This window comes from Pseudomonas sp. ACN5, assembly GCF_002303975.1.
GTDB lineage: Bacteria > Pseudomonadota > Gammaproteobacteria > Pseudomonadales > Pseudomonadaceae > Aquipseudomonas > Aquipseudomonas laurylsulfatiphila.
In genome coordinates this window covers 57,213-114,352 of record NZ_MRCP01000006.1, presented here as the reverse complement: position 1 = coordinate 114,352, position 57,140 = coordinate 57,213, and the positions used below count along the sequence as shown (strand labels likewise).

Here is a 57,140-nt window from a genome sequence, read left to right as displayed (position 1 = left end):
TGCCATGTGGCGAGTTTACGTATTACGCAAGAGGTAACAGGATGGCAGTGCAGTGTGCAGCAGAAACGGAAGTCGTTCCCCAGGACCGCTTCGATTACTTCTGGAATCAGCGCGGTGAATGGGTAGAAGAGCCCAACGTCCGTCGCGGCGGGGAAAGCGGCGTTCAACGCCTGATGGGCAGTGATGGTCAACTGCTCTACGTCAAGCGCCAGACCGGGCATATCCATCGTAGCTTGCAGCACCCTTTCGGGCGGCCTACGGTCATGCGCGAGCATGCCGCGCTCACCGGTGTGACCGCGCTTGGCGTACGGGTTCCGGAAATCGTTTTCTGTGGGGCACAGCGCGATCCTGTGCACAAGTGGCGTGCCTTGCTGGTCACCAAGTCGCTGGACGGCTTCGAGGAAATCGATCGCTGGTACGCCGGTGGCGGTCGCGAACGTCATGGTGAAGCCATACACGAACGAGTGCTCAAGGACCTGGCTGAAAACCTGGCTCGCATGCACAAGGGCCGCTGGCAGCACGGTTGCCTTTACGACAAGCACGTATTCGTTCGCGTGACCGGTGAGGGCGAGACGGCCAAGGTCGAAGTGGCCCTGATCGATCTGGAGAAATGCCGACAGCGTTTGACGGCCCATCGCGCAGCTGTCCATGACTTGAAGCAATTGCGTCGCCACTCGTCGTTCAGCGACGCAGACTGGAAAAAGCTCGTCTATTTTTATGAGACGGCGTTTGGCAGCGCTATCAAGGGTTTATAGCGATGAAACTCGAAATTGCACGAGGTTTGTTTCTGGTAGGAGCCTTGGCAGTTGCATCGATCGCGATGGCAACCTGGGAGCAACCACGCCCCCAGGTTCTCAGCTCGATAAACGCAGAAGAACATTGTCCGTTGCCGCGGGTTGCGAAGGCATCCGTGGCCACTCGACCTGATCATGATCTATTGCTTTTCATGTTCGGACTTTCTCAGGGACTGAGGCCGCAAAGTTGAACCGATTGAAGCCAAAATGAAAAGGCCTCGCACCAACGAGGCCTTTTTTTTTTGCCCGGATTTTCAACCTGCACGATTCAATGTGGGAGCGGGCTTGCTCGCGAAAGCGGCTCAACATTCAACAACGATGTTGTCTGACACACCGCTTTCGCGAGCAAGCCCGCTCCCACAGGTTTTTCTGCGTCAGGGTTTATCCGGCTTGGCCAGCATCGTGTAGATGCAAGGCAACACAAACAGGGTGAACAACGTGCCGATCGACATGCCGGTCGCGATGACCGTACCGATGTCGAACCGGCTGACCGCGCCAGCACCGGTGGCGATGATCAATGGCACCATGCCAAACACCATCGCCGCGGTGGTCATCAACACCGGACGCAGGCGGATGGCCGCCGCTTCCTCCACCGCTTCCCGTGCCGTCAGGCCCTTGTCCTTGCGTAGCTGGTTGGCGAACTCGACGATCAGAATGCCGTGCTTGCTGATCAGCCCGATCAGCGTCACCAGCCCGACCTGGGTGTAGATGTTCATGCTCGACCACCCCAGGAACAGCGGAATCAACGCGCCGCAGATGGACAGGGGCACGGTGACCAGGATTACCAGCGGGTCGCGGAAGCTTTCGAACTGCGCCGCCAACACCAGGAAAATGATCGCCAGTGCCAAGGCAAAGGTGACCCACAGGGCACTGCCTTCCTGAACATACTGCCTCGACGCACCGGCGTAGTCGAAGGCAAAACCGACCGGTGCCTCTTCCCGGGCGATCTGGCGCACGAGGTCGATGGCTTCCCCCATGCTCACCAGTGGCACGCCGGACAGAATGGCGGAGTTGAGTTGCTGGAACTGGTTCAACTGGCGCGGTCGGGCACGGTCGGTGACGGTGATCAGGGTCGACAACGCCAACAGCTCGCCCTGGGTGTTTTTCACGTAGTAATTGTTCAGCCAGTCCGGATTGTCGCGGAACGTTCGCTCGACCTGGGCAATGACCTTGTAGCTGCGACCTTCGATGGTGAATCGGTTGATCTCGGCTTCGCCCAGCAGGGTCGCCAGGGTTCCCCCCAGATCCTGCATGGAAACCCCCATCTGCGCTGCCTTGGCGCGGTCGATGTCCACCACCACTTCCGGCTTGTCGAAGGCCAGGTCAACGTCGACAAATGCAAACTTGCCGGATTCCATCGCCCGTTTTTTTACCCGGTCGACCACTTGCAGCAGCAGTTCGTAATCGTTGGAGGAGTTGATGACGAACTGGAATGGCAAGCCTTCGCCGGTGCCCGGCAGGGACGGCAGGTTGAAGCCGAAAATCTGCAACCCCGGGATGCTTTCCAGTTTGGCCTGCACCTCGGGCAGGATCGCCATTTGCGTGCGACTGCGCTCGTCCCATGGCTTGAGCAGGAAACCGCCGATGCCCGATTGCACGCCGGTGAAACCGTTGATCTGGAATGACGAGTAGTACTCGGGAAACGACTTGAAGATCGCGACGAACTCGTCGGTGTAAGTGTTCAGGTAGTCGAGGTTGGTCGGTTGCGGGGCGTTGGCAATCATGAAAATGATGCCCTGGTCCTCATCCGGCGCCAGTTCCGATTTGGTGAACTTGAGAAGGACCGGAATCAGGCACAACACGATCACGGCGAACACCAGCACTACCGGGCGGGTGTTGAGGGTGCCGTGAAGCAGGCTCTGGTAGCGGCGCTTGAGGCGTTCGAAGATCATGTCCAGGCGATGGGCCAGGCCACTGGGGTTCTCGTCGTGACGCAGCAGAAACGCACACATCATCGGCGACAGGGTGAGGGCGACGATGCCGGAAATCACCACCGCGCCGGCCAGGGTCAGGGCGAACTCCTTGAACAGCGCCCCGGTCAGGCCGGTCAGGAAACCGATCGGCGCATACACCGCCGCCAGGGTGATGGTCATCGAGATCACCGGCATGGCGATTTCCCGGGCGCCTTCAATGGCGGCATCGAACGGCGTCTTGCCTTCCTCGATGTGGCGATGAATGTTTTCCACCACCACGATGGCGTCGTCCACCACCAGGCCGATGGCCAATACCATCGCCAGCAGGGTGAGCAGGTTGATCGAGTACCCCATCATCTGCATGAAGAACATGACGCCGATCATCGACAGCGGGATGGTCACCACCGGGATCACCACCGAGCGCAGGGCGCCAAGGAACAGGAACACCACCACGATCACGATCAGCACCGCTTCGAACAGCGTTTTCACCACTTCGTCGATCGAGGCCTGGATGAACAGCGTGGCGTCGTAGGCGATTTCACCCTTGAGGTTCGGCGGTAGCTGGGCCTCAAGTTCCGGCATGATCTTGCGCACTTCCTTGATCACATCCAGCGGGTTGGCGGCAGGTGTCGCCTTGATGCCGATGTACACCGAAGGGGTGCCACCGAAGGAGCTGATGGAGTCGTAGTTTTCCGCACCCATTTCCACGCGCGCCACATCCCGCAGCAGCACACGGCTGTCGCCATCGACCTTGAGCGGAATCGCCCCGAAGGCCTCGGCGGACTTGAGTTCGGTATTGGCGTTGATGCTGGTGACCACGTACTCGCCCTTCACCTCGCCGGCGGCCGAGAGGAAGTTGTACTGGCGCACCGCGTTGGTCACATCGCTGGCACTGAGGCCGAAACCCGCGAGCTTCACCGGATCCAGCCACAGGCGCATGGCAAATACCTGGTTGCCGAGGATTTCGGCCTCGGCCATGCCGGGCAAGGTCGCCAGTTTGGGCTGGATCACCCGCGACAGGTAATCGGTAATCTGCGGGTTGCTCAATTCCTTGCTGAAGAAACTCATGTACATCAGCACTGACGCATTGGCAGATTCTTTGCTCAGCACCGGGTCTTCTGCGTCCTGGGGCAGCTGGTTCTTGACCTCGTTGGCCTTGGCCAGCAGTTCGGTAAACAGACGGTCGCTGTTGGAGCCGACGCGCGCGTAGATCGAGATCACCGAAAAGTTCTGGCGACTCACCGAGGTCATGTAGTCGATACCTTCGGCGCTGGCGAGGCTTTGCTGCATCGGTTGGGTAATGTAGCCCTGGATGGTCTCGGCGTTGGCTCCGGGATAGGCGGTGGTCACCGTGATCAGGGCGTTTTCCATTTGTGGATACTGGCGCAGCGGCAGCTTGCTCCAGGCCTGAAAGCCCAGCAGCACAATCAGCAGGCTGACAACGGTTGCGAGAACCGGGCGGCGAATGAACGGATCGGTAAAAGCCATAGGGATTCCTTGATCAGTCCGCGCGAGGCGGGCTGTTCTGCCCGGCCAGGGTCTTGTCGTCGCTGATGGAAATGTGCGCGCCGTTATCCAGTTTGAGCTGGCCGGCGGTCACCACTGTCTCGCCGCTCTGCACGCCTTTGGTGATCATCACTTGCCCATCGCGGCGTTCGCCGGTCTCGACAAAACGCCGTTCGGCGATCAGCACCGGCTGGCCCTTGTCGTCCTTTACCAGGCTGCCATCTTCGGCCTTCTTTGGTACGGCCACATACACCGAGTTGCCGTAGAGCGTGTAGGTAATCGCGCTTTCCGGCACCACGATGCGCGGTTGCGGGTCGGGCAGGAGCACCTGGAGGTTGGCGAACATGCCTGGCATCAACTTGCCATCGGGGTTGGCCAGGGTGGCGCGGACCTGCACGTTACGGGTGCTGTTCTCGACTTTCGGGTTGATTGCACTGATGGTGCCCGGGTACTCCTGGTTCGGATATGCCGCGACAATGATCTGCACTGGCTGGCCGAGTGCAATCTTCGGCACCGACTGCTCGGGCACAAAAAAGTCCACATACAGGCTACTGAGGTCTTGCAGGGTGGCGATCATGGTGCCGCTGGCAAGATAGTCGCCAACGTCTACCTGACGAATGCCGATGGTCCCGCTGAAGGGCGCGACGATGCTTTTTTTGCCGAGCGCAGCCTTGAGTTGATTGACCGTGGCCCTGCTCTTTTTCAGCACCGCCGAAAGTCGGTCGAATTCGCCTTTGGAAATGGCCTGGCTGCCGACCAGTTGGCTACCGCGACCGTAATCGAGCTGGGCCAGCCCGAGGTCGGCCAGAGCCGTTTCCAGCAGGGCGCTTTCAACGGCGCTGTCCAGGCGCAGGAGTGGTTGACCGGCCTTGACCTTTTGCCCTGACTCGAACTGCAAATCGATGACGGTGCCATCGGTCTCCAGGCTCAGGTCCACGCCCTGCAATGCCTTGAGCGTGCCAACGGTAGGCAGGCGGGCTTGCCACGGACGCTCGGTGGCGGTGGCCACGGCAACGCTGATGGCCGGTTTAGGCGCAGAGAAGCCTTGAACCATGGTGTAGATCGAGAAGGCTTTGTAGGCGGCCAGGACCAGCACAATCAGTAGAACCACACCCAACATGATCAGCATGCGGCGACGCAGCATATTCCAGTTCCTTGGAGAAAATCAGGTGAGACAGCAGGGCACATTACCGGGAGTCTAGAGGTAATCCAACTGCCGTTTTTACAGGTTGTGAGGTATTAGAGGGGGGAAAGCCTGAAAAGATTCGCCGTCTCGGGTCGCACCTGCGGGGGGGACGTCATCCCGATGCCGGCGCGGCCCAAGGCGGCGATCTTTTCAATGATTCAGGCCATCAGATGCAGATGGTTGTCCCAGAGCCCTGCGGGTAGCTCCAGCGGTTTGGCGACCAGGTTTGTCTGGCGGCAGTCGTAGTAACGGCAGCGCCCCTGGCCCGAGGTCACGACAAAACCATCGGCCACGGCGCCGACCCCGGCGCAATCGGGCAGGGGGGCATCCAGGCGTACTTCACCGCTGTCCAGGTCCCAGATGAAAAAACGATTGCCCCGCGGCGCAGTCAACGCCACCAGGCGCAAGTCGTTGTGCACCGCGACGCTGGCGGTGTAGTGCCCCATGGCCTGCAACTGGTGCTCGGGCACCGGGAACGCCACGAAGGGCTGGCCGGGCCGCTTGATCGCCAACAGCTCCGACGACTCGTGGGCCGCGCCCATGAACTGTTGGCTGGCGACGATGGTGCCGTCGCTGGCGATGGCCAGATGGCGCACGCTGTTCATCTGCTGGGCGAGGGTTTCCTTGCTCAGCAGGGTGCCGTCACGTTGCATCAGGACCAGGCTCGGTTCCATGGCGTTGAGGTTCATCTCCACCCGGCTTTCGGCCTCGGTGCGAATCCCGCCGTTGGCCACCACCAGGGTTTCGCCATCGGGCATCCACGACACCTGGTGCGGACCCAGGCCGTGGGTGGAAATCTCGCCGCTGTGCACCAGCCTTTCGCCTTCGAACTGATACACGCCGAGCAGGCCGCGGCCCGGGTCGGTGGTGTCATTTTCGGTGGCGTACAGCCAGTCGCCGCTGTGGTGAATGACCGCGTGTCCGTAGAAGTGCCGGTTTGGCTGCGACACCACGGTTTGCAGGAGGGCGCCGTCGCGCAGGTCGATCAGGTAGCTCTCGGTACCCGGACGGCGGGCGACGAACAGCGCCATCGGCTGTGTCGGGTGGTTGATGATGTCGTGGCAACGCTGGCCGACCCGGGTGGCGAACACCTGGGTACCATCGAGCCGATAACCGACGGCGTAATGCTGGCCATCGGTATCGTCCCGTGCCGAAAGCAACAACGGACTCTTGTCCTTTTGCTTGAACAGCTTCCAGCCGCCCAGCGTCACCGCACCCAGCAGCAAACTCCCTAATGTCAGAACCTGGCGTCGCAGCATGGAACTGGCCCTCATCAGTCACCGTCGTTGGCGTTGAAGCCCAGCTGGATGCCCAATGCCTTGGCCAGATCGGCCTCGTGCAGGCGATGGACGACGTTGAGGCTGTCATACAGCTCGTTGAGTTGCTGGCGGCCGGCCTCGTCATTGAGCATGTCAGTCAGCGAGCGCTGGTTGCCGGCAAACAGTTTCAGCGAGGCGGCATAGGCGGCATCGATCTTGTCGGCCAACGGCTTCTGCTCGCTTGGCAACAGTCCGCGCAGGCCTTTGTTATCCACACCTTCCCAGACCGTTTTGGCGGCCGCGAGGCTGGCTTCGAGGCTGGTCAGGGACGACTGGCTGCGCCAGGCATCGGCCTGGAACGGTTGTGGCACGCCCTTGCTCTGGCGACCCATCGGCGTGCCGAGTTTTTTCTTCAGGGTGTCGATGGCGGTGACTTGAACCCGCAGCAGATCGGCAATTGCTTCGTGGGAGTCGGCGTAACGCTGGTTGGGGAATTTGCTCATCTGCGCGAGCATGCCGTCGGTGTTGTTCCAGGTTTGCAGAATCTCTTCGGCCAACTGTTTCTGGCGTTCGCCGATGGCGATCAGCAGTGGGCAGTATTTGCTCTTCTGCTCTACGTTGGCCACGTCAGGCTTGCTGTCGAACAGAATGTATTCGTAGGCCGAGAGGCCCTGCACCACGACACTGGACTTGGCCAGCGCTGCAACATCGATCTGCGGCTGGGCGCTGACCAGTTGCTCGACCTGACGGCCGACCAGGTTTTTCTTGTCCGGCCAGAACTGCACTTGCCACGAACGGTTGCCTTCGGCCAACGGCCCGATCAGCAGCGGTTGCAGCTCGGCCCAGGCTTTTTGCGCATGCAGGAAGTCGGCACGGGCGGTTTCCAGGGTTTCCTTGCCTTCGCAGTAGGCGAGGGCGCTGACTGCCAATTGACGGTCGGCTTCAACCCAGCGGGTGTAGGTCGGCAGGATCACCGACTTGGCGATGGCCGCCGACGTGACCGCTTGCGGATCCTGGGGCGAGCAGGCGCCCAGGGCGAGGGCGGCAAGGCTGGTGAACAATAGTTTGGGACGGAACATGTCGGGCTCCCGCGAGTGGAATGCGTGTTAAAGGGAATTCAGGAACGCCAGCAACGCGGCGCGCTGCTCGGCATTGAAAGACAAAACCTGTTGCTGCGCCGCTGTCGCCTCGCCGCCATGCCAGAGCACGGCTTCGAGCAGGTTGCGGGCGCGGCCGTCGTGCAGGAACTGGGTGTGGCCGCTGACCGCCTGTGTCAGGCCGATGCCCCACAACGGCGGGGTGCGCCATTCGCGGCCACTGGCCTGGAATTCGCTACGGTTGTCGGCCAGGCCGTCGCCCATGTCATGCAGCAGCAGATCGCTGTAGGGCCGAATCACTTGATTGGCCAGCTCAGGTTCGGCGGCGTTGGCGACGGTGGTGTATTTCGGTGTGTGACAGGACTGGCAACCGGCCTGATAGAACAGGGTTTTGCCGGCCAGCACTTCAGGTGCGTTGACGTTACGACGGGCCGGTACGGCGAGGTTACGGCTGTAGAACAGCACCAGGCGCAGGATGTTATCGCTGACTTCCGGCTCGCCATCGGGGCCGTTGCCACTCGGTGCCTGTTTGCAGGCGGTTTGCGCGTCCGTGCAGTCATCAAAGGGCCGCAGGCTGGTCGTGAGGCCCATATCGCCCGAAAACGCGTGAACATTTTGCTGATTGAGGTTCGGTTGTCCGGCTTTCCAGCCAAATCGTCCAAGCACAGTCTTTTGCCCAGCGTCATCCCAGACCCGGTTCGGTCGTCCGCTGATGCCGTTGTTCGCCTTGGCCTGTGCCTCGGCGTTGGCCAGGATCGCCTCGTCAGGGATCGCCTCGAGCAGGCCCAGGCCAATCATCGGCGGCGCTACGCGCGCCGAGAAACGGGTATCGGGATGCATCGGGCCGTAGCCCAGTTGGGTGATGTTCAGGCTCGGTTTGCGCAGCTCGACTTCGGTGCCGTCCTTGAAGCGAACCGGCACGGCGGTGTAATCGACCCGCACTTTGCCTTCGGGGGCCACGCCGGGTACGGCCATGTCCTGGAACTGACCGCCGTAGATGGGCTCCGGCACCACGCCGAGTTGTTCGATGACCTTGGCATGCGCGGGGGCGTCGGGAATCGACAGGCGTACCAGCATCGACACGGCGTTCACATCGTCCGCAGTCGGCGGATGGCCGCGGCCGTCCTTGATGTGACAGCCCTGGCAGGCATTGGTGTTGAACAACGGGCCGAGGCCATCGCGCGCGGTCGTCGTCGAAGGGGCGATCACCCAAGGGCTGCGGAAGAAGCTGTTGCCGACGCTGAAATCCACACGCCGGGACGGCGGCAGGTTCGCCGAGGGCATGGAAAACGCGTTCTGATCGGTCTTGCGCACCGTCGCACTGCCGCCGGAGCGAGCTTCGCCGGGTTCTGCCTGGGTGAATTTCGGGGCGTCATCGCAGGCACTCAGGCCCAGGGCCAGAAACAGTGCGGACAAGCGAAGAGGCAGCGAGGGCATCAGGGATCCTGCAAGACGAGCAAAACAAGGGCGCAAAGTCTAACAGGGGATGGGAATTTGAATAAGAGGAATTATCGTTTGCTTGATGTGGGGCAGGTTATTTGTCTTACCCATAACCCCCTGTGGGAGCGGGCTTGCTCGCGAAGGCGGGGTGTCAGTCCCCATGGAGGTTGCCTGACACGACGCTTTCGCGAGCAAGCTCGCTCCCACAATGGGATGTGTGTAGCAGATATGAAAAAGGCGACCCGAAGGTCGCCTTTTTCATTCAGCCAGCGTTGATCAGAATTCGTGATCAGCGTTGTCCGGGTTCAGGTCGTTGATGCCCAGTTTGCCAGCGGCGGCTTCGATCGAACCGGTCTGCTTGACCAGCGCAGCGATGGCGTCACGGACGATCTGATTGCCTGCGGTGTTGCCGGCAGCGATCAACTGGTCGTAGTGCTCGCCCTTGTTGGCGTGGTCGACCATGACTTGAAGCTTGGCTTCGGTAGCGGCCAGGTCGTCTTTGAGCGCGGTGTCGGCAGCCGGGTCGGCCTTGGCCACCAGGGAGGACAGGCTGGCGCCGGTCATTTTGGTGCCGTCGACACGGGTGTATTCGCCCAGGTACACGTTACGAATGCCCTTGGCATCGTAGAAGTGCGAGTTGTGGGTGTTGTCGCTGAAGCAATCCTGTTCGTCTTCAGGGGAATTGGCTTCCAGGGAAACCTTCATGCGCTCGCCCGCCAGTTCGCCCAGGGACAGACTGCCCATGCCGAACAGCATTTTGCGCAGGCCGGTTTCAGCTGGTTCTGCTTCCAGGGTGGCGCGGTAGTTGTCGGCCACGTTCGGCTTCCAGTTACCGACCATTTCTTCCAGGTCGCTGACCAGCAGCTGAGTCACGGACTTCAGGTAGGCACGACGACGATCGTTGTGACCGCCGGTAGCCCCTTTGCCTTCCAGGTAGTCCGAAGCCGGACGGTTGCCGGCGCCAGGGCCGGTGCCGTTCAGGTCCTGGCCCCAGAGCAGGAATTCGATGGCGTGGTAACCGGTGGCGACGTTGGCCTCGGAACCGCCCAGCTCGTTCAGGCTGGCGAGTTTTTCCGGGGTGATGTCTTTGACGTCGACCTTGTCTTCGCCGATCTGCACTTGAGTGTTGGCGATGATGTTGGCGGTGGCGCCCGGGTTGCCCAGGGCGTGCTCGTAGGACTTGTCGACGTAGTCGATCAGGCCTTCGTCCAGCGGCCAGGCGTTCAACTGACCTTCCCAGTCGTCAACGATGGTGTTGCCGAAGCGGAACACTTCGCTCTGCAGGTAAGGCACGCGAGCGGCAACCCAGGCAGCCTTGGCGGCTTTCAGGGTGTCGGCGTTCGGCTTGGCGAGGAAGGCGTCTACGGCGGTTTGCAGGGTCTTCGCGGTGGATTCGGCATCGCTGTAAACGGCGAAAACGATGTCGGCGTAGTGAGCGACAACGGCTTTGGCGGCGGCTTCGTCGACTTTACCGGCAGCGGCAGGCGCAGCAGCCGGGGCGGCCGCGGTGCTGGCGGCTGGCGCAGGTGCAGGCGCGGCAGCTTTTTCTTTGTCACCTTCGCCGCAACCGGCGAGGGAAATAGCGATGGCCAACAGACTGGCGGTAGCCAGAGGCATACGAATCATGGCGAACATCCTGCTTCGATAGGGGGTGGAGTGGCGCTATGCGCACGCAAAACTGCGACATAATGCAAATCTTTCGCATTATGTGTAAAGGGTTGTAGCTGGAAATATTTCTTATTCACGGATCCCTGTAGGAGCAGCCGGTCGACGCTCGATTGCTCGCGATGGACGTCAACGATAACGCCGGGAACCTGATACCCCGCGGTGTTCTCAAGTTCATCGCGAGCAGGCTCGCTCCTACAGGGGGGTTACAAAATAGCGGCGTTGCTGCGCTGGGCCTGTTTCAAATAGAGGCCCAGTTCCCGCGCCGGCAATGGCTTGCTGTAGTGATAACCCTGACCTTCGTGGCAGCCTTCGGAAATGATGTAGGCCTCTTGTTCGGCGGTTTCCACACCTTCGGCAATCACCTGCATGCCCAGGCTCTTGCCCAGCTGGATGATGGCGCGAACGATGGTTGCATCGTCGTCGTCATCGAGCAGGTCCTGAACGAAGCTCTTGTCGATCTTGATCTTGTCCAGCGGCAGGCTCTTGAGATAGCTCAAGGATGAATAGCCGGTTCCAAAGTCATCGATGGCGATCAGCGCACCGGAGCGGCGCAGGCTCAGCAGATGCTGGGCTGCGGTGCTGATGTCCTCCATCAGGCCGGTTTCGGTGACTTCCAGTTCCAGGCTGCGTGGCGGCAGGCGGTACATTTGCAGCAGGTTGTTGACCACCCGTGGCAGTTCGGCATGGTGCAATTGAACCGTGGACAGGTTGACCGCCATGCGCAGGTCACTGAAGCCTTGGTCATGCCACTCGCGTAATTGTTTGCAGGCCTGGTCCAGCACCCATTCGCCGATGGCAATGATGGTGCCGTTCTGTTCGGCCAGCGGAATGAACAGGTCCGGTGGCACCATGCCGTGCTCGGGGTGTTGCCAGCGAATCAGGGCTTCGACGCCCACCACGCGGTTGTCGCGGTAACTGATCTGCGGCTGGTAGACGAGGTAGAACTGATTGCGGATCAGCGCATCGCGCAGGTCTTTTTCCAGTTCGCGGCGGCGGCGCATTTCGGTGTCGACGCTGGCGATATAGAACTGATAGCGGTTGCGCGAGCGGGTCTTGGCCAGCGTCATGGTCTGCTCGGCCTTTTGCAGCAACTTCTCGGTGCTGTCGCCGTCCTCGGGGAACAGGGTGATGCCGATGGTGGCGCGCAGGCGGATCTCCTGATGGTCGAGGGCAAACGCCGCTTCGAGATCATCGAGAATGCTTTGTGCCAGCTCGGCGGCCTCGTAGGGTTGTTCGATATCGGCCTGGACCAGGGCGAACTGGTCGCCACCGAGGCGGGCGAGGGCACCCAGGCGACCGCTATGGCCACGCAGGCGATCGGCCAGGGCCAGCAGCAACTGGTCGCCGGTCTGGTAGCTGAACTGCTCGTTGATGCCCTTGAAATCGTCGAGGCCGACACACAACACCGCGACCCGGCGCTGCAACCTGCCGGCGTCGATGAGGATCTTGTCCAGTTGCTGCTGCAATTGCTGGCGGTTCGGCAGCCCCGTCAGGAAATCGTATTGGGACATGCGCAACAGGCTGTTTTCCGCCTCGTGGCGCAGATGGGTGTTGCGTTCGATGGACTCGAGCAACTGGTTGGCGGTGTTGATCCAGATGCCCAGTTCGTTTTTCTCGTGGCCCTTGAGCAGCGGAATCTTGTGTTCGCTGGGACGATCCGGATTGATTTCCGTGAGGTGCTCGATGATTCGCGACAGCGGCTTGGTCAGCAGCCAGTGATAGACCAGATACAGCACCAGCCCCATGGCGAGCGCGCGCAGTACGCCGGAAATGAAGATGATCACCGAGCTGACAATGAACCCCTGGCCGTAGGTGGCGGTATCGAGGGTGATGCTCAGGTCGCCGTAATATTCGCTGTAGGGCCCGCGACCGACCAGCTGGGTGGTGAAGGTGCGTTCCTTGCCGAGAATCAGGTCGGTCAGCCAGCGGCTGTGGGAGTGCTGCAATTCGCGGGTTTTTTGCGCGAGCATGGCTTCGTTGGGATGGCCGATGGAGGCCTTGCGCACGGCGGCGTCCTGAAACAGGCCTTCGATCACCTGCATGCCCATTTCCCGGTCCAGGCTGTAGACGGCCTGGGTCGAGGGGTCGCGAAACATGTCGAGGATGCGTTCGGCATCGTTGGCGACGGCCTGGCGTGTTTTATAGGCATCGAACACGATTTGTGCGCAGCTCAAGACCACGCCGACGATCAATGCCGACAGGAGCACGACCCGGAGCAACTTCACCGACAAGCTGTTCTTGAGTTCCAGCTTCAAAGGGTTATTCCTTGTTCCGTGCGGGTAGCATCAAGTTGCCATGAGTATTGGCAATCCCGTGATGGCAGTCAAAGGGACAATCATCCTTGGAGGATTTTGCCTGCAGCTTGGCTGATTTGCAGTTGTCTTGACGAGTTAGCCTATTAGCACTGTGTCGGTTGTCGAGTCCTTCAACTTTAGGGGAGAGGGTGGAGATATTTTCCTTTTGTTTGATGTTAGCCGTCTGTGGCGGTGGGGCAAGGGGGGGAGGCTTGTTTCATCAAGATCAAGAGCGGCAGGCGAACTAACGCTCGGCCCTGTAGGAGCGAGCTTGCTCGCGAAAAACGCCAGGACAACGCGGGCGTTCTGGCAGTACGCGTTATCGTTGACGTCCATCGCGAGCAAGCTCGCTCCTACAGGGGGGCTTCAGTGGCCAGAAGTCCCGGCTAAAAACCGGGGGCCCAATGTGAACGATCCTGCTCGCGAAGATGGCGGGACAGTCGACATTGCATTTTCAGCCACACCCCAACACATCGTTTCCACACGCCCGCGTGGGAGTGCTGCCAAGTGCGCTCCGCGTTACGTTTTTGCGAGATGGCGCGGTGTAGGAAAGCGCCAGAAGTTTCCCACGCAGTTTTCAGGTTGCCCGTCGGAAGCGGACTCAATAGCCTCTGACGGTCGCTGAAAACTCAGCGATCGGGTGTGAGAACCCGGCAAGTCATAGTCATCCAGTGCCAGTATCCGCATAATTGCCGCCAGCTTATCCGCTGTCTGTAAATGCGTTATGGCGGCTGTGTGCGGGCAGACTTTTGTCTGGCCGGGTGCCTATGACCGGTTTTCTCACCTCGCACATAGCTGCCACCTCTTTGCCGTGTGAGAACGGCTATGGGTGGCACCCACCGCATAGGAATATTTCAGTGGATAAATTAATCCCCGATCCCCCCAGCACCACCAAACCCTACAGCCCTCACACCATGTTCATGATCGTTCCCGACATGGACACTGAAACCCTTCTTGCCCACGCCTGTGAATCACTGGCTTCAGCCAATGTCCTGGCGAGTGATTTCGCGACCTACCTCAATGGCCCCCAGCGCAACACAGCGCTGGCCATTTCTCAGATTGTCATGTTGGCGGAGCTGGCGGTGAGTCGCGCATTGGATAACCTCGATCCGCAGTAGTTGGCAGGCTAACCGCGTCATCGTTCTTCGCGAGCAAGCCCGCTCCCACACTGGATCGGGTCGTATACAGATCAAATGTGGGAGCGGGCTTGCTCGCGAAGGGGCCCGCCGAACGCTGAAAAATCCCGGGCAATAAAAAACCCGGCTAAAAAGCCGGGTTTTTTGACTGGCGTCGTGCTTAAGCGGTGAAGGTTTTGCCTTCGAACTGCTCAGCCACGAATTTCCAGTTGACCAGGTTCCAGAACGCTTCGACGTACTTCGGACGCAGGTTGCGGTAGTCGATGTAGTAAGCGTGTTCCCAGACGTCGCAGGTCAGCAGCGGGGTGTCGCCGTTGGTCAGCGGGTTGCCGGCGCCGATGGTGCTGGCCAGGGCCAGGGAGCCGTCAGCCTTCTTCACCAGCCAGCCCCAACCGGAACCGAAGGTGCCGATGGAAGTCTTGCTGAACTCTTCCTTGAACTTGTCGAACGAACCGAAAGCTGCGTTGATGGCTTCAGCCAAAGCGCCGGTTGGTTGACCACCGGCGTTTGGCGCCAGGCAGTTCCAGTAGAAAGTGTGGTTCCAGACCTGTGCGGCGTTGTTGAAGATACCGCCCGAGGAAGTCTTGACGATTTCTTCCAGGGTCTTGCCTTCGAACTCGGTGCCTGGCACCAGGTTGTTCAGGTTCACGACGTAGGTGTTGTGGTGCTTGTCGTGGTGGAATTCCAGAGTTTCCTTGGAAATGTGCGGCTGCAGGGCATCGTGTGCGTACGGCAGTGGCGGCAATTCGAAAGCCATGATGATTCTCCTAATCAGGTCAGTTGCGGTGAGCGCAAGGCCGATCACGGGCGGCCAGACAAGCGCCGGGGAGTTTGTACTCTTTGCGGCGCAGGGAGTCGGATCATAGCACCGGGGGGGCGGCATAACCACGCAACAACTGTGTGGAATAGAGGTTCCGCGAATCAGATGGCCGCGATCAACTGCAGCGCTACGGCAAACATCATCACCGCCACCAACAGATCGAGAATTCGCCAGGTACCGGGGCGGGCGAGCCAGGGTGCCAGCCAGGCCGCACCCAGCGCCAGGGTGAAGAACCACAGCAGCGAGGCACTGGCCGCGCCGACCACATAAGCGCCAGGCTCGGTTTGTTGTGCGCCCAGGGAGCCGATCAGCAAGACGGTGTCCAGGTAGACGTGCGGGTTGAGCAAGGTCACCGCCAGTGCGCTGAGCATGACCGCCCGCAGCGAGCGTACGGTCTGACCCTCGCCCTGCTCAAGGCTCTGTTTCGAAAAGGCCCGGCGCAGTGCCTGGGTGCCATACCACAACAGAAACGCTGCACCGCCCCAGCGGGCGATGGCCAGCAATGTCGGGTTCTGTGCCAATACCGTCGCCAGGCCGAACACCCCGGCCGCCACCAGCAGGGCGTCGCAGGCCACGCAGAGTGCCGCGACCGGCAGGTGATGTTCACGCCGCAGGCTTTGCGCGAGGACAAACGCATTCTGGGTGCCGATCGCCATGATCAAGCCAAAGGCCACCAACAGGCCGTTCATATAACTTTGCCACATGATTTTTTACTCCGCGTTGGCTGCCAGATCCCGCAGCACCTGCAGGGCACGGTCGGCGTCGGCCTGGCCGACAAACAAATGGTCGTGGTAGTAGCCGGCAATCACGTTGCAACTGATGCCGGCCTTGCCCAATGCCGTGGCGAACGCGGCGGTCAGGCCAACCGCTTCGAGTGCCGAATGCACGTTCAGGGTGATCCAGGCGGCGACGTAGTCGAAGCTGAACCCGGCTTTTTCGGCTTGGGAGCGTTCGAGTATCACGGTCAGGCCTTCCTGCTCGCGGAAGCTGCCGACAATCTCCAGGTCTGCAGGCAACTGGCCGTCGCGCAGGGTGCAGAACACGTATTCGCCGGCATTGAGTTGTGGGCTCATGCTGCGCAGCAGTGTTGCCAATGAAGTTTCGCCAGCCATGTGGTTGATCCTTGTTCAAGAGTTCTTGCTGGTCATTGTCCCTGTGAAGGCTGTATAAGAAAAACCAATCTTGCTGATCGCTCATTAGGAAAACTGATGTTCGACTATAAATTGCTTTCTGCGCTGGCCGCCGTGGTCGAACAGGCCGGTTTTGAACGGGCAGCCCAGGTGCTGGGCCTTTCGCAGTCGGCGATATCCCAACGCATCAAGCTGCTGGAAGCGCGGGTTGGCCAGCCGGTGCTGGTGCGGGCCACACCGCCAACGCCAACGGAAATCGGTCGGCGGTTGCTCAACCACGTGCAGCAGGTGCGCTTGCTTGAACGGGATTTGCAAAGCCTGGTGCCGGCACTGGATGAAGAGGGCCTGCCGGAACGCCTGCGGATCGCCCTGAACGCCGACAGCCTGGCCACCTGGTGGGCGCAGGCGGTGGGGGAGTTTTGCGCGCAACAGCATCTGTTGATGGATCTGGTGGTCGAAGACCAGACCGTCGGCCTCAAGCGCATGCGCGCCGGCGAGGTGGCAGCCTGTGTCTGTGCCAGTGAGCGTCCGGTGGCGGGCGCGCGCAGCGTGTTGTTGGGGGCCATGCGTTACCGTGCGCTAGCCAGCCCGGCCTTTATTGCCCGGCATTTTCCGCAAGGCGTACGCGCCGATCAGTTGGCCCGCACCCCGGCGCTGGTGTTTGGGCCGGACGATTTCCTGCAGCATCGGTATCTTGCGTCCCTCGGCGTCGAGGGTGGTTTCGAACACCATTTATGCCCGTCGTCGGAAGGCTTTATTCGATTGACCGAAGCCGGCCTGGGCTGGGGCCTGGTTCCGGAACTGCAGGTACGCGAGCAACTTGAAAGGGGCGTGTTGCGGGAGTTATTGCCAGATAAGCCGATCGATGTGCCGCTGTACTGGCATCATTGGCGTAATGGCGGTCAGTTGCTGGGGCTGCTCACCGATCAATTGGTCAGCGCATCCAAGCAATGGCTGGTGCCCTGGGAGCAGCCTTAAGCGTCAAGCTGCAAGCTGCAAGCTGCAAGTGAAGCGCTTGCGGTCCGTTTTTAACTTGCAGCTTGCCGCTTGAAGCTCGCGGCTGCATTTGTTGGAGCAATTCATGAAGATTCTGGTTACCGGCGCAAGCGGCTTCATCGGCGGACGCTTTGCGCGTTTTGCCCTGGAGCAGGGCCTGGACGTGCGGGTCAACGGTCGCCGGGCCGAGAGTGTGGAGCATCTGGTACGCCGCGGGGCCGAATTCATCCAGGGCGACTTGAGCGACCCGGAACTGGCGCGCGAACTGTGTTCGGACGTCGAGGCCGTGGTGCATTGCGCCGGTGCCGTCGGTTTATGGGGGCGTTATCAGGATTTCCATCAGGGCAACGTCCAGGTTACCGAGAACGTGGTCGAAGCCTGCCTCAAGCAACGGGTACGCCGACTGGTGCATTTGTCGTCGCCGTCGATCTATTTCGATGGTCGAGACCACCTGGGCCTGACCGAAGAGCAGGTGCCCAAGCGCTTCAAACACCCTTATGCCGCCACCAAGTACCTGGCCGAGCAAAAAGTCTTCGGCGCCCAGGAGTTCGGTCTCGAAACCCTGGCCCTGCGCCCGCGTTTCGTGACCGGGGCCGGCGACATGAGCATCTTCCCGCGCCTGTTGAGCATGCAGCGCAAGGGGCGCCTGGCAATCATCGGCAACGGTCTGAACAAAGTGGATTTCACCAGCGTGCAAAACCTCAACGAGGCGTTGCTCAGCAGTTTGCTGGCCAGCGGTTCCGCGCTGGGCAAGGCTTACAACATCAGCAACGGCACGCCGATTCCTTTGTGGGACGTGGTTAATTACGTCATGCGCAAAATGGACGTCCCACAGGTCACCCGTTACCGTTCCTACGGCCTGGGCTACAGCGTGGCGGCGCTCAACGAGGGCGTGTGCAAGATGTGGCCGGGGCGTCCCGAACCGACGCTGTCGCGCCTGGGCATGCAAGTCATGAACAAAAATTTCACCCTGGACATCAGTCGCGCCCGGCATTATCTGGATTACGATCCCAAGGTCAGCCTCTGGACGGCGCTTGATGAATTCTGTGGCTGGTGGAAGGCGCAGGATATTCGCTGAGGCTCGAACAGCGCGCCATTTCTGAACCGGATACGGGCTTGGGGGTCAATGGTTGCGGCAGTGGGGTTTATACTGCGCGGCATAAAGCCATTATGTGATTCACAAAGGTTGATTCAATGTCCATGCGAAACGATGCCAACGACGACTTCGACGATGTACCGAGCTTGCGTGCAGACGTTCTCGATGACGATTATCCGCCCACTGCTCGCACGGTCGTGCATTCGCGCACGGCGCCGGTGGTGAAGGTCAAGGCGGCGAGTACCGGTCCCCTGTGGGCGTTGGTCGGGGCGTTGTTCTTTGCGTTCGCGGGCCTGGCCTGGTGGAGCTTTCAGCAGATCTCCCTGATGGAACAGCAACTGGTGGCGACCCAGGAAAGTTTCGCGCGAATCAGCGAGGAAGCGGCAGGGCGCCTGCAGGACATTTCCGGAAAGGTCGTGGCCAGCCAGACCAGTGTCACCACCGACAGCGAGGCCTTGAAGCTGCAAATCCGCCAGCTGGAAGGCAAGCTCCAGGATCAGAGCACCCAGCAGCAAGGTGTGGCCGGCCAGGCCTCGGACCTGGACAAGCGGCTGGCGCAAATGACTGCGCAAACTACCGAAGTGGACAAGCGCCTTGCACTGATGACTGCCCAGGGCACCGAACATCAGGCGGTCAATACGCAGTTGCAGGCCGAGGTCAAAGCCTTGAGTGCTGAAGTGGCCGCCCTGAAAAGTGCTCCGTCCGACTCGGAAAAATTCGATGCACAGTTGAAAAGCCTGGGTGCCGATATCGTCGCCCTGAAGAAGCAAGGCAACCCGAGCGCTGCCATCGAGCGTCTCGAGCAAGATATCGTCGTGCTCAAGAGCGTGCAGGACAACCGTCCGGCCGCCGCACCGGGCGCGACCAATACCGCTGAGTTCGATGCCTTCCGCAGCCAGGTCACCCGCAACATCAATACCCTTCAGGCGCAGATCCAGAACCTGCAACAGCAGTTGCGCGCCCGGCAGTAATACGAGCACTTGTGGCGAGGGGGCTTGCTGTGGCGAGGGGGCTTGTCGGAATGCCGCACCACCCCGTTCGGCTGCGCAGCAGTCGTAAATCAGGTACCGGGGTTTATCTGGCAAACCGCGGCGAATGGATTTGGGGCGGCTTCGCCACCCAACGGGGGCAAGCCCCCTCGCCACAAAAGCCCAGCGCACCACAGCATTCCGTTGTTTTCCTGAATATCCATGCCTCCCCCATTGCCGTCTACGCTCTTGAAACACCATCAGGAACGAGGGATGCGCAATGGGGTTTCTGCATAAGTCCGCCTTGCTGTTCGGCATGTTTTTACTGTGCCTGGGCCAGGCACAAGCCGCCGGGACGGAAAAGGATGACAGCAAGGCGGCCATCGCTCTGCTGGAAAAAGCCTTGGCCTACTACCACCAGAACGGTGACAAGGCCTTTGCGGCGTTCAGTCGCCAGGGCGAGTTTGTCGACAAGGACCGTTACGTCTTTGTGCTCGACACCAAGGGCGTGATGCTAGCCAGCGGCGGACCGTCGTCGGCGTTGATTGGCCGGGACGTGTCGCAGGTGCTGGGTCCGGACTTGCAGAAAACCTTCAAGGACGCCCTGAAGGTGCCGGAGGGCAATGGCATTCAGCAGGCGGAGTATCGCTGGCAGAACTGGAGCGACGGCAAGGTCGAGCGCAAGCATGTCTACTACCAGCGCATCGGCCAGAGGATTCTGGCGGTCGGTTATTACCTGCCCCGAGCCTCCGCTGAACAGGCCATGGCCTTGCTGAACAAAGCGGCAACCGATCTGGCCAGGGACGAAAGGGGCACCCTGACGGCGATCAATTCCCTCAAGGGCGGCTACCTGCAGGATGACCTGTATGTGTTTGTCGTCGACCTGGACACCCGGCGTTATGTGGCCCACGGCACCAACCTGCGGCTGATCAATACCGACTTCAGCAAGATCGAAGACCCGGAAGGCAAGCCGGTGGGCGAGCCGATTCTGGCGTTGATGGCCAAACAGGATTACGGCGAATACGAATACCGCTGGAAAAACCCGGTGACCGGCAAGGTCGAGAACAAGCATGCCTACCTGAAGAAGGTCGGGCATTTTCTGGTGGCTGTGGGGTATTACAGCCCTTGAATGGTAGTGACTGTCAGATCGCCTTCGTCGGAACGCCGCCCGGAGCAAGCCCGCTCCCACATTAGACCGAGTTCTTCATCAGCACGCGGTCAACTGTGGGAGCGGGCTTGCTCGCGAATACAGGCAACTCGGTCTACCTATCGAACCTTGTCCTCGCGCCCGCGCAACAACATGTTCGGCATGGCAATCGCCGCCGCCAGCCCCAGCAACGACACCACCGCACTGACCGTCAGCAAGTGCCGGAACGTCAGCAGCAATTCAGCACGCAAGGCGTTCTGCGCCTCACCCGGTGCGGCGTTCAATCCGTCGAGCAACACATTCCCCGAACTGCCTTCGGCAATCAGCGACGAGCCGGCCAGGTGCGCAAAACTTGAATCCTGCAACAAGGCCAGCAGCAGCGCCGACATCAATGCCACACCCACGGCACCGCCCAGCGAACGGAACAGGTTGGTGGTGCTGGTGGCGACGCCTATGTCTCGCTGGTCCACCGAGTTCTGCGTGCCGACCAACGATGTCGGGAACTGCATGCCTGAGGCAATCCCGCAGAGCAGCATGAACAAGCTGCTCACGATGAAGGCCTGCGGTGGGCTGAACGCCATGCCGATAATCGCGATGGGCATCAGCGCGGCGCCGGTGAGGATCATCGGTTTGTAGCGTCCGGTCACGGAGGTGCGGCGGCCGGCGAAATACGCGCCAATCGGCAAGCCCATGGCCAGCGGCAGCAGGTGCAGGGCCGCGCTGTCGGCCCCGGCGCCGGTGACGCTCTGGAAGCGCAGCGGCATCAATACGATCAGCGAGATGGCCTGGAAACTGGTGAAGAAAATCGTGCACCAGCACAGGATCGCAGGGCGGTTGGCGAACAGATGCATGGGCAGCAACGGCTCCCGTGCCCGCCGCTCGTGCGCCACGAACAGTCCAAGCACCAGTACCGCACAAGCGAGCAGCGCCAGCACTTCGGCACTGCGCCAGGAATGACCCTGACCGACCTGCGTGATGCCCAGCAACAATGCCGTCAGCCCGATGATCATCAACACGGTGCCCAGGTAGTCGATGACCGGTTTGCGTTGCGGAACCGGCAGGCCCACCAGCGTGCGATGGGCCACCAGCCAGGCACCGAGGCCCAGCGGCAGGTTGATCAGGAACACCCAGCGCCAGGACAGGTATTCGGTCATGTAACCGCCGAGCACCGGGCCGGCCACGCTGGCCACCGCGTACATGCTGCTGAAATAACCCTGATAACGACCGCGCTCCCGTGGCGGCACGATGTCACCGATGATCGCCTGGCTCACCGAAATCATCCCGCCGGCGCCGATGCCCTGGAAGATCCGCGCCAGAACCAGTTGCTCCATGCTCTGGGCCATGCCGCAGAACACCGACGCCAGGGTGAACAGGCCCATGCCGAACAGCATCAACTTGCGCCGCCCGTACAGGTCGCCCAGTTTGCCGTAGATCGGCACCGCCACGGTCATGGCCACCATGTAGCCGGAAATCACCCAGGCCAGCAGGCTGACGTCCTTGAACTGTGCGGAGATGGCCGGCATCGACACGGCGACGATGGTCTGGTCCAGCGCCCCGAGAAAGATCGCCAGCATCAGCGCGATCAGCACGCTGCGGATGGCGGGTTTGGGCGTTTCAGGCTGATGGAGATTGGTCACGGGAAAACCTGCGGGCATTGATTGACCCGCACGAGGCAAGGCGAGCGGGGATGCTCGCCAGTGTAAGTCGATAGCAGGCTATTCGATAGCCTCATAAGGAAGCCCGACGTAGTTTTCCGCAATGGTTTTTCGACCCGCCTCGGAACCGATGAAATAGTCCAGTTCCGACTCGGCAATGCGCTGGCTAAAGGCATCGTGCTCATCGAAACGGTGCAGCATCGAGGTCATCCACCAGGAAAACCGCTCGGCCTTCCACACCCGGCGCAGGCAGATTTGCGAGTATTTCTCCAGCAGATCAACGCGGTTTTCACGGTAAACCTTGAGCAGGATATTGAACAGCGTACTCACATCGCTGGCTGCCAGGTTCAGGCCCTTGGCGCCGGTGGGCGGAACGATGTGCGCCGCATCGCCGACCAGGAACATCCGCCCGTATTGCATCGGTTCAACCACGAAGCTGCGCAGCGGCGCGATGCTTTTTTCGATGGACGGGCCGGTCACCAGTTTGTCTGCCAACGCTTGTGGCAACCGCGTCTTGAGTTCATCCCAGAAGCGTTGATCCGACCAGTTATCGACATGATCGCTGGTGGGTACTTGAAGGTAGTAACGGGTGCGTGTCGGCGAGCGCATGCTGCACAGGGCAAAACCACGCTCATGGCGGGCGTAGACCAGTTCGTCGTGGACCGGTGGGGTATCGGCCAGGATCCCGAGCCAGCCGAAGGGGTAGATCCGTTCGAAGACTTTCAGGCTCTCGGCAGGAATCGATTGCCGCGCCACGCCATGGAAGCCGTCGCAACCGGCGATATAGTCGCAATCGAGTCGCCAGGTCTCACCATCTTTCTCAAAAGTGACAAAGGCTTCATCGGTTTTCATACCGTGTGGAACGACGTTGGCTGCCTGGTAAATCGTTTGCGCGCCGGCCTCCCGACGGGCGGCCATCAGGTCCCGGGTGACCTCGGTCTGGCCGTAGATCATCACGGTTTTGCCACCCGTGAGGGCGTGCAGATCGATGTGCACCTGGCGCCCGTCGAGGGCCAGTTCGAAGCCGCCATGCACCAGCCCCTCGGCGTCCATGCGCTGACTCACGCCGGCCTGGCGCAACAGCTCTACCATGCCTTGTTCAAGCACGCCGGCGCGGATTCGGTCCAGTACATAGTCTGGGGTCTGACGTTCGAGAATGAGGGTGTCGATACCGGCGTTGTGCAGCAATTGGCCGAGCAACAAGCCTGAAGGGCCGGCACCAATGATGGCGACCTGGGTTTTCAGCGTTTTCATTGTTTTTATGACTCGCAAGCTTCACGCGACCAGGGGCGGTGAATGATTTTTATGGATCGAGTGCTTGCATTTTTCCCTTGCGAGTCTGTCAATTGAAGGTGAAAACTGAGCCGAAAGCTGTACATTCTGCCAATCGGTGCGATTATCGCCCGCCATCAAACTCCGAGGCCTGGATTGAAGTGATGAACAAGCCTGACCTGCCTTCGATTCCGGTGTTCAAGCTCTACGGTGAAAGCCTGGATTGGCCGACCCCGGACTTGCTGCACTGTGAGACCATTTCCAAACGCAGCCGCGAACATCATTGGGAAATCAAACCCCACCGCCACGCTGATTTATGCCAACTGCTCTTCGTATTCAAAGGTCAGGCAGAGCTTGAAATCGAAGGCCAACGTACGCAACTGGTGGAACCGGGGATCCAGATCCTGCCACCGCTGTCGGTTCATGGCTTTCGCTTTTGCGAAGACGTGGAGGGCTTTGTCGTGACCCTGGCCGCGCCGCTGATCGCCCATCTGCAGATGCAGTTGGGACACTCGGTCAATGCCCTGGCCCAGGCCGAAAGTTACCCGGCAGGCAAGGACGCCGAGTACCTCAACAGCCTGTTCAGTGCCCTGCAGAGCGAATACAACAGCCATCAACCGGCGCGGGAAATGCTCATGCATTCGCTGGTCAGCGTAATCGTGGTGTGGGTCAGCCGCCAGGTGATCCAGCGTCGCACCGCCATGGCGCGACCGCAGCGGGCCCGGGAATACCTCAACGGCTTTATTCAACTGGTGGAAGAGACTTATCGCCAGCACGTCAAGGTCGAGGATCTGGCGCACCGGCTGGGGATTTCCGTGTCGCACCTCAACGGCACCTGCCGTGAGCTGGCGGGGCAACCGGCGTTGCAGATCATGCACGAACGGCAATTGCTGGAGGCCAAGCGCTTGCTGACCTACACCAGCATGACCATTTATGAAATGTCCGACGTGTTGGGGTTTTCCGATCCGACCAACTTCACGCGCCTGTTCCGGCGTCGTGTGGGGATTTCGCCCAAGGCCTTCCGTGACCGCTTGAAGGCCGATCAGGACAACGAAGCCTGACCCCCTTCGTTACCGGAGGGCGTTGAGGGTGGCGTTGTGGGGGATGCAGCGCTCGAAGTTGCAGCTCGCGGCTTCACGGGGCTGGTTGCGCAGTTGCTCGACGCGCCAGGCGGCAGCGCCATACAGCCCGAGCGTGACCGCGCAGGTGATGAAGATCGCGAGGTATCTTCTTGTTCTGATGTTCATGGCGTTGACCTCTGAACCAATACCTTTCGGTATTACTTTGAGCATAGGTCAGCGCTGGTGGGTTGCCAGCAATAGCGCGGTATTCAGAATACTGATGCCCCCTGTGGGAGCGGGCTTGCTCGCGAAGGCGGTATTTCATGCACAAAATTTGCGTCGGATGTACCGACCTCTTCGCGAGCAAGCCCGCTCCCACATATTGATCGGGTTACAGGCCCACATCCCACTCCGGTACCTCCGGAAATCTGAGCACCAGAAAGTCCAGCAAGCTGCGCAGCGCCACCGGCATGTGCTTGCGTGAGGCATACACCGCATACACGTTCATTTGCCGGGGTTCGGCCGCCGGCAGCAGGCGAATCAATTCGCCGCTGTGAATGTGCACGCCGGCCTGGTAGGTGGGCAGCATCGCCACCCCGGCGCCGGCGATCGTTGCGCGCAACAGTGTGCTGGCCTCGTTGGCGCTGATGTTGCCCTGCACCGGTACTGAAACCTGCTCGCCGTCCTGCTCGAAATGCCAGAGGCTTTTGCCGAAGTAGGAGTGGGTCAGGCAATTGTGCAGGCTCAGGTCCTCGACCCGTTGCGGCACCGGATGTTCGCGCAAGTAAGCAGGGGAAGCGCAGATCACCGAGCGGCAAACCGTCAGGCGGCGGGCGATCAGGTTCGGATCCAGATCGTTGCTGGTGCGGATCGCCAGGTCGATGCGCTCATCCACCAGGTTCACGGTGCGGTCGAGCATCTGCATGTCGACGCTGACGCCGGGGTAGCGCTTGACGTACGCGGCCATGGCATCGGCCAGTTGCGCCTGACCGAACGAGGTGCTGACACTGATCCGCAGCAGGCCGCGCGGTGCGTCGTCCGGTTCGCTGACGGCGGCTTGCATGTCGCTGGACAAGTCGAGCATCTGCCGGCAGCGGGGCAGGATCTCGTTGCCGGCGGCGGTCAGGCTCAACTTGCGTGTGGTGCGATGCATCAGGCGCGCGCCAACCCAATCTTCCAGTTCCGCCAGATACCGCGACACCACCGGCCGTGACAGCTCCAGGTGATCGGCGGCGGCCGACTGGCTGCCGAGGTCGACCACCGTGACGAACACACGCATTGCTTGAAGACGATCCATGATTTGCCCGCTTTCAGAAACAAACTATGTTCAAGCATCGCATTTTTTGTACCGAGTCAGGCAACTAAGCTCTGTTCCCCTGTAGGAGCGAGCTTGCTCGCGATGAATTCAAATACACCGCGTATCCCCCGATAAATACGCGTCATCGTTTGCGACCATCGCGAGCAAGCTCGCTCCTGCAAAAAAGGGCATCCGCCAAGCACGGCATTCGGACAACGGAGCAACAAATGATCGGTTTCACCACCCTCAAGCGCGTTTTACTGGCCAGTGCCGCCCTCGGCTTCGCCGCCCATGCAGCCGCCTCGACCCTGACGCTGGATGTCTACAACCCTGGCGAAAAAGCCATCTTCCCGGTGACCTCGGTGCTGGTCAGCGGCGAAAAGGAAGCGATTCTGGTGGATGCCCAATTCGGCAAATCCCAGGCCGAGCAGGTGGTGGAAAAAATCCGCGCCAGCGGCAAGCAACTGACCACCATCTACATCAGTCACGGCGACCCGGACTACTACTTCGGCCTCGACACCCTGACGGCCGCGTTCCCCAAGGCCAAGGTCCTCGCCTCGCAGCCAACCGTTGATCACATCAAGCAAACCGTCGAAGGCAAACTGGCTTTCTGGGGGCCGAAAATGGGCGCCGATATGCCGGCCAAAACCATCGTGCCGGACGTGCTCAAGGGCGACAGCCTGGTCCTTGAAGGACAGAAGTTGCAGGTGCTTGGACTTGAGGGGCCGCAACCGGATCGCAGCTTTGTGTGGATTCCGTCGATCAAGGCGGTCGTCGGTGGTGTTGTGGTGGCGCAAAACATCCACGTGTGGATGGCCGATACGCAAACGCCGCAGTCCCATGCCGATTGGTTGGCTACGCTGCATTCCATTGAAACCCTGAAACCGCAGGTCGTGGTGCCGGGCCATTACCTCGGCGAGAGCGGTCGCTCCCTGGCAGCCGTGCAGTTCACCGCCAATTACATCAAGGCCTTCGACGAAGAAACTGCCAAGGCCAGGGATTCTGCTGAACTGATTGCGGCAATGAAAAAACGCTTCCCGGCACTGGGCGATGAAAGCTCCCTGGAACTGAGCGCCAAAGTCGCCAAGGGCGAGATGAAGTGGTAAGTCGTTAATTGTTCCCACGCAGGTGGGAATAGACTTGTACAAACACCTCGAATGTTCGGGGTGTTTGTGTAGGAAACATAAAATTCAATAGTAGCTCGAAGCTCAGGTCATTTTCCCCGTCGACAATGAAATGTACTTCGTGTTTTTTGTTGTGTGGGCGTTTTTTGAACGTCTTGAGAGTTCGCATAAATGATAAAAGTTCCATGTGTATTGGTGGGGTATATAAATATCTCTGATGTAGTTGGGTTTGAGGTTGTTTTTATTTGAGCGATTTTTAATCGGTGGTGATAAGTCCTACGTAGTTTGGTGTGGGCGGATGATAGTAGGTCGGTTGTTGGGGGGGTATTATTCTATGGTCATGAGCTCTATTCGTTGCTTTGTGATGCGTATGAATATTAACTCAATCGTGGGGAATATATGGAAATTGATCTGGAGACGGCTGCCAAGGAATTGGAGGTCACGGGGGAACAGGTTCTTTCACAGTTGGAAGGTATTAATAGCATAGTTGATGCTGCCAGATTTGTACCTGTGCAATACTTTGAAAAAAAGGCGGAAAATATTGATGATGAAACATTTATTGTCAAAAAAAATCATGTGGTAATGATTAAGCGTTATGTTCGTGCTGGGCTTTCGTTGCCAGTCAATATCGGTGATATTGAAAATTATCTTGGGTACAAAAACGCAGGGCATCCGCTGCTTGAACCGACAAGCATGCAGCAGTTCTATCAGGAAATTCATTCGCATGCTTTATCTTGGGCAACCTTGGAGCGAGAGACTAAAAACATCGGAAACAGACTGGACTTGTTTGCCAGAAATTTTTTTGAAAGCGGATCGGCGATCATCAATCTCTTGAAGGCATCCGAAACCTACAGGCGCGTGGAAGGCAATATAGATTCACTGAGTGATGATGAAAAAAAACAACTAGCGTCAATTCCACTGAGTAGTACCGAAACAAAGCGTGTTGAAAGCCTCCATAGGGCCCTTAAGTTTGCAAGAAAAGATGTTGCGGAATTTTACCTTGCGGTTGCTGATGTCAATGCTTTGGCTATTGAGTTTTCTCGAAAGATATCGGACGAGTTATTGATCAGGCTTTCACTCAAAATGAACGCTGTCGATGAGGCGAACATCGACAAAAATGAAGGTGTTGATGCACTTCGTAAACAAATAAAAGAGCTTGATGAGACAATTGCTGAAAAGCAAACAGAGTATGACTATCAGGTAGGGTATGCCTTTGCTGGTTTGGTATTCGGTCCACTGGGTCTGATAGTGACAGGCGGTATATTCGGCGCCGAAGCTGAAAAAACCAGAGCGCAGAAAAATGAATTGCTAGAGCAAAAGAATCGATTGGTTGTTCAGATGTCGGCTGCTCGCCTGTCTCAAAGTTTAATAACGCTGACGACAAATTTTTCCGAGATGCATGCATTAATGAAAGATGCTGAAATTGGTATCAAATGCATTGAGGATGTACTCGGTATTGTCTGGAATAGTCTGGGTGTGTCTTTGGAAGGGTTCGAAGACGGCGCGAGTGAGATGGATTTGATTTTGTTGGTGCTGAACCTTCAGGCGATTTTTAATCCGTGGAGAACTATTCAAGGGCATGCTCACGCGCTGTCTACGGTTTTTAATCAGGTTGTTGAGGGTAAGTAAATACTATGGTTCAAGGAGGAACTCTGCTATGAAAGACCATGAAACTATTACAAGTAATCATTATGTGGTGCCCGATACCGGCGCAATGAGACGTGCCAAGGATCGATTGAATATGAGTGTGAGTGACGGCGGATTTGATTTTTTGCCCTCGTCACGTGAGAAATTATTGAGTGTCAGTAGTGAGCTGAATGATGCACATCAGCAGTTGTTTGATGATGTCAAGAAGGTTACTGCGTTATTGGCCAACTCTGGCTTGGAAGAAACGTTGGCGAGTATTGAGGAACTGAATAGCAATATTGCATTGACTGCCTTGCAGAAAGATGAGCACGTTAGTCGGATGCTGGAGCATGGGGTCGCACGGGTTGCTGAGTCTCAGATCGCATTAGTGGTTGCCAATAAATATTTAGTTCGGGTAACCGAAGATTTTGTTGCGACCCGTTTTGCCGAGTCAACCATTAGTTTACGTCGTACCTTTGATAGTGAAGTGAACGCTATTGAACAGCGCATCGGGGCTGACGAGGGCGACCTGGAGACGTTAAAGAAGGATAAGCAGTTTATCGACGACGCTATCCAGAAATTCAAGGCCCCGGGCTGGCGGGATATTGTCAGTAGTCTGCTGCCAAGTGCAGAAGAAATCGAGGCCGCAATAAAGTTGGTTGCCACCGGGAAACCGGATAAGGAATTCTTGAAGCTAGTATTGAACAAGCTTCAAGGTAACTTTGAAGCGCTCGACCGGGGGCGTCAATTCACCGACCTCGCCCAAGCGCGGGACGCAGTGCGTGAGAGAATGAACGAGCTGAACGCCAGCATCAAGTCGGATCAATTACAAGTATGCGAGTTGCAGCGCAAGCTCGGTGCGTTGGATGAACTGGGCGCATTGGATTCGGTACTTTCAAGTTGGTCGGAGCAAGTCGCAAAGGTCGCTGAGGCATACTCGGATTTTCTCCGGGTAAACAACCCCAAATCGATCGCAGATGTGCCGACATTGAAGGGCACTGCCGAGCGTTTTGAAGTATTCTTGAATTACTTGAAGTCCATCAAAAAAAGCTGAGTGGTGATATCAGCAAAAGGCCATGCTTCGCGCATGGCCTGTCCGATTGAATGGGCCAACGCCAAGGTTCATCGCGCCTGTTCCACCAACCACTCCATCAGTTCGCGCAGTTTGGGCGAAGGCCCGGGTTTTTCCGGGAACACCAGGTAATACGCAAGACCTGTTTTCACCTTCAATTCGAATGGCGTGACCAGCCGCCCGGCACTCAGGTCATCGCCGATCAGCGACCAGTCGCCAATCGCCACCCCCGTTCCCTGGGACGCCATCGACATCGCCAGGTCCAGTGTTTCGAAATGCTGGCCCTTGCCCACATTGGTCAAATTCACATCCGCGGCCTTCAACCAGGCCTTCCAGTCCCGTTCATCGCGGGTTGGGTGCAGCAGCAGGTGTTGTTGCAGATCGGCGGGTGTCTGCAGGGGCATGGGGCCTTCGAGCATCGGTCTGGAGCACACCGGCGTGAGTTGTTCATCGAAGAGTTTTTGCGACATCAATGAATGGTCCGGCGGTGCGCCGTACATCACCGCCGCATCGAACTGCTCGAGATGAAAATCCACGCCGTGCTTGACCGTGGTGGTCAGTTCCACCGGCACGTCCGGGCGCTCCCTTTGCCATTGCAGCAGGCGCGGCAGCAACCAGCGCATGACGCAGGTCGGTGCCTTGAGTTGCAGGGTTTCGCGCTTCTCGCCGATCTGTTCCACGGCCTCGTCGATCAGGCCGAAGATCTGCTGCACCCGGGGCAACCACTCCCGTCCTTCGGCAGTCAGGTCCAGGCCTCGGGCCTGGCGAATGAACAGCTCATAACCCAGGTGATCTTCCAGCCCGGCGATCTGCCGGCTGACTGCGCCCTGGGTGATGTGCAGTTGTTCGGCGGCCCGGGTGAAATTGCAGCACTGCGCGGTAATCAGAAAAGTGTGCAGCGCCGGCAGGGGAGGCAGTCGTTTCATTGGGATCCAAGGTATGACGTGAGGACATGGCTAGTATGACTTTTTATCCATTGTTGCGGCTACGTGTCGCCCGTTCCAATGAGGCCATTCCCGGGCCTGCGAATCCATCATAAACACAGCGCATGCCCGGCGTCTCAAACGAACAAAAAGGGCAAAGACATGGCGACGTGCGGCGAAGTATTGGTCAAGTTACTCGAAAACTACGGAGTCGAGCAGGTGTTCGGCATTCCGGGGGTTCATACCGTGGAGCTGTATCGCGGGCTGGCCCGTTCGAGCATCAACCACGTGACGCCGCGCCATGAGCAGGGCGCCGGCTTCATGGCCGACGGCTACGCCCGCACCAGCGGCAAACCCGGCGTGTGCTTCATCATCACCGGCCCTGGCATGACCAACATCACCACCGCCATGGGCCAGGCCTACGCCGATTCGATCCCTATGCTGGTGATCTCCAGCGTGCAATCGCGCAGCCAGTTGGGCGGCGGTCGCGGCAAGCTGCATGAACTGCCGAACCAGGGCGCACTGTGCGCCGGTGTCGCGGCGTTCTCCCACACCCTGATGTCGGCGTCGGAATTACCGGTTGTGCTGGCTCGCGCCTTTGCGCTGTTCCAGGCAGGCCGTCCGCGTCCGGTGCACATTGAAATTCCATTGGACGTGTTGGTCGAAGACGCTGACGAGCTGCTCAGCAGCCTGCCGGTCAACATCGACCGCGCCGGTGCTTCGCCGAGTGCCGTGTCGCGCATGACCGAATTGCTGGCCAACGCCAAGCGTCCGCTGATTCTCGCCGGTGGCGGTGCCATCGACGCGGCGGCCGAGCTGACTGCGCTGGCCGAGTTGCTGGACGCGCCGGTCGCCCTGACCATCAATGCCAAGGGCATGCTTGCCTCCGGCCACCCGTTGCTGATCGGGTCGACCCAGAGCCTGGTCGCCACCCGGGCGCTGGTCGCCGAGGCCGACGTGGTCCTGGCCATCGGCACCGAACTGGCCGAGACCGACTACGACGTGACCTTCGCCGGTGGCTTCGAGATTCCTGGCAAGTTGCTGCGCGTGGACATTGACCCGGACCAGACCGTGCGCAATTACCCGCCGCACGTGGCGCTGGTGGCCGACTCGCGCAACGCCGCCCAGGCCTTGCTCAGCGCCTTGTCGCACAAGTCTCTGGCCGAACGCGGCAACGATTGGGGCCAGGTACGGGCCGCTCGTCTCCGTGAAGACCTGGCCACCACCTGGGACGCACCGACCCTGGCCCAGACCCGTTTCCTTGAAACCGTCCTGCACGAGCTGCCGGACGCGGTGTTCGTCGGTGATTCGACCCAACCGGTATACACCGGCAACCTGACGTTCAACCCGGAGCGTCCGCGTCGCTGGTTCAATTCGTCCACCGGTTACGGCACCCTCGGTTACGCCTTGCCGGCGGCGATTGGTGCCTGGCTCGGCGGCAGCGCTAAAGACGGTGCTCGCCCGCCAGTGGTGTGCCTGATCGGTGACGGCGGTCTGCAGTTCACCCTGCCGGAACTGGCCAGCGCCGTTGAAGCGCGCACTCCGGTCATCGTGCTGCTGTGGAATAACCAGGGTTACGAAGAGATCAAGAAATACATGGTCAACCGTGCCATCGAGCCGGTCGGCGTGGACATCTACACCCCGGACTTCATCGGTGTAGCCAAGGCCTTGGGCTGTGCGGCCGAAGCCGTCAGCAGTGTCGAGCAATTGCGCGGCGCATTGCGTGTGGCCCACGATCGCCAGGGCCCGACCCTGATTGAAATCGACCAGGCCGAGTGGATGAAGGCGGTGTCGAAATGACGTTCCCGACTACCCTGGATGGCCTGTACATCAACGGCCAATGGTCGGCCGGCAATGAACACCTGCGCGTGATCAACCCGGCGACCGAAGCCCTGTTGACCACGGTCAATGGCGGCGATGAGCGTGCAGTTGATCAAGCGGTGAGTGCGGCGACCCAGGCGTTCGCCGGCTGGTCGAAAACCAGCGGCGCCGAACGCGCTGCCATCCTGCGCAAAATTGCCGCGGGCGTGCAGGCCAACCGTGAAAAACTGATGCACTTGCAGTCGAGCAACAACGGCAAGCCGCAATTCGAAGCCGCGATCGACGTCGATGACGTGATCGCCACGTTCGAGTACTACGCCGGTCTGGCTGAAGGGCTGGACGCGAAACAGGACAGCGCCATCGAATTGCCGAGCGACGACTTCAGTGCGCGTTTGCGCCGCGAGCCGTGCGGCGTAGTCGGCCTGATCGTGCCGTGGAACTTCCCGATGGTCACCACCGCCTGGAAACTCGCCCCGGCCCTGGCCGCCGGTTGCTGCGTGGTGCTCAAGCCTTCGGAAGTCACGCCGCTGCCAGAGCTGGAACTGGCAACGATCATCGCAGAAGCCGGCTTGCCGGCGGGCGTGTTCAATCTGGTGTGTGGCACCGGCCTGGCCGTTGGCGCGCCATTGTCGGCGGATCCGCGTATCGCGAAAATTTCCTTCACCGGCAGCAACGCCGTTGGCGTGCAGGTCATGCAGCGGGCGGCGGAAACCGTCAAAGGCGTGAGCCTGGAACTGGGCGGCAAATCATCGCTGCTGGTGCTGGCCGATGCCGATCTCGACCTGGCGGTGGAAGTGGCTTGCGGCGGTGGTTTCTTCAACGCCGGGCAGATGTGCTCCGCCACCAGCCGCGTGCTGGTCGCCGATGAGCTGGCCGATGAATTCCTCAGCCGCGTGAAGGCCCGTGCCGAAGCGATTCGCGTGGCCGACCCGTTCGACCCCAACGTGGAAATGGGCGCGCTGGTCAATCAGGCGCAATACCAGCGCGTATTGGGCCACATCGATCGTGGTTTGAGCGCCGGCGCCAAACTGGTTTGCGGTGGCAATCGCCCGGCGGACCTGCCGCGCGGATATTTTTTGCAGCCGACAGTTTTCACCGAAGTGCCCCTCGACAGTGCGTTGTGGTGTGAAGAGATTTTCGGCCCGGTGATCTGCGTGCGCAGTTTCGCCTCTGAAGCCGAGGCGATTGCCCTGGCCAACGACAGCCAGTTCGGCCTGGTCGCCAGTGTGGTCACGCGCAATGCCGAGACCGCCGACCGCGTCGCCAATGCTTTGCAGGCGGGGCTTGTGTGGATCAACGCACCGCAGGTGATCTTCCCGCAGACCGCCTGGGGCGGCTACAAGCAGAGCAGCATCGGCCGCGAATTGGGGCCCTGGGGCTTGCAGGCTTTCCAGGAAATCAAACACGTGATCCGGGCCGTCTGACACCGATCACTGTGTAGGAGCGAGCTTGCTCGCGATGGACGTCAACGATGATGTGGGGCGCCTGAATGTACGCGGCGCCAGTGCACCCATCGCGAGCAAGCTCGCTCCTACATGAGGCATGCACTGGCGTCATGGCTTCAATGAGTTTTTATCGATAGTCAGCTGTTTTACACAACCTCAGGATGAACTTGCTGGCTCAGCCAACCCCCCGAAAATAGAGGGGCCAACGCTGATCCGGTCGCGCGGATGCAACAGTTTCGACCTGCCTTATACCTACAAAAACAAAGGGAGTCCGTAATGGGCGAGCATGATCTGAACAGACGTCAATTCATCAAGACCGTGGGCGTAGCCTCGGTTGCAGCGGCAGCCATGAGCATGCCGTTCATCAAGGCCAATGCCAGCGACACACGCTTTGCCGGCAAGACCCTGCGTTTGCTCACCTGGTCCGATGACACCGGCCTGGCTGCACTGCGCAACATCGCCGCGACGTTCGAAGACAAGTACGGCTGCAAGGTCATCGCTGACCGCACCGGCAGTACCTCGGAAATGGTCGCCAAACTCAAGGCCGGCGGTGATCGTCCGCAGTACGACATCATCACCCTGGCAGGCGTTGGCGCCGAAGGTCTGGCCGCCGCCAACCTGCTGGAAAAACCCGACCTCAACCGCATTCCCAACCTGGTCGATGTACCGGAGAAATACCGCACCGGCGCCAATGGCCACGGTATCGGTTACCTGCTGTGGTGCAACAGTCTGGTCTACAGCACCCGCACCCAGAAAGAAGCTCCGACCAGCTACGCCTCCCTGTGGGATGCCGACGCGGCGCCGAACATATTCCTGCCGCCGCCGAACTGGACCGAGGCCATGGACCTGATCATCATCGCCGCCAAACTGGCCGGTGGTGACGAGCACAACATTGAACCTGGCTTCAAGAAACTCGCCGAGCTGAAAGATCGTGTGGTGACCCTGGGTGAAAACCCGAACCAGATCGCCGAACTGTTCCGCACCGGTTCCCTGGACATGGGTGGCCTGTACGCACCGGCGTTCTTCCCGAAACAGATCCGCGATCCGAACTACGGCCTGGGCGCGACCTTTGGCATGAAGGAAGGTTTCTACACCGACCTGATGCTCTCGGTGATGCCGAAGAACCGTCCGGGCGATACCGACATGGCCTATGCCTTCATCAACCACTCCCTGGACCCACTGGTGCAGGGCAAGATGGCTGAAGACATCTACAACGGCCCGGTCAACGCCAAGGCGATCATCTCCGCCGAAGCGCGCAAGAGCCCGTACATCCTCACGCCGGAGCAGATTGCCGAGAAGGCGATCATGCACGACAACGCCTTCCTGGCGACTGTGCATGACCAATGGATTCGTCGTTACACGGAAATCTTTTCTTCCTGATCTGTAGGAGCGAGCTAGCTCGCGATGGACGTTAACGATGACGAGGGCTGCCTGAATGAGCGCGGCGCCTTCACGTCCTTCGCGAGCAAGCTCGCTCCTACGGGGGGCCGGGGTGACACCCCGCTTCCGTGTGCCATTGATCCTCCATTGACGAGACCCTTTGCTATGGAACACCAACCTCTGACCCATCCGGTGAGTGCCGCTCCCGTGCGCGCCGCTCGGGGTGTTTCGCCAACGACGCGCGCCTGGCTTTTCCTCTCGCCGTCGATGCTGTTTCTTGGCGTACTGATTGCCGCCAGCCTCTTGGTACTGCGCATGAGCGTGGGCACCAAAGGCGCGGAATGGTCCGGGTTCAGCCTGGCCAGCTACGCCCAGTTGCTGGAACCCTATTACCTCAAATCCCTGATGCTGACCCTGCGCCTGGCGCTGATCAGCGCGGTGATCGCAGTGATTCTGGCGATCCCGGTGGCCTACACCATGTCGCGCCTGACCTCGCCGTTCGTGCGACGGATCTTCCTGGCGGCGGTGTTGCTGCCGTTGCTGGTCAACCTGCTGCTGCAAAGCTACGGCTGGCTGGTGATCCTCGGCCCAGGCGGCATGCTCAACCAGACCCTGATGGGCCTGGGCCTGATCAAGCGCCCGATCATGCTGTTGTACAACCAGAACGGTGTGTTGATGGGCCTGGTGCAAACCGCCTTCCCGCTGGCCGTGTTGCCGATCGCCAGCGCCATGCGCGGCGTCGCCCGCAGCTACGAAGAAGCCGCTGCCACCCTCGGCGCCAGTCGCTTCCAGGTGTTCCGCCAGGTGGTGTTGCCGATGAGTCTGCCGGGGATCATTACCGGTGCGACCCTGGTGTTCGCCTACAACGCCAGCAGTTTCGTGGTGCCCTTGCTGCTCGGTGGCCGGCGCGTGCCGATGCTGGCGGTGATGGTGCATGACCAGATCGCGCCGTTGATGAACTGGCCTGCCGCATCCGCTGCCGGCGTGGTGCTGATCGTCACCACCCTCGCGATCATGACCCTGTCCGAATACGTCACTGGCCGTCGTCGGCGCATGCTGGAGGCTTCCCAATGAGTACCCTGACCAAGAAACGTTATGGGCTGTTGCCCGGCGAGACCGGCAAGTTCGCCGGCATCCTCTCGGGCTTCATCCTGCTGTTGGCGGTGCTGCCGATCCTGACCATGATCGTGATGTCGTTCAGCGGCGCGTCGAACCTCGACTTCCCGCCGAGCAGCTACAGCCTGCAATGGTACAAGGCCGCCTGGCACACCTTCGTGTCGCCGGACGCCAGCGACGTGCTGAGCCTCGGCCAGGCCATGAGCACCAGCCTGCTGGTGTCCTGCCTGACCATGATTTTCGCCACGATCATCGCAGTGCCGGCGGCCTACGCGCTGACCCGTTGCGAGTTCCGCGGCAAGGCCGTGGCCTTGCAACTGATGTCGTTGCCGCTGGTGTTCCCGATGGTGGTGTTGGGGCTGGCATTGCTGCTGGTGTTCGACAGCCTGCCGTTCCACATGACCACCTCGCGCCTGGTGATTGCCCACGTGATCCTGGCACTGCCGTTCGTGGTGAAGAACTGCACGGCAGCGATGCTCTCCATCGGCAGCGAAGTCGAGGAGGCCGCGCAGATGCTCGGTGCTTCACCGCTGCGGGCGATTGTCGATGTGGTGGTGCCGTTGATGAAGTCGGGGATCCTGGCGGGCATGCTGCTGGCGTTCATCGTCTCGTTCAACGAATTCACCGTGACTTACTTCCTCTACACCATCGATGTGATGACCGTGCCGATCTGGATGTACAGCCGCACCGTGTCTTCGCTCGACCCCACCGTATTTTCGTTTGCCGTGCTGATCGTGCTGATCGACTTCGTCCTGATCTGGGCGCTGGAGAAGCTGGTTGGTGAAGGTGGCGTTTCGTTCTGATTTCTTGAGGTACTTCAAATGTCTGGTCTGATTCTGGAAAACGTCGAGAAACATTACGGCTCGGCCTGCGCGGTAACCGATGTGAACCTGCATTTGCCCGAGGGCAAACTGGTGTGTTTCCTCGGCCCTTCGGGCTGTGGCAAAACCACGCTGCTGCGCATGATTGCCGGCCTTGAAACCCTGACCGGCGGCGAGATCCGCCTGGACGGTGAAGACATCGGCCACACCCCGGCGCACCTGCGCAACTTCGGCATGGTGTTCCAGTCCCTGGCGCTGTTCCCGCACATGACCGTGGGCGAGAACATCGCCTATCCGCTGAAACTGCGCGGAGTCAGCAAGGCTGACCAGCAGGCGCGGGTGGTGGAGTTGCTGGAACTGATCCAGTTGCAAGCGATGATCGATCGTCCGGTGGCCAAGCTCTCCGGCGGACAACGCCAGCGCGTGGCGATTGCCCGGGCGATTGCCAATCACCCGAAAATCCTCCTGCTCGACGAACCGTTGTCGGCGCTGGACGCCAAGCTGCGTGAATCGATGCAGGTGGAAATCCGTCAACTGCAACAGCGCCTGAACATCACCACCATCATGGTGACCCACGACCAGCGCGAGGCCATGACCATGGCCGATATCGTGGTCGTGCTGGGTGAACACCGGGTTCAGCAAGTGGGTACGCCGATTGAAATCTACCGGCACCCGGCCAACGAATTCGTCGCGGACTTCATCGGTTCGGGCAACATCTTCCCGGCCACGGCGCTGGGCAACGGCAAGGTCAGCCTACCGGGTGGCGATGCGCTGCAAGTGCCGATCTGCACGAGCGTTGCGGCAGGGGAAAAGGTGAAGATGCTGATTCGTCCGGAAGATCTGCAACTGTCGGCGCCACAGGCGACGGCGGGCAACCGCTTGCTGGGCAAGGTGACCTTCGTGCGCGATATCGGCGCGACCATCGAGACCACGGTGGAGTGTTCCGGGGTGTCGTTTACCGCGCTGAGCACGCCGTGCCAGGGCTTTGGTTTGAGCGTTGGTCACCCGGTGTCGGTGACCTTGCCGGCGGAGGCTTGCCGGGTACTGGGGGCCTGATCCAGAACTTGTAGCGCCTGAGCTGGCCTCTTCGCGGGCAAGCCCGCTCCCACATTGGACTTGTGGCGTTCACAAATCCAGTGTGGGAGCGGGCTTGCCCGCGAAGGCGTCAGCCGCCGCACCACTGGATCCGGATCAAACCGTCAACCGCAACCGCGCCAGATCCCTTAACGGCGGCGCCCCGAACAACCGGCTGTACTCCCTACTGAACTGCGAAGGGCTTTCATACCCGACGCGATACCCCGCCGCCGAAGCCTCCAGCCCTTCGGCCAGCATCAACCGCCGCGCTTCCTGCAGGCGCAACTGCTTCTGATACTGCAACGGACTCATCGCCGTCATCGCCTTGAAGCGGTGATGCAGGGTCGACACGCTCAGGTTCACTTCCTTCGCCAGATCATCGATGCGCAACGGCTGTTCGAAATGGCCATTGAGCCATTTGATCGCCTGGCTGACGCGATGGCTCTGACTGTTGGCGATGGCGATTTCGTACAGCCGATGCCCTTGTTTGCTGCGCAGCAGTCGATAGAGGATCTCCCGGCGAATCAGCGGCGCGAGCATGGCAATGTCTTTCGGCGTGTCCAGTAGCCGTGCCAGGCGCAGCACAGCATCGAGCATGGCGGTGTCGAGCCGCTCGACATACAGCCCGCGCCCGGTCGGCCGGGTGGGCACGCCGAGGGGGCCGGCGTCAGCGATCAGCGCGGTGATTTCCGCCGGATCGATGTCCAGGCGCAGGGCCAGGATCGGTTCCTCGGCCGAGACATCCACCACCCGTCCACTGAGCGGCATCGAGACCGAGACCACCAGGTAGTTCAACGGGTCGTAGTTGAAGTACTCGTTGGCCAACTGAACTTCCTTGCGCCCCTGGGCCATGATGCACAGTGCCGGTTGCGCAAGCACCGGGGCAAACTCGTGGGACTGGCTGTGGCGGGACATGAACAGCGAGCCGATGGCCGTGGCATAACTGCCATCTTCGGCGGTGTTGCGGCGGATGATCGCCGCCAGTTCCGCGCGCTGCTTTTCCATGTCGGTGTCCAGCGGGGCTTGAAAGTGATCGAGCGACGACATGCGCGGCATCCTCGGCAGGCATGGAGGGAATGGAGCAGAGCATATGTTTGTGCAAGTGGCAGCGGTAGACACATCCTGCCGGATGCTTGCCTGATTCTGCATGGTGGCGACCGGCGGTGTAGCCACTAGAGCCTTGTGCCGCAAGAACTTGCTTGAAACTCGTATGGCAGAACCGTGACAGGGTTTTACAGCTTGTTACAGGCTTGTCGTGCAGTTTCGCAGGATTGTGCAATGCACCGGCAGGAATCGACTAACGAGACAGGCGTCGCGGCCCTTAACCTTTGATCCTGTCGCAGCCCGTCCCCCGGCTGCCACGCGACTCCCCGGGAGGGTTGAACATGTCCACGCAAATCCCCGTCAGTCATATGGCCTTCGTTCGAGCGCGCGCCGGGCGCTCTGCGGAACTCGGTGTGCGTCTCAGCGCCCTGATCGAACCGTCCCGCGCAGCGCCAGGCTGCCTGAGCTTTAGCTTGCAGCATTCGCAATGCGATCCGGAGTTGTGGCTGGTGTCCGGTTTCTGGAGTGATCAACAGGCCATGACCGCGTACTTCAGCACGCCGGCGATGGAGATTTTTGCCGAGCTGGTGCAGGAACTGGTAGTCAACAGTCTGGATTTCCACACCTTCAAGGATGTCTCGGCGGCGCAGGCCCTGGGACAGTCCGCACTGGAGGTACACAAACTGGCCGGTTGAGGGTTTAATGACGGCATTCTCAATCAGCCAGGATGCGCGACATGGCACGTAAAGCCTTTGATCACTTCGAAGCTGTTTCCGCTGTAGTACCGGGCGAGGGTGGTTACCACGCCGCTATCGCCGTCAAGGCGCTGGGTGGTTCCGGCGCTCCGCGTTTTCACAAAGTGCTGGAAGGCCAGATCTTCAAGACCGCCCATGACGCCGACCTGGCAGCGGCCAAAGAGCTGACCCACCTCAAGGACGTCAAAGAAGACGCCGACCTGCTCTGGTGATCACTTCACCGCCCCCGGGCGGTACATCTTGAACAAAGCCTCAGGCCCCAGCTGGAAATAATCCGCCGGCCCGCCGCCGCGCAGAATCGGTTCTGCCGCGGCGGTGTCGTATACCCCATCCTTCAACAGCCATTTGGCGATATGCACGGCGACCACTTCGCCGAGGATCAGCCAGCTCGGCACCACATTGCCGTCCGCTCGCTGCAACTGAATGATCTGCGTGACCTTGCACTCGAAGGACACCGGACTTTCGGCCACCCGTGGCACCTGAATGACTTTCGAGGCAACGGTCGTCAGGCCGGCCAGTTCGAACTCGTTGACCTCAGGCCTGACCATGGCGCTGCTCTGGTTCATCTGCTCGGCCAGCGGACGGGTGGCCAGGTTCCAGGCGAACTCGCCGGTCTGTTCGATGTTGTTCAGGCTGTCTTTGCGTCCGACGCTGGAAAAACCAATGATCGGCGGAATGTAGTTGAAGGCGTTGAAGAAGCTATAGGGCGCCAGGTTCAAGCGGCCTTCGGCATCCTGAGAAGAGATCCAGCCGATAGGGCGCGGGCCGACGATGGCGTTGAACGGATCGTGGGGCAGGCCGTGGCCGTTGGCGGGTTCGTAGAAGTGGATGTCGTCGGGCATTGGGTGGAATTTCCAGAGCTGGCGGGGAGACGTGCATGGTGCAAGCACGCGCCGCAGATTTCCAGTCGGATTCGGTACCTGGAATGACTAGATCGCTCTGTGGGAGCGGGCTTGCTCGCGAAAGCGGTGTGCCAGTCACATTGATGTTGGATCTGCCGCCGTCTTCGCGAGCAAGCCCGCTCCCACAGGTTTTATGTGATTACCAGGCTTTGTGTTCCTCCAAAAAAGACTAAGCCCGGCCGAAGCCGGGCTGTGAATTTCCCTCCACATTCAGCCGATAGCTTCTGCGCTGCCGGTTTTGTCGAAACCGTCAGAGGCATAGGCGTCAGAGTGGTTGCGTTCGATGGCCGCGCTGGTGCCGGAGCCGTAGGAGGCCGAACCGGTCTTGTCGTAGCCGTCGGCTGCAAAGGCATTGGCAGCCAGCACGGAAAGGGTCAGGGCAAGGATCAATCGGGTTTTCATGGCAGGTACTCCAGGTACGTTCGCTATGGGTACGTTCAGGCACTCCTTCGAGGCCTGTAACGGATATACGTGCGTCCTGTCGATCTGGATGCACTCAGCTGCAGGCTGCTGCCGGTGCATTAACCGATGATTATCCTGGTGGAGGGGGAGACGAATGGTGCCCTTCGCGAAACCGTCCGCGAAGGGCCCGGCGCTCACCGTTGCGGTGAGCGCCGGTCGGTGATCAGTCAGTGACGATCCGCGAATGTTTGCGGGTGTCTTTCATGGTGATGTACACCAGCAACGACACGGCAATACAGGCGGTCACGTACCAGTAGTAACCCGTCTCCATGCCGATGCTCTTGAACCACAGCGCGATGTATTCAGCGGTGCCGCCGAAGATCGATACGGTCAGTGCATACGGCAGGCCCACGCCCAGGGCGCGGATCTCGGTCGGGAACAGTTCGGCTTTCACCACGGCGTTGATCGAGGTGTAGCCGCTGACGATGATCAGCGCCGCCATGATCAGGAAGAACGCGCCCCACCAGGTCGTGATGGTGTGCAGGGTGGTGAGGATCGGCACGGTGAACAGGGTGCCCAGGATGCCGAAGGCAATCAGGATCGGCCGGCGACCGATTTTATCCGACAGCCCGCCGACGATCGGTTGCAGGCACATGAACAGGAACAGCGTGGCGGCGGAAATGGTGGTGGAGTCGGAAATGCTCATGCCGACAGTGTTCACCAGGTATTTCTGCATGTACGTGGTGTAGGTGTAGAACGCCAGGGTACCGCCCATGGTCAGGCCGACCACGGTCATCAGTTCCTTGGGGTGACGCATCAAGGTGCGCATGGCGCTTTCCTTGGCTTTTTCCTTCTTGGTGAAGGACTCGGTCTCTTCCATGCCGCGACGCAGGTACAACGCCACCACGGCACACAGCGCGCCGATGGCGAACGGGATGCGCCAGCCCCAGGCGTAGAGCTCTTCGGTGGTCAGCAGTTGTTGCAGCACGATCAATACCGCCAGGGCGATGAGCTGGCCGGAGATCAGGGTCACGTACTGGAAGCTGGAGTAGAAGCCGCGACGTTCCTTGGTCGCCATTTCGCTGAGGTAAGTGGCGGAGGTGCCGTATTCGCCGCCCACCGACAGGCCTTGCAGCAAGCGCGCGAACACCAGCAGGATCGGCGCACCGATGCCGATGACTTCATAACTCGGGCTCAGGGCGATCAGCAGCGAACCGAAGCACATCAGGTACACCGAGGCCATCAGGGCCTTTTTGCGCCCGACCTTGTCGGCATACAGCCCCATCAGCCAGCCACCGATCGGACGCATCAGGAAACCCACGGCGAAGATCGCGGCGGTGTTGAGCAGTTGGGCGGTGGTGTCGCCCTTGGGGAAGAAAGTCTTGGCGAAGTACAGGGAGAAGGCGGCGTAGACGTACCAGTCGTACCACTCGACCATGTTGCCGACCGAACCGCTGAAGATCGATTTGATGCGGCTGGACGTGGTTCTTTCTTTGGCCGGCACGGCAGCCGACCCAAGCGGCAGGGAGTTGGAGTTATCCATTGAAGGATCCTTCGTTTAATTGTTTTTGTGGAGCGCGTTTAAACGCAGCCTGCAGGGGCTATAGCAGGAGCTGTGCCAAGGGTGAGAGGGCCGGTTTAGAGGGGGGAAGAAGGTTTGGTGAGCGGAAATCCGCTTATTTTTGGTGGGTGATGAGCGGAAATTTGCTTAACAGGAGGGGTATTTATATTGCCTTTGCCGGCCTCTTCGCGAGCAAGCCCGCTCCCACAATGTTCGGCGTACACAGACCCACTGTGGGAGCGGGCTTGCCCGCGAAGAGGCCAGTTCAGACGCTACAGGAACATCTCTCTGCTCAACCCATGCCGCTGCATCTTTTCATTGAAGGTTCGCCGGGGTAGTTGCAGCTCTTCAAGCACCGCCTTGACATCACCCTTGTGCCGGGTCAACGCCGCGCGCAGGCACTGTGCTTCAAAGGCCTCCTGCTGCGCCGCCAGTGACTGACCGGGCTCGATCCCTGCCGGTACGGGCTCACCAAGCCCCAACACCTGACGCTCGGCGACATTCGCCAGTTCGCGCACATTGCCTGGCCAGTCGTGGCTCAGCAGGTGACTCAACTGCGCACCGCTCAACGGTGGAAATTTACGTCCCAGCCGTTCGGCGGCGTTTTGGGCGAAGGATTCGAACAGCAGCGGGATGTCTTCACGGCGTTCGCGCAAGGGCGGCAGTCGTAGTTCTGCGACGTTCAAGCGATAGGCCAGGTCTTCGCGAAAACGTCCGGCCCGGGCTTCGTCGAGCAGGTCCGGTTTGGTCGCGGCAATGATGCGCAAATCCACGCGAATGCTCTGGTTCGAACCCAGTCGCTCAAGCTTCTGCTCTTGCAACACCCGCAGCAATTTCACCTGCTGGGCCAGCGGCATGCTTTCGATTTCATCGAGAAACAGCGTGCCACCGTCGGCGTATTCGAGTTTGCCGATGCGCTTGCCGGACGCCCCGGTGAACGCACCGCTCTCGTGACCGAACAGTTCGGCCTCGAACAGTTGCTCGGGGATGGCCGCGCAATTGAGTGCGACAAAGGGCTTGTCGGCTCGCGACCCGAAGTCATGCAGGCAGCGTGCGACCAGCTCCTTGCCGCTACCGGTTTCCCCGCGAATCAGCACGTTCACCGGCAGGGCTGCCAGGTCCAGCACCTGCCGGCGCAGGGTTTGCAGACCACGGGACACGCCGAGCAGCGTGGCATCGAGTTTGGCGCGGTTGTCCGCCTGCTCGTGCAGTGCGCGGTTTTCCAGCACCAGCCGGCGCTTGTCGAGGGCGCGGCGCAGGCTGCCGAGCAGGGTTTCCGGGCTGAAGGGCTTTTCGAGGAAATCGTAGGCGCCGTCGCGCATGGCCTCGACGGCCATCGGTACGTCGCCATGGCCGGTCAACAGGATCACCGGCAAGTCGGCATCCCGGCGTTGCACCTCGGCCAGCAGTTCCAGGCCGGTCATGCCGGGCATGCGCACATCGCTGAGAATCACCCCGGCAAAGTGCTTCGGTAGCTGCGCCAGACACTCGTCGGCGCGGCTGAACAACTGCACCTCGAAACCCGACAGGCTCAACCATTGCTCGACGGCACTGCGGATGCTGCTTTCGTCGTCCACCACCATCACTGAGTTCAGCATGGTTCATGCACCTCCTGGTCGATGGGCAAGGTCAGGGTAAACACGGCACCTTTGTCATGATTGTCGGCAGTCAGGCGCCCGCCGGATTCGTGAACGATGGCAAACGATACGGCCAAACCGATGCCCAGGCCATCGCCCACCGGTTTGGTGGTGAAGAACGGATCGAACACCTTGGACAGGTTCTCTTCGGCGATACCGCCACCGTTGTCGATCACGCTCAGGCGCCACAATTGTTCGTCGGCTTCGAGGCGGATTTCCAGGCGTTTGCAGGGTTTGTCCTGCATCGCATCGAGGGCGTTGCGCAGCAGGTTGATCAGCACCTGTTCCAGGCGAATCGCATCGCCGCGCACCCAGGCCGGGCGGGTCAGGTGCAACACAGTGCTGACCTGTTCGTCGCGCAGCCGGGTGTCGAGCAGTTGCAGCGACTGGTCCACCACCGTCGCCAGGTCCAGGCGTTCGCGCAAACCGCTGGGGCTTTTGCGGGCGAAGGTTTTCAGGTGGCCGGTGAGGGCGGCCATGCGCGTGAGCATTTCATCCACCGGTTTGAGCGCTTTGTAGGCGTCGTCGACCCGGCCGTGGTCGAGCAGCAGGCGCAAGGTCGCCAACTGCATGCGCTGGGCGGTGAGCGGCTGGTTGATCTCATGGGCCAGGGCAGCGGACATCTGCCCCAGCGCCGCGAGTTTGGCCGACTGCACCAGGCCCTCCTGGGCGGTGCGCAGGTCGCGGGTGCGTTCTTCTACCAGTCGTTCGAGTTCTTCGCGACTGCGCTGACGCAGTCTGGCCAGACGCCAGCGCTGATTGAGAAACAGCAGCAGGAACACCAGGGTCAGCCACAAGCCGGCAGCAGCGAGGGCGGCATTGCGGCTGTCTTCGAAGGCGACTTGCGGGCGCCGCAGCAGATGCAGGGTCCAGCCCTCGGCTGTCAGCGGCAGGGACTCCCACAGGTAGTCCGCCTTGCCGTCCGGGCCATCGACCCGGACCAGGTCACTGTTGTCGTCGAAACGCCGCAACGATTGAAACTCCAGCGGTGTCAGGGGCTGCTTGTCGTATTGGCGGGTGGCCTTGAGTTCGGCGTGATCGCTGTCGCCGAGCGGCTTGAGCAGGCGATAGCGCCAGCCCGGCTGGTTGGCGATGAAGATGATCCCGCGCGCGTCGCTGACCAACAGCGTGTCGCTGCCCTGGCGCCACTCGCGTTCCAGTTCGGGAAATTCCAGTTTCACCACCATGGCGCCGAGGAACTGCCCGTCGTCATCGCTGACCGCGCTGGAGAGGAAGTAGCCGGGAATCCCGCTGGTCACGCCTACCGCGTAAAAACGCCCGGTGCCCTGAGTGCGGGTCTGGTTGAAATAGGGACGGAAACCGTAGTTGTGGCCGACATAACTGCTAGGCAAACGCCAATTGCTCGCCGCTACGGCGAGGCCGGTGCGATCGAGCAATTCCAGGGTCGAGGATTCGGCGGCGCCGTTGATCTTTTCCAGTTTGCGGTTCAACGCATCCTGCTGCCCGGGGCTCACCGTCCCCTTGAGTGCCGAGCGCAACTCCGGATCCAGCGCCAGCACGGCGGGCAGGGCGCGGTAACGTTCGATCAGGGTATGCAGCGACGTGGCATAGAGCGCCAGTTGCTGATTGGCTCGGGCGGCGTCTTCGACCATTGACTGGCGCGCGGCGTGGCGCATGGCCAGGGTCGCGGCGATGGCGGCGCCGGCGATGATGAGCAGGGTGTAGAGCGCCAGGCGCAGGGTTCGGGAGGTCGGCAACATGCAGTGAGCAACAGGCCAAAATAGGGGAAGGCACCATAGCATGCGAAGGGCGCTCTGCTCTCGCCGGAGTATCGAGATCCAGCCGAAAAAAAACCGGCCTGTCGTCGCCGACAAACCGGTTTTTTCAGCAGACATCAGTGCCGTTTATTGCACTTCCACCGCCAGGCTTTCACTGATCTTTTTCTGCCAGATGGCAGGACCGGTGATGTGTACGGACTCGCCCTTGCTGTCGACTGCAACGGTCACCGGCATGTCCTTGACCTCGAACTCGTAGATCGCTTCCATGCCCAGTTCGGCAAACGCCAGCACCTTGGACTTCTTGATCGCCTGGGCGACCAGGTAAGCGGCGCCGCCGACGGCCATCAGGTACACGGCCTTGCTGTCCTTGATCGCGTCGATCGCGGTCGGGCCACGCTCGGACTTGCCGATCATGCCCAGCAGGCCAGTCTGCTCGAGGATTTGACGGGTGAACTTGTCCATCCGCGTCGCGGTGGTAGGGCCTGCCGGGCCAACCACTTCGTCACCGACCGGATCGACCGGGCCGACGTAGTAGATGAAGCGACCCTTGAGGTCCACCGGCAGGGTTTCACCCTTGTTCAGCATCTCGACCATGCGCTTGTGCGCAGCGTCGCGACCGGTGAGCATCTTGCCGTTGAGCAGGACGGTTTCGCCCGGCTTCCAGCTCTGCACGTCTTCCGGGGTCAGGGTGTCGAGGTTGACGCGACGGGCCGACGGGCCGGCTTCCCAGACGATTTCCGGGTAGGCGTCCAGCGGTGGCGCTTCCAGCGAGGCCGGGCCGGAACCGTCAAGCACGAAGTGTGCGTGACGGGTGGCGGCGCAGTTCGGGATCATGCACACCGGCAGCGAAGCGGCGTGGGTCGGGTAGTCCATGATCTTCACGTCGAGCACGGTGGTCAGGCCACCGAGGCCCTGGGCGCCGATGCCCAGCTGGTTGACCTTCTCGAACAGCTCCAGGCGCATTTCTTCGATGCGGTTCTGTGGGCCACGGGCTTTGAGCTCGTGAATGTCGATGGATTCCATCAACACTTCCTTGGCCATGACGGCGGCTTTCTCGGCGGTACCGCCGATGCCGATGCCGAGCATGCCCGGTGGGCACCAGCCGGCACCCATTTCCGGGACGGTCTTCAGCACCCAGTCGACGATCGAGTCGGACGGGTTGAGCATGGCCATTTTCGACTTGTTCTCGGAACCGCCGCCCTTGGCCGCCACGTCCACTTCCACGGTGTTACCCGGAACGATGGAGTAGTGGATGACTGCCGGGGTGTTGTCCTTGGTGTTCTTGCGAGCGCCCGCCGGGTCGGCGAGGATCGAAGCGCGCAGGACGTTTTCCGGCAGGTTGTAGGCACGACGCACGCCTTCGTTGATCATGTCGTCCAGGCCCATGGTGGCGCCATCCCAGCGCACGTCCATGCCGACACGGACAAACACGGTGACGATGCCGGTGTCCTGGCAGATCGGGCGGTGGCCGGTGGCGCACATGCGCGAGTTGATCAGGATCTGCGCCATGGAGTCACGGGCCGCTGGCGATTCTTCGCGCAGGTAGGCTTCGTGCATCGCCTGGATGAAATCCACGGGGTGGTAGTAGGAAATGAACTGCAGGGCGTCGGCAACGCTCTGAATCAGGTCGTCTTGCTTGATCACGGTCATGAGTCGCGCTCCTCTAAAAGACGGGAACATTCAATGGGGCAGCTTCAAGCCATAAGCTTCAAGCGGCAAGCTGAAGCAGTACGCGTTCCGCTCTGAACTTGCCGCTTGAAGCTTGAGGCTTGAGGCTGACCCTCAGGGTCACAAGGCACGCCGGGCATGCTGGCGCGACGCTAAAAAGGCGCGGCAGTATACCGCGCCTCGTTGAGCGGCACACGCGCCAGTGGTCAAACCTTGGTCTCATTGTCGTACCTGGCCCCTGTAGGAGCTGCCGAAGGCTGCGATCTTTTAAGGGGCAAGATCAAAAGATCGCAGCCTGCGGCAGCTCCTGCAGGGGAATCGGGTCATCCCGAAAATTGAATGGTCATTTATCGGCCACGCCACTAAAGTGACATTCGGTCTGTAGAGTAGGACGCTCTGTCAGTCTCCTTTCAATTGGTGAGTCAACGATTGACCCATAACGCCATCCAGCGCCTGTTGCTCAAACGTTTCGCCCTCGCGGCCGGCACCTATGCCCTGGCATTGCTATTGCTGTGGCTGGCGTTTTTCACCGGTCACTACGACGCGCCGCTGGCCAGTGTCGCCATCGGCAGCGCACTGGTCGTGACCAGCCAGGCCATCCTGTTCGCGGTGTTCTACAGCGGCTGCAACCTGCGTTTCGCCGACCCCAGCCTGACCGAGGCGCAAGTGTTATTGGGGCTTGGCTGGCAAACCTGGCTGATCGCCCATCTGGACGAAGCCCGGGGGGCGTTCCTGGTGTTTTACGTTCTTATCCTGCTGTTCGGCCTGTTCCATCTGTCACGTCGATCCTTTGTGCGATGCGCATTGCTGGTGTTCTTCAGCTTTAGCGCGATCACTCTGTGGGAGGGCTACCACTTCCAGTTGCCCGACCCGGCCATGGCGGTGTTGCAGGTGTGCGTGCTGTTCATCGTGCTGGTGTGGCTGGTGTTGTATGCCCGCTACGTCCAGGCTTCACGACAACGCATGCGTCAGCGGCGTTTTGCCTTGCAGGCGCACCAGGACACCTTGCGCGGGATGATGCGCCAGCTCGAAGACCTGGTGGCCACCGACGAACTCACAGGCCTGTTCAATCGCCGGCATTTCCTGCGCCTGGCTTCCCGCGAGTTGAACGCCATGGAAGCCGGTGTCGTACATGGCCTGGCGCTGATCGACCTCGACCATTTCAAACGCATCAACGATCTGCACGGGCATGCCGCCGGCGATCAGGTGCTGCAAGCCTTTGCCGGCGTTGCCACCGCGTGCCTGCGTGACAGCGATGTTCTGGCTCGCTACGGCGGCGAAGAATTCGTGGTGCTGCTGCCCGATTGCGATGCCGACAGTCTGACTTCGTGCTGCGAACGGCTGCGCATCGCCTTCACCGATGTCGAGTTGATCGGTCTGAATGTGCGCAATCTCAGCCTGTCCGCCGGCATGACCCTGCTGGAGTTGGGCGACGACCTCGATGACGCGCTGCAACGGGCCGATCAGGCGCTCTATCGGGCCAAGCGTGACGGTCGTAACCGATGCGCGGCGGCGTGGGAGAACGTCGATGCCTGAGTTGCGGGTTGGCGAGCGCCACTGGTCGGTAGCGGCGGGCAGCAATCTGCTCGACGCGCTGAATCAGAACGGCGTGCCGGTGCCCTACAGTTGCCGCGCCGGCAGTTGCCATGCGTGCCTGGTGCAATGTGTGCGGGGACTGCCGAGCGACAGCCGGCCGGATGCCCTGAGTGCGCAGCAGCGAGAACAGGGTTGGCGCCTGGCGTGCCAGTGCCAGGTGGTCGAGGACTTGCAGGTGCATGCTTTCGACCCGCAGGTCGATGGTCAACCGGCCGAGGTCGCCGCCGTCGATTGGCTGAGCACCACGGTGCTGCGCTTGCGGGTGATCGCGCAGCGACCGTTGCGCTACAGCGCCGGCCAGCACCTGGTGTTGTGGGCGGGCAACGTGGCGCGGCCGTATTCCCTTGCCAGCCTGCCGCAGGAAGACCGTTTTCTCGAGTTTCATCTCGATTGCCGCAAGCCCGGGGAATTCAGCGATGCCGCCCGACAATTGCGCATCGGCGATCCGATCCGTCTCGGTGAATTGCGCGGCGGTGCCTTGCATTACGATCCGGACTGGCATACCCGGCCATTGTGGTTGCTGGCAGCCGGCACCGGGTTGGGTCCGTTGTTTGGTGTGTTGCGCGAAGCGCTGCGTCAGGATCACCAGGGTGCCATCCGTGTCATTCACCTGGCCCATGATGCCGATGAGCACTACCTGGCCAAGCCTCTGCAGGCCATGGTCGCCAGCCGTCCGAACTTGAGTGTCGAACTCTGGACCCCGGCCGAGTTGCCAGCGGCTTTGGCGCAACTGCGGCTTGTGTCCCGGCAAACCCTGGCCTTACTCTGCGGAGCCCCCGACAGTGTCGATGCCTTTGCCCGGCGCCTGTACCTGGCGGGCTTGCCGCGCAATCAACTGCTGGCCGATGTGTTCCTGCCCCGTGGTTGAGCGCTGAATCCGCTGTTGTGGCGAGCGGGCTTGCTCGCGCTTGAGTGCGCAGCGCTCACGGGTTTTTGGGGCTGCTGCGCAGCCCGGCGCGAGCAAGCTCGCTCGCCACAATGAAATCTTCTGACTTCGCACCGCTGAGTCCTGCCATGACCGATGCCATCCAAGTTGAACGCGAACGCGGCCTGTTGACCCTGCGCCTGAATCGCCCGGACAAGAAAAACGCCCTGACCCGCGCCATGTACAGCCAACTGGCCGAGGCGCTGAAACAGGCCGACAACGACCCGGGGATCAATGCCGTACTGATCAGCGGCTCTGCCGAATGCTTCACCGCCGGCAACGACATCGCCGATTTCATCCAGCAACCGCCGACCAGCCTCGACAGCCCGGTGTTCCAGTTCATGCTCAATCTGCTCGAATGCCGCAAGCCAGTGATCGCCGCCGTGGCCGGGGCGGCGGTGGGCATTGGCACGACGATGTTGCTGCATTGCGATCTGGTCTACGTCAGCCGCGATGCGCGCCTGCGCATGCCGTTCGTCAATCTCGGGTTATGCCCTGAGTTCGGTTCCAGCCTGATCCTGCCGCGCTTGCTCGGGCAGGCCAAAGCGGCGGAGTTGTTGCTGCTGGGTGAAGGTTTCAGCGGTGAACAGGCGGCTGCCTGGGGCATTGCCAATGAGGCCTTGGGCAGTGGCGAAGAGGCCTTGGCCAAGGGACGGGAGATGGCCTTGCGCTTTGAGTCGCTGCCGCCGGAAGCGGTGCGGATCAGCAAGCAACTGATGAAAGCGCCGGATCGGGAGCTGTTGCGCAAGGTGATTGAAGAGGAGGGGGCGTTGTTCACCCAGCGGTTGCGTTCGCCGGAAGCGTTGGCGGCGTTGACCGGGTTTATCAAGCGGCATTGAACTTGCGGTGTCAGGGCCGGCCCCTTCGCGGGCAAGCCCGCTCCCACAGTAGCCGGTGTTGTTCACAAAACCTGTGTCCAACGGAAACCCCTGTGGGAGCGGGCTTGCCCGCGAAGGGGGCGGATCAGGCAAAACAAAAAATGGATAAGAAAACAAAAAGCCCCGCCATTCACATGGCGGGGCTTTTGATTTTCAGCAACCGGTCACTCAGACCATCGGATCGCCAACGTGCAGGATCTTCATGCCGTTGGTGCCGCCGGTGGTGTGGTAGCTGTCACCCTTGGTCAGGATGACCCAGTCGCCTTTCTGTACTACGCCGCGCTTGACCAGCTCGTCGATCGCCTTCTGGCTGACTTCGTTCGGTGCCAGCGAAGCCGGGTCGAACGGGATGGTGTACACGCCACGGAACATTGCCGCGCGAGCCTGGGCTTCGCGGTGCGGGGTGAACGCGTAGATCGGCACCGAGGAACGGATACGCGACATGATCAGCGGGGTGTAGCCACTTTCGGTCAGGGCGATAATCGCCTTCACGCCCGGGAAGTGGTTGGCGGTGTACATGGTCGCCAGCGCAATGCTCTCGTCGCAGCGCTGGAACTCCTTGCCGATGCGGTGGCTGGAGGTCTTGCTGGTCGGGTGCTTTTCGGCACCGACACAGATACGCGCCATGGCCTGAACGGCTTCCAGCGGGTACAGGCCAGCGGCACTTTCGGCCGAGAGCATCACGGCGTCGGTGTAGTCGAGCACGGCGTTGGCCACGTCGGACACTTCGGCGCGGGTCGGCATCGGGTTCTGGATCATCGACTCCATCATCTGGGTCGCGACGATCACCGCCTTGTTGTGACGACGTGCGTGCAGAATGATCTTCTTCTGGATGCCCACCAGTTCGGCGTCGCCGATTTCCACACCCAGGTCACCACGGGCAACCATCACCGCGTCGGACGCCTTGATCAGGCCGTCGAGGGTTTCGTCGTCGGCCACGGCTTCGGCGCGTTCGATCTTCGCCACCAGCCAGGCAGTGCCGCCGGCTTCGTCGCGCAGTTGACGGGCGTATTCCATGTCGGCGGCGTCACGCGGGAAGGACACCGCGAGGTAGTCGACTTCCATTTCCGCAGCGAGCTTGATGTCAGCCTTGTCTTTTTCAGTCAGGGCCGGAGCGGTCAGGCCGCCACCGCGACGGTTGATGCCTTTGTGGTCGGACAGCGGGCCGCCGATGGTCACGGTGCAGTTCAGTTCGGTGGCCGTGGCGGTATCGACGCGCATCACCACGCGACCGTCGTCGAGCAGCAGCTCGTCGCCCACGCCGCAGTCCTTGACCAGGTCCGGGTAGTCGATGCCGACCACTTGCTGGTTGCCTTCGGTCAGAGGATGGCTGGTGGAGAAGGTGAATTGATCACCGATCTTCAGCTCGATCTTCTTGTTGGCGAATTTGGCGATACGGATTTTCGGGCCTTGCAGGTCACCCAGCAGGGCGACAAAGCGGCCGTGCTTGGCAGCGAGGTCACGCACCAGCTTTGCGCGAGCCTTGTGCTCGTCGGGGGTGCCGTGGGAGAAGTTCAGGCGGGCGACGTCCAGGCCAGCCAGAATCAGCTGTTCGAGAACTTCCGGCGAGTTACTGGCCGGGCCAAGGGTGGCGACGATTTTGGTACGACGGACGGACATGCAAAGACTCCTGAGTTCAAGCGCTGAGTGAGGCTACTATGCTCCGAAGGTGTAGTCATTGTTCGTATGCACTACTTTTTTCTTTCTTTATTGAACCTGACAACTTTGCGCCAGGCAGCCTGAAGATTTTCGCCCACGGGTCGATACAACGTTCAAGACAGGAGATCCCCATGCGATTCGTACTCATTGCTGCCCTTGCCGTCGGCGCCCTCAGTGCCACGGGCTGCACCCGTTGGGCAATGAACCATCACTTGAACAATGCCTACAGCGCCTATGACCGGGGCAATTGCGAGCAGGTGATGCTCGAACTGTCCAAGGTCGAACGCGACAGCCGCGCGCGGCCTTACGTATGGCCGGAAGTGTCGATGATGCGCGGCCAGTGCCTGGAGCGGCAGAAGATGTTTATCGACGCGGCCCAGACCTACCAGTTCATTATTGCCGCCTATCCGCAAAGCGAATACGCCTACCGCGCCCGCGCCCGCCTGGAAACCTTGCAGAGCCTGGGCCACTACCCGCTGCGCAGTGCCGCGGCGGTAAAACCGACGCAGTTCTGATGGCAGGCGAGCATTCCATCGCTGGCTCCCCGGCGGCGGTGAGCTATAGTCCAGGGAACCGGTTTTAGAGCCTTGCCTCTGAATCGGGGCAACACCTGTGACCGGCAAAAGCAGGACTCAGCGCCGTAAGGACTGGCGCACCGGGAGCGGGGAGAGCGGGCCAAGACTCAATGAGTACCCGTTCCGAAGCAGTAGTGCGGCTCTGCTTAAGAGCCTTGCATAGCGAAAACGCACATGTTCACCGACCGCCGAATCGAGCGGCATCAACTGCCGTATTTCCTGAAAGTATTCAACGGTATCACCGGCAAACCCATCGGCTACCTGGGCAATGTCTCCGAAGACGGGCTGATGCTGATCAGCCAGCTGCCAATGATGATCGGCGCGGACTTCAACCTGCGCCTGAAAATCCCGGCGACCGAAGGCGGCCAGCGGATCATCGACCTGCAGGCCTGTTGCCTGTGGTGCCACGAAGACGCGACCCCCCAACATTACGACGCCGGTTTCAGCCTGCAACGGGCACCGCCGGAGTATGGGCAATTGGTGAGGGCGTTGAAGCAGTACTTCAGTTTTCAGTCGTTGCCGGCCTCGGCTTGAGATCACTCAGGCTCAAGCTCTTTTCCAGCCCAGATACCGCGTCACCAACGCCGCCCCCAACTCGCCGGGTAGCGCATCCATCACCAACACGCCATGAGCGTTCAATCGCTCATGGAGTTCGGCGCGTGCATTGAGATAGTCCACGGTCCCGCAATAGGCCAGCGCCTCGGGCAAGGTCTGTACCGGTGACTGGCGCAAGGTGTCGAGCACGTTCTCGCGCAGGCTCGCGACCAGCACCTGGTGCTGCTGGCTCAGGCGCTTGACCGCCGGGAGCAACTCATCGTCGTCCTCTTCGCGCAGGTTGGTCACCAGTACCACCAGTGCCCGGCGTTTTTGCCGTGCCAGCAGTTGCGTAGCGGCGGCTTGGTAGTCGGCGCTACGTTGGCTGCTGTGCAAGTCATAGACGCGATTGAGCAGTGTGTTGAGATGGCTGGTGCCTTTTACCGGCGCAAGGTAGCGCGGCTGCTCGCTGGCAAAGGTACTCAGGCCCACCGCGTCGCCCTGGCGTAGCGCGACGTAGCTGAGCAGCAAACACGCATTAAGCGCATGGTCGAAGTGCGACAGCTCGCCGTCCTGGCTGCGCATGTGCCGGCCGCAGTCGAGCATGAAGATGATCTGCTGGTCGCGTTCGTCCTGATACTCCCGGGCAATGGGCGAGCGCTGGCGAGCGGTGGCTTTCCAGTCGATCTGGCGCAGGCTGTCGCCTTCGCGAAATTCTCGTAGCTGATGAAACTCCAGACCCAGGCCGCGACGCTGGCGTTGACGTACGCCGAGCTGGCTGAGCCAGTTATCCACAGCCAGTAACTGGCCGCCATAGAGGCGGGCGAAGTCGGGATAGACGCGGGTGTTGTCCGCGGCATCGAGAATGCGTTTGTCGGACCACAAACCCAAGGGGCTCGGCAGGTTGATTTCGCAGTGCTCAAAGCTGAAGTGCCCGCGTTTGAGCGGACGTAGCCGATAGTCGATTCGGCTGTGCTGGCCCGGTTGCAACTCGACAGTCAGCGGCAGGAGTTCGAAGTCCAGGCCCGAGGGTACATGGTCGAAGATCTGTACGCTCAGCGGTTGTGAAAAGTCGTGTTCAAGGATCAGTTGCACATCGCTCCAGCGACCGAGGGCCAGACTGCCGGGTATCTCACGGCTCAGCCGGGGCGAGGGTAGTCGCTTCAGCCCAAAGGCATCGAGCAGGGCCAGGACCAGCAATGCCAGGAGCAGTCCCCAATTGATCTGCGTGATGCTCGCCGGTACCGCCAGCTCCAACGCCCGCAGACTGCCGAGCACGATGCCGATGGCCAGTAGCGACGTTAACCAGATCAATAGCAGGCGCGAGGGTTTCACTGCCGCGGTGCCGGTACTTGGTCGAGCATCTGCCGGAGCACCTGATCGACATCCAGCCCTTCGATGTCCAGTTCCGGCGCGATGCGCACACGATGACGCAACACAGCCAGGGCGCAACCCTTGATGTCGTCCGGAATCACGAACTCCCCGCCGCGCAGCAGCGCACGGGCACGGGCACACCGCACCAGCGCGATGGACGCGCGCGGGCCGGCGCCGAGGATCAGTCCGGGCCAACTGCGGGTGGAGCGGGCCAGGCGCACGGCGTAATCGAGCACCTGATCGTCCAGCGCCAGGTCGCTGGCGATGCGTTGCAGGGCCAGCACATCCCTGGCCTGCAACAAGGTGCGCATCGGCTGGACATCGAGCATGTCGGCCCGGGTCGAGCGGCTGACCTGACGCACCATGTCCAGCTCTTGCTCGGCGTCCGGGTAATCCATGCGCACCTTGAGCATGAAGCGATCCAGTTCGGCTTCCGGCAGCGGGTAAGTGCCTTCCTGTTCGATCGGGTTTTGCGTGGCGAGCACCATGAAGGGTTGAGCGATCGGCAATGGCTGGCCTTCGAGGGTGACTTGCCGTTCCTGCATGGCTTCGAGCAGCGCCGCCTGGGTTTTCGCCGGGGCGCGGTTGATCTCGTCGGCCAGTAGCAGGTTGGTGAATAACGGCCCTTTGCGCAGCTTGAATTGCTCGGTCTGCATGTCATACACGGCGTGCCCGGTGACGTCGCTGGGCATCAGGTCCGGGGTGAACTGGATGCGTGCGAACTCACCGCCGAAGCAACGGGCGAGGGCGCGTACCAACAGGGTCTTGCCCAGCCCCGGCACGCCTTCGAGCAATACGTGGCCGCCAGCGATCAGCGCGGTCAGCACGTCGTCGATCACGCTGTCCTGGCCAATCACGGCTTTTTGCAATTCTTTGCGTACGGCCTGGGCCAGATGGCCGGCACGCTGGCGCTGTTGAGCGGCATGGCTCGTTGCGTCGGACTCGATCGGCTCATTCATTGGTTCCGGAGCCTTGCTAACTGCTACATTGGTTTTATCTTCCATAAATCAGTCACTTACCTAATCTAACTTTTTTCACGTGTTTTTTTACGCGTGGAAGGAGTGAGTGACTGCCAATCTGCTTCATTGCAATCCCATGGCAACCCCACATTTGAGCATTCGTCAGAGGTGGAGGTTAGTCTATCTCAGCCGTCACTCGCCCACCCTGAAGTGCAACTGCCGACATTGCCTGCCTCGATCGAAGGTCAGCTTCTGGCGCAAAGCTGCCGACCATCAAGGGCTACTACCGACCTGGAGCAGTCGGCGAACAGAATAATGGCAGATTAGTAGCTAAGCTTGGTCTGCACGCTCGCCATAGGTGCAGAACGAGGCTGAGGACATTGAAAGGTACAGAACATCTGGCAAAAGTGATTGCCGACGTTCAGTTCTACAATGGAGAGCGAGGAGAATCGTTACCTGAAACGATGATGTCAAACACAACAAATGAAAATGATTTCGCTTTATCGCCGAAATATTAAGAGACTGCTTCCGAGAGTAAAAAATTTCACCATGAAATTAGCATCGCCAAATGCATTGCTTAGTGTCGGCACAAAAGCTTGATTGGTTTCCGAATACCGCTTCTATTGGTCAATTTAGAAGGATTATGTTTGGAGATTGTGAAATGGATTCTTTCAGGGATAAAAGCGCCGCAAAGCAAGCCATACCCACCAGTCCAAATAAGCCACGCTCGACCAAATGGCACCGCATGTACTTTTTTCTTGCGGGATTCGACGTGCTGGTTGTTGTGCTGAGCGT

Annotated in this window: 51 protein-coding genes (2 of these 51 cut by a window edge); 26 read left to right on the top strand and 25 right to left on the bottom strand. The window is 60.3% G+C overall.

Annotation, left to right across the window (positions count from 1 at the left end; translation table 11 throughout):
- The 3 genes in view from BSF40_RS13185 to BSF40_RS13175 are tightly spaced (at most 4 nt apart) and all read left to right on the top strand, a layout consistent with a single transcriptional unit that may run on beyond the window.
- On the top strand, positions 1–37 hold the end of the coding sequence (locus BSF40_RS13185; protein ID WP_095965455.1) for a class I SAM-dependent methyltransferase. 632 nt of this gene lie to the left of the window's left edge; 37 of the gene's 669 nt are visible here — the last part of the coding sequence; its start codon lies off the left edge, out of view; the stop codon is at positions 35–37.
- Between the two features lie 4 nt (positions 38–41).
- On the top strand, positions 42–755 hold the full coding sequence (locus BSF40_RS13180) for a lipopolysaccharide kinase InaA family protein (protein WP_095965454.1): 714 nt from the start codon (positions 42–44) through the stop codon (positions 753–755).
- A gap of 2 nt (positions 756–757) precedes the next feature.
- Positions 758–985: a hypothetical protein gene (locus tag BSF40_RS13175; RefSeq protein ID WP_080925402.1), complete on the top strand. Its 228-nt coding sequence runs from the start codon at positions 758–760 to the stop codon at positions 983–985.
- A gap of 183 nt (positions 986–1,168) precedes the next feature.
- Here BSF40_RS13175 and BSF40_RS13170 read toward each other — a convergent pair whose 3' ends face one another.
- The 7 genes from BSF40_RS13170 to BSF40_RS13140 form a co-directional block, all read right to left on the bottom strand.
- Positions 1,169–4,195, bottom strand: coding sequence for a multidrug efflux RND transporter permease subunit (locus BSF40_RS13170; RefSeq protein ID WP_095965453.1), 3,027 nt, complete (start codon positions 4,193–4,195; stop codon positions 1,169–1,171).
- Positions 4,196–4,208: 13 nt separating this feature from the next.
- Positions 4,209–5,357, bottom strand: a complete 1,149-nt coding sequence (locus tag BSF40_RS13165) for an efflux RND transporter periplasmic adaptor subunit (protein ID WP_095965452.1) — start codon at positions 5,355–5,357, stop codon at positions 4,209–4,211.
- Between the two features lie 200 nt (positions 5,358–5,557).
- A complete protein-coding gene (locus BSF40_RS13160; RefSeq protein ID WP_095965451.1) occupies positions 5,558–6,658 on the bottom strand; it encodes a DUF1513 domain-containing protein in 1,101 nt (366 codons plus the stop codon).
- Positions 6,659–6,672: 14 nt separating this feature from the next.
- The gene (locus BSF40_RS13155) at positions 6,673–7,737 is read right to left on the bottom strand and encodes an imelysin family protein (RefSeq protein WP_095965450.1); all 1,065 of its coding nucleotides are present in this window, start codon (positions 7,735–7,737) and stop codon (positions 6,673–6,675) included.
- Positions 7,738–7,764: 27 nt separating this feature from the next.
- Positions 7,765–9,192 carry a di-heme oxidoredictase family protein gene (locus tag BSF40_RS13150; RefSeq protein WP_095965449.1) on the bottom strand — a complete coding sequence of 476 codons (1,428 nt, stop codon included), beginning with the start codon at positions 9,190–9,192 and terminating at the stop codon, positions 7,765–7,767.
- Between the two features lie 279 nt (positions 9,193–9,471).
- Positions 9,472–10,821: an imelysin family protein gene (locus tag BSF40_RS13145; RefSeq protein WP_095965448.1), complete on the bottom strand. Its 1,350-nt coding sequence runs from the start codon at positions 10,819–10,821 to the stop codon at positions 9,472–9,474.
- 245 nt (positions 10,822–11,066) lie between these two features.
- Positions 11,067–13,118 carry a bifunctional diguanylate cyclase/phosphodiesterase gene (locus tag BSF40_RS13140; protein ID WP_095965447.1) on the bottom strand — a complete coding sequence of 684 codons (2,052 nt, stop codon included), beginning with the start codon at positions 13,116–13,118 and terminating at the stop codon, positions 11,067–11,069.
- Positions 13,119–14,014: 896 nt separating this feature from the next.
- On the opposite strand from BSF40_RS13140, the gene BSF40_RS13130 reads away from it, so the two are divergent.
- A complete protein-coding gene (locus BSF40_RS13130) occupies positions 14,015–14,275 on the top strand; it encodes a DUF6124 family protein (protein WP_095965445.1) in 261 nt (86 codons plus the stop codon).
- A 178-nt stretch (positions 14,276–14,453) separates the two neighbouring features.
- Here BSF40_RS13130 and BSF40_RS13125 read toward each other — a convergent pair whose 3' ends face one another.
- From BSF40_RS13125 to BSF40_RS13115, 3 genes are all read right to left on the bottom strand, one after another.
- Positions 14,454–15,050, bottom strand: coding sequence for a superoxide dismutase (locus BSF40_RS13125; RefSeq protein WP_008022038.1), 597 nt, complete (start codon positions 15,048–15,050; stop codon positions 14,454–14,456).
- Between the two features lie 164 nt (positions 15,051–15,214).
- Positions 15,215–15,817, bottom strand: a complete 603-nt coding sequence (locus BSF40_RS13120; protein ID WP_015096661.1) for a LysE/ArgO family amino acid transporter — start codon at positions 15,815–15,817, stop codon at positions 15,215–15,217.
- A 6-nt stretch (positions 15,818–15,823) separates the two neighbouring features.
- Positions 15,824–16,225, bottom strand: a complete 402-nt coding sequence (locus BSF40_RS13115) for an ACT domain-containing protein (protein ID WP_095965444.1) — start codon at positions 16,223–16,225, stop codon at positions 15,824–15,826.
- A 96-nt stretch (positions 16,226–16,321) separates the two neighbouring features.
- On the opposite strand from BSF40_RS13115, the gene BSF40_RS13110 reads away from it, so the two are divergent.
- From BSF40_RS13110 to BSF40_RS13095, 4 genes are all read left to right on the top strand, one after another.
- A complete protein-coding gene (locus tag BSF40_RS13110) occupies positions 16,322–17,221 on the top strand; it encodes a LysR family transcriptional regulator ArgP (RefSeq protein WP_095965443.1) in 900 nt (299 codons plus the stop codon).
- 103 nt (positions 17,222–17,324) lie between these two features.
- A complete protein-coding gene (locus BSF40_RS13105; protein WP_095965442.1) occupies positions 17,325–18,317 on the top strand; it encodes an NAD(P)-dependent oxidoreductase in 993 nt (330 codons plus the stop codon).
- 116 nt (positions 18,318–18,433) lie between these two features.
- Positions 18,434–19,306 carry an ATPase gene (locus BSF40_RS13100; protein WP_095965441.1) on the top strand — a complete coding sequence of 291 codons (873 nt, stop codon included), beginning with the start codon at positions 18,434–18,436 and terminating at the stop codon, positions 19,304–19,306.
- A gap of 277 nt (positions 19,307–19,583) precedes the next feature.
- On the top strand, positions 19,584–20,432 hold the full coding sequence (locus BSF40_RS13095; RefSeq protein WP_095965440.1) for a cache domain-containing protein: 849 nt from the start codon (positions 19,584–19,586) through the stop codon (positions 20,430–20,432).
- Positions 20,433–20,569: 137 nt separating this feature from the next.
- Here BSF40_RS13095 and BSF40_RS13090 read toward each other — a convergent pair whose 3' ends face one another.
- The gene (locus BSF40_RS13090; protein ID WP_095965439.1) at positions 20,570–22,087 is read right to left on the bottom strand and encodes an MDR family MFS transporter; all 1,518 of its coding nucleotides are present in this window, start codon (positions 22,085–22,087) and stop codon (positions 20,570–20,572) included.
- A gap of 78 nt (positions 22,088–22,165) precedes the next feature.
- Positions 22,166–23,350, bottom strand: a complete 1,185-nt coding sequence (gene pobA / locus BSF40_RS13085) for a 4-hydroxybenzoate 3-monooxygenase (RefSeq protein ID WP_371918084.1) — start codon at positions 23,348–23,350, stop codon at positions 22,166–22,168.
- Positions 23,351–23,541: 191 nt separating this feature from the next.
- Between pobA and BSF40_RS13080 the strand changes: the two genes are divergently transcribed.
- Positions 23,542–24,438 carry a helix-turn-helix domain-containing protein gene (locus tag BSF40_RS13080; RefSeq protein ID WP_095965437.1) on the top strand — a complete coding sequence of 299 codons (897 nt, stop codon included), beginning with the start codon at positions 23,542–23,544 and terminating at the stop codon, positions 24,436–24,438.
- 9 nt (positions 24,439–24,447) lie between these two features.
- Here BSF40_RS13080 and BSF40_RS32720 read toward each other — a convergent pair whose 3' ends face one another.
- Together BSF40_RS32720 and BSF40_RS13070 are read right to left on the bottom strand one after the other, a co-directional pair.
- The gene (locus BSF40_RS32720) at positions 24,448–24,624 is read right to left on the bottom strand and encodes a hypothetical protein (protein ID WP_172435705.1); all 177 of its coding nucleotides are present in this window, start codon (positions 24,622–24,624) and stop codon (positions 24,448–24,450) included.
- 205 nt (positions 24,625–24,829) lie between these two features.
- A complete protein-coding gene (locus tag BSF40_RS13070; RefSeq protein WP_207258483.1) occupies positions 24,830–25,735 on the bottom strand; it encodes a LysR family transcriptional regulator in 906 nt (301 codons plus the stop codon).
- A 227-nt stretch (positions 25,736–25,962) separates the two neighbouring features.
- On the opposite strand from BSF40_RS13070, the gene BSF40_RS13065 reads away from it, so the two are divergent.
- From BSF40_RS13065 to BSF40_RS13055, 3 genes are all read left to right on the top strand, one after another.
- Positions 25,963–26,841 (top strand): MBL fold metallo-hydrolase, encoded by an 879-nt coding sequence (locus tag BSF40_RS13065; protein ID WP_095965434.1) that lies wholly within the window; start codon positions 25,963–25,965, stop codon positions 26,839–26,841.
- A 417-nt stretch (positions 26,842–27,258) separates the two neighbouring features.
- Complete coding sequence (locus BSF40_RS13060; protein WP_095965433.1) at positions 27,259–28,488, top strand: alpha-xenorhabdolysin family binary toxin subunit A; 1,230 nt, start codon at positions 27,259–27,261, stop codon at positions 28,486–28,488.
- A gap of 28 nt (positions 28,489–28,516) precedes the next feature.
- A complete protein-coding gene (locus tag BSF40_RS13055) occupies positions 28,517–29,539 on the top strand; it encodes an alpha-xenorhabdolysin family binary toxin subunit B (protein ID WP_095965432.1) in 1,023 nt (340 codons plus the stop codon).
- A 68-nt stretch (positions 29,540–29,607) separates the two neighbouring features.
- On the opposite strand, the gene BSF40_RS13050 is transcribed toward BSF40_RS13055, so the two are convergent.
- A complete protein-coding gene (locus BSF40_RS13050) occupies positions 29,608–30,483 on the bottom strand; it encodes a LysR substrate-binding domain-containing protein (protein ID WP_095965431.1) in 876 nt (291 codons plus the stop codon).
- Between the two features lie 159 nt (positions 30,484–30,642).
- Here BSF40_RS13050 and BSF40_RS13045 point away from each other — a divergent pair, with 159 nt between their 5' ends.
- The 6 genes from BSF40_RS13045 to BSF40_RS13020 all read left to right on the top strand — a co-directional run bounded on the left by BSF40_RS13045 (position 30,643) and on the right by BSF40_RS13020 (position 38,119).
- Entirely contained in the window at positions 30,643–32,280 is a 1,638-nt protein-coding gene (locus BSF40_RS13045; protein ID WP_095965430.1) for a 5-guanidino-2-oxopentanoate decarboxylase, read from the top strand.
- Positions 32,277–33,725, top strand: coding sequence for an aldehyde dehydrogenase family protein (locus BSF40_RS13040; RefSeq protein WP_095965429.1), 1,449 nt, complete (start codon positions 32,277–32,279; stop codon positions 33,723–33,725). The genes BSF40_RS13045 and BSF40_RS13040 overlap by 4 nt, the downstream gene beginning before the upstream one ends.
- 297 nt (positions 33,726–34,022) lie before the next feature.
- Positions 34,023–35,126, top strand: coding sequence for an extracellular solute-binding protein (locus BSF40_RS13035; RefSeq protein ID WP_007978499.1), 1,104 nt, complete (start codon positions 34,023–34,025; stop codon positions 35,124–35,126).
- Between the two features lie 165 nt (positions 35,127–35,291).
- Positions 35,292–36,200, top strand: a complete 909-nt coding sequence (locus tag BSF40_RS13030; protein WP_095965428.1) for an ABC transporter permease — start codon at positions 35,292–35,294, stop codon at positions 36,198–36,200.
- Positions 36,197–37,045 carry an ABC transporter permease gene (locus tag BSF40_RS13025; protein WP_007978496.1) on the top strand — a complete coding sequence of 283 codons (849 nt, stop codon included), beginning with the start codon at positions 36,197–36,199 and terminating at the stop codon, positions 37,043–37,045. The genes BSF40_RS13030 and BSF40_RS13025 overlap by 4 nt, the downstream gene beginning before the upstream one ends.
- Before the next feature lie 18 nt (positions 37,046–37,063).
- Entirely contained in the window at positions 37,064–38,119 is a 1,056-nt protein-coding gene (locus tag BSF40_RS13020) for an ABC transporter ATP-binding protein (RefSeq protein WP_095965427.1), read from the top strand.
- Between the two features lie 135 nt (positions 38,120–38,254).
- Here the strand turns inward: BSF40_RS13020 and BSF40_RS13015 are convergent, their stop codons facing one another.
- Positions 38,255–39,184 carry an AraC family transcriptional regulator gene (locus BSF40_RS13015; protein ID WP_095965426.1) on the bottom strand — a complete coding sequence of 310 codons (930 nt, stop codon included), beginning with the start codon at positions 39,182–39,184 and terminating at the stop codon, positions 38,255–38,257.
- A gap of 338 nt (positions 39,185–39,522) precedes the next feature.
- Here BSF40_RS13015 and BSF40_RS13010 point away from each other — a divergent pair, with 338 nt between their 5' ends.
- Complete coding sequence (locus BSF40_RS13010; RefSeq protein WP_095965425.1) at positions 39,523–39,876, top strand: putative quinol monooxygenase; 354 nt, start codon at positions 39,523–39,525, stop codon at positions 39,874–39,876.
- 41 nt (positions 39,877–39,917) lie between these two features.
- Complete coding sequence (locus BSF40_RS13005; protein WP_015096640.1) at positions 39,918–40,148, top strand: hypothetical protein; 231 nt, start codon at positions 39,918–39,920, stop codon at positions 40,146–40,148.
- Here the strand turns inward: BSF40_RS13005 and BSF40_RS13000 are convergent, their stop codons facing one another.
- The 6 genes from BSF40_RS13000 to BSF40_RS12975 form a co-directional block, all read right to left on the bottom strand.
- Positions 40,149–40,778 carry a flavin reductase family protein gene (locus tag BSF40_RS13000; protein ID WP_095965424.1) on the bottom strand — a complete coding sequence of 210 codons (630 nt, stop codon included), beginning with the start codon at positions 40,776–40,778 and terminating at the stop codon, positions 40,149–40,151. It abuts the gene before it with no gap.
- A gap of 270 nt (positions 40,779–41,048) precedes the next feature.
- On the bottom strand, positions 41,049–41,240 hold the full coding sequence (locus BSF40_RS12995; protein ID WP_095965423.1) for a hypothetical protein: 192 nt from the start codon (positions 41,238–41,240) through the stop codon (positions 41,049–41,051).
- Positions 41,241–41,463: 223 nt separating this feature from the next.
- On the bottom strand, positions 41,464–42,783 hold the full coding sequence (locus BSF40_RS12990; protein ID WP_007978480.1) for an MFS transporter: 1,320 nt from the start codon (positions 42,781–42,783) through the stop codon (positions 41,464–41,466).
- Positions 42,784–43,073: 290 nt separating this feature from the next.
- Positions 43,074–44,399 carry a sigma-54 dependent transcriptional regulator gene (locus BSF40_RS12985; RefSeq protein WP_095965422.1) on the bottom strand — a complete coding sequence of 442 codons (1,326 nt, stop codon included), beginning with the start codon at positions 44,397–44,399 and terminating at the stop codon, positions 43,074–43,076.
- Positions 44,393–46,159 carry an ATP-binding protein gene (locus BSF40_RS12980; protein WP_095965421.1) on the bottom strand — a complete coding sequence of 589 codons (1,767 nt, stop codon included), beginning with the start codon at positions 46,157–46,159 and terminating at the stop codon, positions 44,393–44,395. The genes BSF40_RS12985 and BSF40_RS12980 overlap by 7 nt, the downstream gene beginning before the upstream one ends.
- A 144-nt stretch (positions 46,160–46,303) precedes the next feature.
- Positions 46,304–47,827 carry a fumarate hydratase gene (locus tag BSF40_RS12975; RefSeq protein ID WP_015096634.1) on the bottom strand — a complete coding sequence of 508 codons (1,524 nt, stop codon included), beginning with the start codon at positions 47,825–47,827 and terminating at the stop codon, positions 46,304–46,306.
- 447 nt (positions 47,828–48,274) lie between these two features.
- On the opposite strand from BSF40_RS12975, the gene BSF40_RS12965 reads away from it, so the two are divergent.
- The 3 genes from BSF40_RS12965 to BSF40_RS12955 all read left to right on the top strand — a co-directional run bounded on the left by BSF40_RS12965 (position 48,275) and on the right by BSF40_RS12955 (position 51,205).
- Positions 48,275–49,381: a GGDEF domain-containing protein gene (locus BSF40_RS12965; protein WP_095965419.1), complete on the top strand. Its 1,107-nt coding sequence runs from the start codon at positions 48,275–48,277 to the stop codon at positions 49,379–49,381.
- Entirely contained in the window at positions 49,374–50,309 is a 936-nt protein-coding gene (locus BSF40_RS12960) for an iron-sulfur-binding ferredoxin reductase (RefSeq protein WP_095965418.1), read from the top strand. Before BSF40_RS12965 ends, BSF40_RS12960 begins: the two co-directional genes overlap by 8 nt.
- Before the next feature lie 146 nt (positions 50,310–50,455).
- A complete protein-coding gene (locus BSF40_RS12955) occupies positions 50,456–51,205 on the top strand; it encodes an enoyl-CoA hydratase-related protein (RefSeq protein WP_095965417.1) in 750 nt (249 codons plus the stop codon).
- A 207-nt stretch (positions 51,206–51,412) separates the two neighbouring features.
- Here BSF40_RS12955 and pyk read toward each other — a convergent pair whose 3' ends face one another.
- On the bottom strand, positions 51,413–52,864 hold the full coding sequence (gene pyk / locus BSF40_RS12950; RefSeq protein WP_007978464.1) for a pyruvate kinase: 1,452 nt from the start codon (positions 52,862–52,864) through the stop codon (positions 51,413–51,415).
- 170 nt (positions 52,865–53,034) lie between these two features.
- On the opposite strand from pyk, the gene BSF40_RS12945 reads away from it, so the two are divergent.
- Both BSF40_RS12945 and BSF40_RS12940 read left to right on the top strand, forming a co-directional pair.
- Entirely contained in the window at positions 53,035–53,418 is a 384-nt protein-coding gene (locus BSF40_RS12945) for a tol-pal system YbgF family protein (protein ID WP_015096630.1), read from the top strand.
- A 234-nt stretch (positions 53,419–53,652) separates the two neighbouring features.
- Positions 53,653–54,012 carry a PilZ domain-containing protein gene (locus tag BSF40_RS12940; RefSeq protein WP_095965416.1) on the top strand — a complete coding sequence of 120 codons (360 nt, stop codon included), beginning with the start codon at positions 53,653–53,655 and terminating at the stop codon, positions 54,010–54,012.
- A 12-nt stretch (positions 54,013–54,024) separates the two neighbouring features.
- On the opposite strand, the gene BSF40_RS12935 is transcribed toward BSF40_RS12940, so the two are convergent.
- Positions 54,025–55,347 carry a DUF58 domain-containing protein gene (locus BSF40_RS12935; protein WP_095965415.1) on the bottom strand — a complete coding sequence of 441 codons (1,323 nt, stop codon included), beginning with the start codon at positions 55,345–55,347 and terminating at the stop codon, positions 54,025–54,027.
- Positions 55,344–56,345 carry a MoxR family ATPase gene (locus BSF40_RS12930; protein ID WP_095965414.1) on the bottom strand — a complete coding sequence of 334 codons (1,002 nt, stop codon included), beginning with the start codon at positions 56,343–56,345 and terminating at the stop codon, positions 55,344–55,346. The genes BSF40_RS12935 and BSF40_RS12930 overlap by 4 nt, the downstream gene beginning before the upstream one ends.
- Positions 56,346–57,006: 661 nt before the next feature.
- On the opposite strand from BSF40_RS12930, the gene BSF40_RS12925 reads away from it, so the two are divergent.
- A protein-coding gene (locus tag BSF40_RS12925) for a bifunctional diguanylate cyclase/phosphodiesterase (protein ID WP_095965413.1) crosses the window boundary here: on the top strand, positions 57,007–57,140 show its start. It continues 2,377 nt past the right edge of the window; only the first 134 of its 2,511 coding nucleotides appear in the window; its start codon is at positions 57,007–57,009; its stop codon lies beyond the right edge, outside the window.

Bases quoted from the DNA above. Each gene is read 5' to 3' on its own strand.
- BSF40_RS13145 (WP_095965448.1), bottom strand. From the start codon at position 10,821: ATGATTCGTATGCCTCTGGCTACCGCCAGTCTGTTGGCCATCGCTATT.
- BSF40_RS13120 (WP_015096661.1), bottom strand. From the start codon at position 15,817: ATGTGGCAAAGTTATATGAACGGCCTGTTGGTGGCCTTTGGCTTGATC.
- BSF40_RS12940 (WP_095965416.1), top strand. From the start codon at position 53,653: ATGTTCACCGACCGCCGAATCGAGCGGCATCAACTGCCGTATTTCCTG.
- BSF40_RS13035 (WP_007978499.1), top strand. From the start codon at position 34,023: ATGGGCGAGCATGATCTGAACAGACGTCAATTCATCAAGACCGTGGGC.
- BSF40_RS12995 (WP_095965423.1), bottom strand. From the start codon at position 41,240: ATGAAAACCCGATTGATCCTTGCCCTGACCCTTTCCGTGCTGGCTGCC.
- BSF40_RS13020 (WP_095965427.1), top strand. From the start codon at position 37,064: ATGTCTGGTCTGATTCTGGAAAACGTCGAGAAACATTACGGCTCGGCC.
- BSF40_RS13175 (WP_080925402.1), top strand. From the start codon at position 758: ATGAAACTCGAAATTGCACGAGGTTTGTTTCTGGTAGGAGCCTTGGCA.
- BSF40_RS13010 (WP_095965425.1), top strand. From the start codon at position 39,523: ATGTCCACGCAAATCCCCGTCAGTCATATGGCCTTCGTTCGAGCGCGC.
- BSF40_RS13100 (WP_095965441.1), top strand. From the start codon at position 18,434: ATGTCCATGCGAAACGATGCCAACGACGACTTCGACGATGTACCGAGC.
- BSF40_RS12985 (WP_095965422.1), bottom strand. From the start codon at position 44,399: ATGCTGAACTCAGTGATGGTGGTGGACGACGAAAGCAGCATCCGCAGT.
- BSF40_RS12955 (WP_095965417.1), top strand. From the start codon at position 50,456: ATGACCGATGCCATCCAAGTTGAACGCGAACGCGGCCTGTTGACCCTG.
- BSF40_RS13045 (WP_095965430.1), top strand. From the start codon at position 30,643: ATGGCGACGTGCGGCGAAGTATTGGTCAAGTTACTCGAAAACTACGGA.
- BSF40_RS13095 (WP_095965440.1), top strand. From the start codon at position 19,584: ATGGGGTTTCTGCATAAGTCCGCCTTGCTGTTCGGCATGTTTTTACTG.
- BSF40_RS13040 (WP_095965429.1), top strand. From the start codon at position 32,277: ATGACGTTCCCGACTACCCTGGATGGCCTGTACATCAACGGCCAATGG.
- BSF40_RS13065 (WP_095965434.1), top strand. From the start codon at position 25,963: ATGATCGGTTTCACCACCCTCAAGCGCGTTTTACTGGCCAGTGCCGCC.
- BSF40_RS13060 (WP_095965433.1), top strand. From the start codon at position 27,259: ATGGAAATTGATCTGGAGACGGCTGCCAAGGAATTGGAGGTCACGGGG.
- BSF40_RS12990 (WP_007978480.1), bottom strand. From the start codon at position 42,783: ATGGATAACTCCAACTCCCTGCCGCTTGGGTCGGCTGCCGTGCCGGCC.
- BSF40_RS13165 (WP_095965452.1), bottom strand. From the start codon at position 5,357: ATGCTGCGTCGCCGCATGCTGATCATGTTGGGTGTGGTTCTACTGATT.
- BSF40_RS13000 (WP_095965424.1), bottom strand. From the start codon at position 40,778: ATGCCCGACGACATCCACTTCTACGAACCCGCCAACGGCCACGGCCTG.
- BSF40_RS12960 (WP_095965418.1), top strand. From the start codon at position 49,374: ATGCCTGAGTTGCGGGTTGGCGAGCGCCACTGGTCGGTAGCGGCGGGC.
- BSF40_RS32720 (WP_172435705.1), bottom strand. From the start codon at position 24,624: ATGAACATCAGAACAAGAAGATACCTCGCGATCTTCATCACCTGCGCG.
- BSF40_RS13015 (WP_095965426.1), bottom strand. From the start codon at position 39,184: ATGTCGTCGCTCGATCACTTTCAAGCCCCGCTGGACACCGACATGGAA.
- BSF40_RS13070 (WP_207258483.1), bottom strand. From the start codon at position 25,735: ATGGATCGTCTTCAAGCAATGCGTGTGTTCGTCACGGTGGTCGACCTC.
- BSF40_RS13050 (WP_095965431.1), bottom strand. From the start codon at position 30,483: ATGAAACGACTGCCTCCCCTGCCGGCGCTGCACACTTTTCTGATTACC.
- BSF40_RS13080 (WP_095965437.1), top strand. From the start codon at position 23,542: ATGAACAAGCCTGACCTGCCTTCGATTCCGGTGTTCAAGCTCTACGGT.
- BSF40_RS13030 (WP_095965428.1), top strand. From the start codon at position 35,292: ATGGAACACCAACCTCTGACCCATCCGGTGAGTGCCGCTCCCGTGCGC.
- BSF40_RS13160 (WP_095965451.1), bottom strand. From the start codon at position 6,658: ATGCTGCGACGCCAGGTTCTGACATTAGGGAGTTTGCTGCTGGGTGCG.
- BSF40_RS13155 (WP_095965450.1), bottom strand. From the start codon at position 7,737: ATGTTCCGTCCCAAACTATTGTTCACCAGCCTTGCCGCCCTCGCCCTG.
- BSF40_RS13125 (WP_008022038.1), bottom strand. From the start codon at position 15,050: ATGGCTTTCGAATTGCCGCCACTGCCGTACGCACACGATGCCCTGCAG.
- BSF40_RS12975 (WP_015096634.1), bottom strand. From the start codon at position 47,827: ATGACCGTGATCAAGCAAGACGACCTGATTCAGAGCGTTGCCGACGCC.
- BSF40_RS13005 (WP_015096640.1), top strand. From the start codon at position 39,918: ATGGCACGTAAAGCCTTTGATCACTTCGAAGCTGTTTCCGCTGTAGTA.
- BSF40_RS12980 (WP_095965421.1), bottom strand. From the start codon at position 46,159: ATGTTGCCGACCTCCCGAACCCTGCGCCTGGCGCTCTACACCCTGCTC.
- BSF40_RS12945 (WP_015096630.1), top strand. From the start codon at position 53,035: ATGCGATTCGTACTCATTGCTGCCCTTGCCGTCGGCGCCCTCAGTGCC.
- BSF40_RS13170 (WP_095965453.1), bottom strand. From the start codon at position 4,195: ATGGCTTTTACCGATCCGTTCATTCGCCGCCCGGTTCTCGCAACCGTT.
- BSF40_RS13110 (WP_095965443.1), top strand. From the start codon at position 16,322: ATGTTCGACTATAAATTGCTTTCTGCGCTGGCCGCCGTGGTCGAACAG.
- BSF40_RS13105 (WP_095965442.1), top strand. From the start codon at position 17,325: ATGAAGATTCTGGTTACCGGCGCAAGCGGCTTCATCGGCGGACGCTTT.
- BSF40_RS13180 (WP_095965454.1), top strand. From the start codon at position 42: ATGGCAGTGCAGTGTGCAGCAGAAACGGAAGTCGTTCCCCAGGACCGC.
- BSF40_RS13150 (WP_095965449.1), bottom strand. From the start codon at position 9,192: ATGCCCTCGCTGCCTCTTCGCTTGTCCGCACTGTTTCTGGCCCTGGGC.
- BSF40_RS12930 (WP_095965414.1), bottom strand. From the start codon at position 56,345: ATGAATGAGCCGATCGAGTCCGACGCAACGAGCCATGCCGCTCAACAG.
- BSF40_RS13025 (WP_007978496.1), top strand. From the start codon at position 36,197: ATGAGTACCCTGACCAAGAAACGTTATGGGCTGTTGCCCGGCGAGACC.
- BSF40_RS13115 (WP_095965444.1), bottom strand. From the start codon at position 16,225: ATGGCTGGCGAAACTTCATTGGCAACACTGCTGCGCAGCATGAGCCCA.
- BSF40_RS13055 (WP_095965432.1), top strand. From the start codon at position 28,517: ATGAAAGACCATGAAACTATTACAAGTAATCATTATGTGGTGCCCGAT.
- pyk (WP_007978464.1), bottom strand. From the start codon at position 52,864: ATGTCCGTCCGTCGTACCAAAATCGTCGCCACCCTTGGCCCGGCCAGT.